Origin of the sequence: Flavivirga spongiicola, assembly GCF_030540825.1 — a bacterium.
In the GTDB taxonomy this organism is placed as follows: domain Bacteria; phylum Bacteroidota; class Bacteroidia; order Flavobacteriales; family Flavobacteriaceae; genus Flavivirga; species Flavivirga spongiicola.
Genome location: NZ_JAUOEO010000001.1, coordinates 4040073 through 4097743, shown reverse-complemented (window position 1 = coordinate 4097743; position 57671 = coordinate 4040073). Strand labels below are relative to the sequence as shown.

The window sequence follows — 57671 nt, the reverse complement described above, 5'->3', positions numbered from 1 at the left end:
ATAAAAAAACATACTAGCGCAATAATTAAAATATAACTGTTGATAAATAAGGATTTCTTTCTGGATAAGCTCCGCACAAAGAATACTGACGATAAAAGAAAAAATAATGTGGTTAAATATTTAAAAACACCATCTTCATCAAATAAAACTAAAAACAGACTTTTTGGAAAGAACAATCTGGAAACTAAATATATGATATGATTTTAATTAAAAAAAGTATAGGCAAGACAAGCTTTGTACTTTATAAGTACAAAAAAGGAAGTTTAACATCTATTTTTGTAAAACATAATTGCCCATAACTAATGCATCAAGACCTGTTGAATAAAAACATCTTAACGCATCTTTAGGCGACTCTACCACAGGTTCTCCTTGAATATTAAAACTCGTATTTAGAACTACGGGAACCCCAGTTTTTTCTGCAAATTTCTTTATAACACCATGGTATAGAGGATGGAATTTCCCATCAACTGTTTGCAATCTGGCACTACCATCTACGTGAGTCACTGCGGGAATAACATTTTGTTTATCCTTATGTACATTACAAACTTTGAGCATGAAAGGAGCCTCGACTTCAAGATCAAAATATTCTTTATAAAATTCAACTAATGCAGAAGGCGCGAAAGGTCTATACGCTTCTCTATGTTTTACTTCAGCATTAATCTTATCTTTCATATCTGGAAAAGCTGGGTTTGCAAGAATACTTCTGCTACCAAGGGATCTTGGCCCAATCTCCATAGCACCTTGAAACCAACCAATTATTTTTCCTTCAGACAGTAATGAGGATGCTTTTTCACATATATCTTCAAAATACTCTGATTTAACCTTTGCTTCATCAATAATGGCCTTAATTTCTGTATTTGAATATATTGTGCCTAAATAAGGATTAGAGTGAACAAAATTCCTAGGTTTATTTAGTATACCATTATATAAATAATATACAGCACCAATAGCAGTCCCATTATCACCTGCTGCTGGCATGACGTAAACATCCTTAAAGGGTGTTTCTCTAACTATTCTACCATTCATAACGCTGTTTAAAGAAACGCCTCCAGAAATCACTAAATAATCTGCCTTAGTCTTATTATAAAGTATTTTACACATTTCTAAAACCTTGTCCTCCAAAACACGTTGAAAGGCCGCAGCAGCATTTATATGGTTTTCTTCAAATTCACCATTTGGATCTCTTGGTTTCCCAAATACTTTTATGAATTTTTCTGAATATCTGTTCTTTATAAGATATTGGTAGTTAAAATAAGATAAGTCAATCTTTATTTCACCTTTATTATTTACACGAACTAATTTTTCCACCTGATCTTTATAAACATTGGCATCGCCCATTGGGGCCAATCCCATCGTTTTGCCTTCATCATAATTAGGTATAAAACCACAAAATTGGGTTACCGTTTCATAAAAGGATCCCAAGGAATTAGGAAAAAAACTCTCCCCTATCTGTTTTACTTTATTGTCAATTCCATGTCCAAGCCATGTAGTAGCCCATTCCCCCGATCCATCAAGACCCAATAGCGCAGCTTCTTTGTATGGAGACACAAAAAAAGTCCCAGCTACATGTGTTAAATGATGTTCTATAAAATGCACTTTAGGTCCTTCAGTATTATCATACATTTTATGATACCATAATTTAAATCGCCTTTGTTTTGCATATGCATTTACCAAATGATGCCCAAAAAAGGGCATGAAACTTTTTAAGTTTTTCAATATATATACTATTTTTTTAAACCAATGGGTTTGAGGTTTAATTGAGACCGCAATATGATCAATATCTGAGTGCCTAAGTCCTGCAATATCTAAACATTTTTTAATAGCTAATTCTGGAAATGCTTGTGTGTGCTTGTCTCTATTAAGCCTTTCTTCTTCTATGGCGCATATAAGTTTTCCATCTTTAACGATGCATGCGGTTGAATCATGAAAGTAATAGTTTAACCCTAATATAATCATGCCTAAATATTTAAGTACTTTAATATCAGAAACTAACAGTCTAATTAAAAATTAAACCAATGATAGATTAAAATAATCGTTGAAGTGTAATATATATACTAAAAAAAGTTCGTTAAAACTCTTCTCCTAACGCTCTTGATATAGTAAGAATAAAATTTTAAACCATAGACATTCAGTCTTTTGTATAATTTAAAATGCAACAATTTGTTTTCCCTTTAATGATATAACTATCAGATTCTATATCATTAACAACCATAAAGACATCAATGTCTTTGGAATTTTCTGAATTACTGTATTGAAAATTATATACATGTTTTCTCAAAAAAGCATTTTCATCTTTATTAATGTCTAATTTAACCGTGTTCTTGCTCGTAATTAAATTTGTGGCATCTAAATAATCCATGTAAGATACATGATGATTAATATTTAAAATCTTTTTGTTTTTTTTTAAAAAATTTAAAAAATGATCTTGAATAGGCTTATTTTTTTGTTTAAAATTAATTTTTAGCAGTATTAATCTACTTACTAAATATGCCACTAATTTACTTAGCGAGCTATTTTTTTTAAATAAAATATGGCTTTCATATTTGTAAACGGTATTGCACCATTCCCGTTTGTATTTTAGATCTCCATAACCCATATTGAATATTTTATAATTATTCAATAAAGACCATTCGATTTTCTTTAAAATCATAATATTTCCAGGGCTAAATTTTGAATAGTCTATATCATATGAATCTATGGCGCCAACGAAAATATTTTGATGGAGGTAGTTTAAACTTATAGCAATTGGTTTTTCACCATCATAAATCACAAAAAGACACGCCTTTTTGTCTATCAGCATGGAATAAGCCGATTCTTTATAAAAACTCCAATTATTTAAAAAAGGATGGACACCTCCTCTTTGAATAAATCTTCGTTTTATTAATATTCTCAGCTCTTCAAGTAAAAAAGCATAATGAGACTTATCGATTTTACCTAGATATACTTTATGACTAAGATTAAAACACGTCTCTAGTTTTCTTAATTGACTTTTTAAAGACTTTCTTCTTTTTGCTTTTACTTGAGATTTAAAGTATTCGGAAAAACTCGAATACCCCTTAAAATCAGCTAAGAAACCATAATGAGTAAAAACTTTAAAAAAACCATGAATTTTATCTGATTTTCTGAACTTTAAATCAAAATAAGGAGGTATAAAATTAATAGCTATTACCCCCTTTTTGTGTAAACTACTCTTAGCTTTTTTTTTGTTAAAATAATCTTGCAAACTAATCTTGTTATAGACATTCTCATAAAAATAGGGTATCCTATTCTTTTCAGAAAAATCTTTATAAAAATTAATATTGATTAGCTTAAGCAAATACACTTTAAGGGTTTGTTTCTTTTTTTATGGATGCTATTAAATCTCCAATATTTTGCATTGACATTAAATCCATTAGCCTAAATTTAATATTGAAAGACTTTTCCACCTCATTAATAATTAATAAGTGTGTAATAGACTCCCAACCGTCTACATCTTTTGCTGTTGTAGTTTCATTTAGTTCAAAATTATCATGCTCTAATATTTTAATAAATGATTTTCTTATAGTAGCAAAAATTTCTTCGTTATTCATTTTTAATTATTTATTAAACTCCTTAATTTATTTCTATCTAATTTCCCATTACTATTATGTGGAAAATTATCTATAAAAAATACTTTTTTTGGAACCATGTAATCTGCAAGTTTTATACTCAAATAATCCAATAAACCTTTAGTGTCAAATTTAGCACTTTCTACTATAAGTATGAGTTCATCATTATTATTAGAATTCTTAACATCTATTACACTAATGTTTTTAGATTTAGTAGACACATGGTTTCTAACATGATATTCTATTTCACCTAACTCAACTCTATAACCTCCAATTTTTACTTGAAAATCCTTTCTTCCAATATACATATAGTTCCCCTCTTGATTCCTAAGGCAAATATCTCCCGTTTTATAAAATCTTTTCACCTCTCCCGATTCTGTTTTATGCATAAAAAATGAGACCTCATTTAACTTATTATTTTTCCAGTAACCATTTGTTAATTGATTACCAGATAGACATAACTCCCCTTCTACATTATCTGAAACTACATGACCATCATTATCTAATATAATATAATCAACATTTTTAAAAGGTTTACCTATTGACAACACACCATTATGGGATTTGTTTTCCTCATTAAGTTTAAAATTATAATAACCACTGCATACGGTAAACTCTGTTGGCCCATAATGATTTAAAACTGTACTATTAGGAATACATTTGCTCCATTCATGAACAATATTCTCATACAGTTTTTCTCCTCCAAAAATAGAATATCGAACAGATGGTGCGTGTATCTCGGAAAAATACGGTCTTAAATAATAGATTATTGAAGGCACCATTTTTAAAACGGTAAGTTTATATTGTTCTAAAAGCTTATATACATATAAATACTTTATACTATTAGAAGATACAGTATAAGCACATGCCCCAACTAAGAGTGCCGGTAAAAGAGCTGTAAGTGAAGCATCAAATGTTAAATCATACATTTGTAAGCATCTGTCAGACGAATTTAGTTTATACTCTTTATCTATATCAAGCTCTGTTATTAGTGCATTTAAATTTTTAAAGCTAATAGGAATTCCTTTGGGGCTTCCTGTACTACCACTGGTAAACAACACATATGCTATATTATTTTCATTAAAATTGATAGATTCTAACAATGCTACATTGTCTTCTGCAACTTCATTTATATTCAATACTTTAAATGCAGTAAAATCAGTTTTGGAGGATGAGTCAAAAATAGTTTTTACATTAATTGAATCTAGAATTTCTACATTTCGACTTATTGGAGCTGTTGGATTTACGGGAATATATGCTTTCCCTTCCATCCATAATGAGCAAATTGTAGCATAAGTTTCTAAATCGTTATTAGTAGCCAAACCAATAATTTTTTCGTCATGTACAATATCACTATTTATAATTTTTCTAATTTTTATAATACATTTCAATAAGTCTTGATAAGTATAAAAAACATCATTAATACAAAAAGCATTTTTGTTCTTATTTTTAAGAAAAGAATCGCGTAAAGAGAGAATCAAATTCATAACCCATTATAAATTAGAGAAAATTACCATCTTGATCTTTCACTGTAATATTTGTCGCATCTATACCGACATCATCATGAATAAGAGAAAACAATTTTCTTGTATCTACATATAGATTTAAGTATCTACTTTTAATTCGGTCTCCCAAAACATCATTTTCAGTTTGCAATAGTGTACACTTTGACTTTATCATATTCTTAATCAATGCATCTAAGCAAGAATCAAAATTATTTTTATTTGATAAAAAATATCTTACTATAAATCTTTTTCCCAATACAAGACCCGATATAAAACCTATGGGTTTATCATCTTTATTCACTATGAAATTTAAATTAGATATAGAATTTGAAATACTGCCTAACCTACAATTATCTTTTAATTCATCTGTAATATTAGTTGAAACTTGGTATTGATCATTATTTAATTGCCAATTGATGTATTCTAGCGTTTTTGGCACGATATCATCAGCACAATATTCTTTAATAAAGTTCCAATTAGTTTCGTCTAAATGTGACACATATTTATAAGATAATAATTTAGTTCTATTGCTACTTTTTTTACCATTGATTAACGAAATCAATTTACCTGAAGCCTTATCAAGAAATTTTAATAGCCCTTTAATCTTTTTTAGACTACTTTTTTTATAAATTAAAAGATCGTAATTTAAACTAAAGACAATGATATGCCGGTCTCTTTCGGAAAATCTAGTAAAATTTTGTTTTTCATAATATGCTTTGGTAGCATCTCCTAAAAATTTTATTACAATCTGGTTATCTAGAGCATTTAAAGACATACCCTTGGTATAAGTAGAAAGTATGGTGTCTTTATAATTGTCTGAAACCCACCAACGGTGGCTCCAAAATACTTTTTTGACATTCCCTCCTTCTTTTTTTCTTATTAAATCGGGAACGACACAAACAAAAGATACTAAGGCACTATTTTCATAAGCTAATATCGCTAGCGTATCATCATCATCTGACCGTTTGTTATTAAGCATCCATAGCGCTTTATTCTTCGAAAAAGGAGCCTCTATAGAATTATCCCAATACGTATTAAGGGCAATGGCTTCCCTAAGGTCTTTTTTTGTTAAGGCTATCACCTCCAGGTTATTGTTCACAGAATACCAAATTAAAAATTACTAAGTTTTATATATTAAAACTGAAAATAAATAAACGATCTATCAATAGTGTCATCATAAAACAACAATAACAAAAATATAACTAAAGTGTATATAATAAATCTAATGAATTTTGATTTAAATTTAAATGGTGCTCTTTCGTCTTTTCGTATTCTATACTCGTATAATACAAACAAAACTATTAAGACGTAATAGTCAATCATTCTATAACCCATAGGGTGACTATATGATTCATGAGAAAAATTGAATATTATTCTTTTAATAAATTCAAATGCTTCTAAAATAGAATCTGATCTAAAAAAAACCCAAGCAAATGTTACGATACAGAATGTAAGTATAACGTTGAAAAATTCATTTGTTGTTTTAAGAAACCTGCTTTCTCCTATATGCGAATATACATATGTTCTATTTCGACCAGTTAAAAAAGATGGTATAAATAAAAGAGCATGTATTAATCCCCAAAATATAAAGGTCCAATTGGCTCCATGCCAAAATCCACTTACTAAAAAAACGATGGCTATATTCCTAAGAGAGATCCATTTACTTTGATAAGATCCACCTAACGGTATATATATATAATATCGAAACCATGTTGATAATGATATATGCCAACGTCTCCAAAACTCAGCTACGTTTCTTGAAAAGTATGGAAACTTAAAGTTAGACGTTAGCTCTATTCCAAAAAGCTTTGCTGTTCCTATTGCTATATCTGAATAGCCGCTAAAGTCACCATATATTTGAAAACTAAAAAGAGTCACTCCCAATATTAATGTAGATGCCGGATAAGTGCTATAATTTGCAAATATATCGTCGACTATAACTCCTAATGAATCTGCAATAACAACCTTTTTAAATAACCCCCAAAGTATTAATTTTAAACCACCAACTGCTTGTTCATAGTTAAACGTTCTCTTGTTGGTAATCTGAGAAAGTAAATTTGATGCTCTTTCAATAGGTCCGGCAACTAGCTGAGGAAAGAAACTAACAAAAGTAGCGAATGACAGGAAATCTTTTGTATGCTTAAGTTTTTTATAATAGATATCAAACGAATAAGACATGGTTTGAAATGTATAAAAAGAGATGCCTACAGGAAGAATAACCCTCAAAGTCCAAGTACTTTTAATCTCATATCCTAAGATTGAAAACATATCGATCCAAGAATCAATAAAGAAATTATAATATTTAAAAAAACCAAGGAGTCCAACATTAAAAACGACACTAACCCAAAGCCATGATTTTCTTTTTACTTGTTTATCACTTGAATCAATTTTAATTCCAACCAGATAATCAACTATTGTACTCAAAAGTATTAATGAAAGAAACCTCCAATCCCACCAGCCATAAAATATATAACTAGCAATAAGAAGAAATATATTTTGAACTTTTATAAATTTTTTAAAGACTAGCCAATAGAGCAAAAAAGTAACAGGAAGGAATATAAAAAACTCTAAAGAATTAAATATCATATTGCCGTAATATATTTATTGATAATCTTTTAAAAGACTTTTTTGTATTTGTTTAACTGTTCCTTTGTATTCATAATACTTTTAGTTATTTATCTCATAGATTTTATCATTATCAGAGACTAAAACTATTCATTTATTTTGTAAAATCCCCTTCTTGTTTAACTTTAATTTTTCTTATTATCTGTTTTCGGATGTACTGGGTAATAAATATTATAAAAATGAAAAAAATATTGATACCTCTATTAAAGTCACTTTTAATAATCCAATACAAAAAGGGACTTGATAAAATAAGACATTGAAAAATTATGACCCCCCAATGATGCTTAAATCTATTTTTAGAATTCAATACAATATAATCAATAGCCATTAAAATAAGGAGTAAGAAAATTATAACTGCGAGGAATCCTAAAGAATGAGATAATTCCGTAAATAACTGAGATAAACGATTAATAAGTTTTTCTTCTTGATTACCTGATATTGTTAAAAGTTCAACAATCCAAACAATTAATATTCCAAGAAAACTAATCAAGTTAGTTAAAGCTATTTTACTCTTTAAACTATTTTTCATTAGGCTAAATAATATGTGGACAAAAACGTTTTACAAAAAACTACATTTCATTTACCACAAGTCTTCTTTTTCCAGAAGACAGTTGAGGGACTTCATCTATATACTCTATATCAATAGTAGCGTCATTCCCCAAATAACCTTTAAACTCAGAGATTAATTCTTCTTCCTTAGTAAATGTTGAATGCGGATTTAACCTAAACATATAATGTCCGTTTCCTTTTTGAACGAATTGATATTGTTTCAATTCGGTATACTTCCACATATTAACAGTTACAATATGAGATGTAATAACCTCCCCTTCGGTGTTTCTAATTAAATCAACTTTACGCCCTTCAATGGTCTTTAATATAGGCGCCTCCCCTTTATCCTTTTCATCCAATTCCATAATAGCAACATCTCCTGTATCATATCTAATTAACGGCATACAATAATTAAATAAATCTGTAACCACTACCCTTCCATAATCACCTAGTTTAGCCGGTTTGTCCTCATTAACATCTAAAATTTCGATAACATAACTCGCCCAATTTATTTCATACTCATAACCACTGTTACTTCTCTGCATTCCAAGAAGTCCATTTTCCATATTAGAATATCTTGCTACTACAGGTATTTTAAAATAGTATTCCATTTTATCCTTGACTTTATTGTCAAGAGCATCAGAATTAGCAATTATCGATTTTATATTAAAATCTTCAGGTTTTGCTTTTATAGAATCCAAATAATTAACAATAACATTACATGTAGATGCAAAGCAAGTTATAGCCTTTTTTGATTTGTCATTTCTAAGATCTGATATGAACTTTTTTATCCCTTCATCATTATAATTAAAGACACTATACATTTCAATGTTTTCCATCCATTGCCTTATAAGTGATTTCATATTTATATCATTCCAAACCTTTACATAATATAATTTATCACCTATATCGAAGCCATTTTTCTTTCCAAAATAAATGATGTCTGCTGTACTTCGATCTCTCTTGTTTTGATCATGGAAAATTTTGAATGGCGTTCCAGTTGAACCGCTTGTTACCCGCGGTGCATTTTTTTTATCACAAAATAAATCTGAATTGAAATCATCGTAATTATTTTGAACAACTCTTTTATCTATAATAGGAAAATCTGACAGAGATAAGCCTGAGCTATTATTTTTATAGAATACGGTACTTTGCTGCGCATGTTTTAATATGTTGTTTAGGTGTTTTTCCCTCCTCTTGATGGCATTTGCCGAACTGTAGTTTTCAGAAATATACTTAATATCATTATAATGCCTACGAATTGGACATCCTTTAAAACAATCCAACAACCAAAATGATACTTTTCTAATAAATACTAATATTCTCATTCGACAAAATTTATATTTAAAGTTTACTTCAATCAATTATCTACTTATACTATGCAGATTTATAACGTTTTGCTAACATAGTAACCATAATGTCCGTCATAGATTCTAAATCATAATTAGGGCTCCAATTCCAATCTATCACAGCTTCTTTATCATCTATACTACTTACCCAATTATCCGCAATATCTTGTCTGAAATCCGGAATATATTTAATACTGAAATTAGGGTAATGCTTTTTTATAGAGTTATATATTTCTTCTGGTGAGAAACTCATTCCTGATAAATTATATGACGTTCTAATTTTTATATTTTCTATTGGCGCTTGCATTAATTTTATAGTTGCTTTAATCGCATCATCCATAAATATCATTGGCAATTCTGTATTGGCTTTTAAAAAACAATCAAAATTTTCACCAATAATAGCTTTATGGTAAATATCTACTGCGTAATCCGTAGTACCTCCTCCGGGTAAGGATTGATATCCAATTATACCAGGGTATCTTAAAGAACGTACATCCAGACCATATTTTGTAAAATAATATTGTGCTAGATTTTCACCAGCTACTTTGCTTACTCCATAAATAGTTGTTGGGTTTAAAATAGTATTTTGAGGAGTGTTTTTTGGTGGTGCATTTAATCCAAAAACAGCTATAGAACTCGGATAAAACACTTTTTTAATATCATGTTTAACAGAAACCTCTAAGACATTTATAAATGAATTTACATTCACTTCCCAGGCCAGTTGAGGGTTCTTTTCTCCTTTAGCAGAAAGTATTGCTGCCAAGTGATAAATTTGAGTGATTTTATATTTTTCAATGACACCTTGTAAAGCATCAAAATTAGTTGCGTCTAATATTTCAAACACCTTATTAGCATCTCCATTGTCATAAATGTCTGATGCTATAACACATGATTTTCCATAAATATTTTGTAAAGCAGGAACAAGAACTGAACCTATTTGTCCATTAGCTCCAATAACTAAAATATTATTAATTTCTATTTCCATTATATAATGATTTCAACTAAAAATAATATTAAAAGAAACACCAGACTACTTTTTCATAACAATTTAGACAAACTCATTTTTTGTACTGATGAATTACTTTTCAACAATAAATTCATCGGTAAAATCTACATCTAATCCTTATCTCATCCTGCTCTTTTCTGTTAGAGATTACTGACAAACAAGAACACTTATACAGTTCTATTGCAATAGATGTATTATTTACATAAAATAATAGTTTATTTTAGAGGCATAAGCTAATAAGACAACATAGTTATCACTATAAATAATCTATAAAAAAAGACATAAAAAAAACCTTTGAAAAGGTTTTTTTTATGTCTTTTACTGATAATCTTAATTGGTATGACTTTACATATTTTTAAATATGGAATGCATTAAACGTTTTTTGTCATTAATACTTTCTTCTAAAGATATCATGGTTTCTGTTCTGTAAACCCCCTCTATATCATCTAATAGAAAAATAACCTCTTTAGCATGTTCAGTACTTTTTGCTCTAATTTTACAGAAAATATTAAACTTCCCAGTAGTAATATGCGCTACAGTGACATATGCTATTTCATTAATGCGTTCTAAAACAAACTTAGTCTGAGAAGTATTATTTAAATACACACCTACGTATGCAATAAATGAATAACCAAGTTTTTTGTAGTCTAGCATTAATGAAGAGCCTTTAATGATTCCTGACTCTTCCATTTTTTTTACTCGAACATGTACTGTACCTGCAGAAATTAATAATTTCTTTGCTATATCTGTAAATGGTATTCTTGTGTTATCAATTAACATATCAAGAATTTGGTGGTCGATTTCGTCTAATTTAATTTTCCCCATAATTAACTATTCTTAAATAAAAAGCAAAAATAATACATTTTCAATAATAATTATGCATAATTTATATGTTTTATTTCGATAATAATGCGATTTTATCATTATTTATTATTACGAAATCGTTTTCGTAATTAATATTAACCAATTGGTTATTAATGTCAAATACCTTCAAACCATTGGCATCAATTTCTTTATGCCCGTAAAAATCATCTAATTTTTCAATCTTTTCAATTTTAGGAATAAACTCGATTTTATCATGAATCAATTTTTCCTGATATTGAATTGCTATATCGTTAATTTTTTCATTTGAATGACTCACTGCTACTCTAGCGTTTCTTATGATAACATCATGAAAACATTTTTCGTTTTCTGGAATTTTAAAATAAGATTCGTAATTATTCCCCATTATACTATTATTAGCGATATAATTTAATGAAGATATATATGATATATAAATGAGCTCACGCGTTATTTCACGTTCATAATCATCCTCATAGTGACCCGCTTCAAATAAAATTGTTGGAATATTTTCATTTTGAAATGTATCCCCAACGCAATTTAAATTAAATGCATCGTCATATACACCTACCTGATTAGGAATAATCTTCTGCAAAGTCTCGTTCATAACTCCAATAACCTCCATAGCAATCTTTCTATTGGGAGTAATTGTACAGGCTTCGTCTTGTGCTGGTGCTAAAAATGATACGGTTGCAGATTTATTAGTATTACCAGCACCAAAAATAGTACGTTGGCCATGTAGGTTATAGCAGAAATGAGGTTTAAAAGATTCAAAGACTCTTCTTAACACCTTACTTTCTGGTTGAGACAAATTTTGAGCATCTCTATTTAAATCAACTCTGTTTGCGTTTATTCTAGTATAGGCTTCTGCCCCGTCCGGGTTTAGTATAGGAATTATATATAAGGTACAAGTATCCAAAATATTCTCAGAGTATACATTTTTATCTAAAAAAGTGTTTAAGAGGTCAAAAAGCCCTTTAGTGGTGGTTGATTCATTTCCATGCATCTGAGACCACATTAAAATACGCTTATTTCCTGTTCCGATTTTTAATCCGTAAATAGGATTGTTCAAAACTGATTCTCCTATAGTTTCTATTACGACATATTCTCCTAAGTTATTTAAGAGAGGTTCTATGTGTTTATTAGTAATATAACGATGAAATAAGTTGGTTTCCCTGTGCTTTAAAAACAATGATTTTATTTCTTCTATGTACATGCTATTTTTTTATGTGACAAATGTAAACATTTACAATTTTACAAATGTAAACAAAGAAAACTATTAAAATGTTTACAAGATTATACGGTGGTTTAGTTATTAATTTACATTTGTTTACTTAATAACTCCATTAGGCAAAAAGCATGCATAAACCACATAAAATTAGTGACTTATAGTATTTAAAGTGAAGCTTTAGTTAATGTGTTTATGAACTATTATGCAATAAACATGCATATTTACGGGTTATATTATTACATTTGTAGAACTATTAATTTTAATTTGTTTACAATGGTAAACATGGAAGATTTTGTAAACAGGTTACAAAAAGTAATGGATTACTACGGTGAATCTGCATCTTCTTTTGCAGAAAAAATTGGCGTACAACGCTCAAGCATTTCACATATTCTATCTGGCAGAAATAAACCTAGTTTAGATTTTGTCTTAAAAATTCTTTCGGCCTATCCTGAGGTTGACTTGTACTGGCTTTTTAATGGCAAGGGAGAATTTCCTTCAAAAGGAAAATTTGAAGAAGCCAAAAAAGAAACAGATCTTTTCTCTGTGACTGAAAAATTACAACCGAAAATATCAAACAAAAAAGAAATCGAACGTATCGTTATTTTTTATTCAGACGGAAGTTTTAAAAATTTTCAGAACTAGCACAATTCTTTAGTAAATTTGCAACTAAATTTATGGTGAACTCATTTAAACTTTTTTCAATTGGCTAAAAAATCCCCCATATACCCTCGTTTTTTATCTTTTTTTCCTTCCGTAGCCCTGCTGCACAACTCAAAAAGGCCTATAAATGGAAATAAAAATGCTGGGTTTTGCTACAATCCAAAAAGTATAAACAAATTCAGTATGAGATTTCTTTTTCTAATGCTTTTATTAAGCGTTGTTAGTTGTTATGAAACAACTCGTAATTGCAAAGATTATAAAATCGGTGAGTTTTATAGCGAAGTAATCATTGATGATGAATTGTTTACATCTAAATTCAAAAGAACTGAAGGTTTACAGGTTGAAGCCTATAATAATGAGATAGACTCGTCTAAATTACGTTGGATTAATGACTGCGAGGTTATTTTTAAAACAATCAAACCTAAAAACATGGCGGAAAAAAAAGACATTCACTTAAAAATTTTAACCACAACAGATTCCTCCTATACTTTTGAATATTCCTATGTAGGTGAAACAAAAAAACAAAAAGGTATTGCTTATAAAGTTAAGTAATACCAGTTTATAAACTCAATCAAATGGGTATAAAAAATACTCGATTAAATTGAATTTAAGCTGTTTGTCTTCTGTTATTTCGTAAGTTAAAAAGATTTCACCCCAATATTCTCCATCTGAAAAATCAGCAATTATCCATTTGTGGTTTAACATTTTCACAGTATTAATCAGCATTTTTCTGCCTTCACTAGCTGCGTACGGTACTATAGGATGCTCTCCTTTAACTTCATTTAATTTGTAAAGCTCATCTTTTATAAAAGGAATTAATTCTGATATGTCATAGCCATCATTTTCAAAATAGCTAATAGCGTCCTCATTTCTATCCAAATTAAAATGAGAAACTCCTAAAATATCATCTTGTAAAGTCGCTACCGAATCCTTATATTTTTCTAATGCTATTTTTTGGGTTGCCAGCTTACTATTTAGATCTTCAAATACTCGTTTTGAATTTACGTACTGAAATAAAACCAATAATGCCGCAAAAACGAACAAATACATAAAAATTCTCTCTTTCATATACTTTAATTTAAATTGTTATTTCCAAGCCATCATAGGCTAAAAAAACATTTTCAGGTAATGTTTTCTCTACTTTCTCATGAAAACCAAGTAAATGACTAATATGAGTTAAGTATGCTGTTTCTGGATTTACTTTATTAATAAATTCTAATGCCTCCTCTAAATTAAAATGTGAACGATGTGAATCTATTCTTAATGCATTAACAACTAAAACCTTTACGCCTTTTATTTTTTTAATCTCTTTATCTTTAACGGTCTTCATATCGGTTAAATATGCAAAATCATTAAATCTAAACCCAAAAACCTGTAATGTATCATGCAAACCATTTATGGGTATTACTTCTAAGTTTTTTAATTTAAAAGGCTTGTTTTTTATTCGATTTGTAATTACAGCTGGTGCTCCCGGGTATTTATTTTCAGTAGCAAAAATATAGTCAAACCTTTTGCGCAAAGACTTTAACACCCGTTTATGTGCATAAATAGGAATATCGCCTTGTTTGAAATAGAATGGTCTAATGTCATCTAATCCCGATATATGATCGGAATGTTCATGAGTAAAAACAATACCATCAATTCTATCACATCCCGCTCTTAACATTTGATATCTAAAATCTGGTCCACAATCGATGACGTATTTGTAATTATCCCATGCTACCAAAACAGAAACCCGTAATCGTTTATCTTTTGAATCTGTACTTAAACAAACAGGGTGTTTGCTTCCAATAATTGGAATTCCTTGTGATGTTCCTGTTCCAAGAAAAGTTATTTTCAACCGTGTTAAGTTTTGCACAAAAATAGTGTTATTTTTTTGTTTGCTGTACATATTTAATACCTTTGTCGCAGGACAAACAAGCAGTTAATAATATGGAAATAACCATACAAGGCGATAAAGAATTTAATGATGTTCCATCATTGAAATCAAAGGCACTTCGTATTAATTTAAACGAAAATATTTACGGAACATTTGCCGAAATTGGAGCAGGACAAGAAACTTGTCGTCATTTTTTTAGAGCTGGAGGTGCTTCAGGTACCATTGCGAAAGCAATGTCTGCTTATGATAAAGATTTTAGTGATGCCGTTTATGGTACTGAAGATGATGGCCGTTATGTAACCGAAGCTCGTTTAAGAAAGATGCTTAGTCATGAAATGGACCTTATGGAAACTAGGTTAACACGTGAAAAACATCCTAATAAAATATTTTTTACATATGCTAATACTGTAGCTACAATAGATTTTGCCAAGCAATTTAAAGGTCATGGCTGGGTTGGTCTTAAATATCAAGTAGAAGCAACAGGTGATTATAATGAAATTATTTTACACCTTCGGTTTAAAGAAACTGATGCACGTTTACAACAGGAAACACTGGGTGTATTAGGTACGAACCTCATTTATGGAGCGTTTTATAAATATAACGAACCAAAAAAATTACTACGTTATTTATATGATCATTTGGATAAAGATCAATTAGAGATTGATACTATTAATTTTTCAGGTCCAGCCTTTGAAAACATCGATAATCGATTAATGAGTTTACAACTTGTTAAAAATGGCATGACAGATGCTGTAGTATTTGGTCCTGATGGAACTAATGTGCTTCCTGCAAGAGTTTTTTACAAAAAAAACATATTGGCTCTGCGTGGTAGCTTTAGACCTGTAACTAAGGTGAATATGGCTATGTATGAGAAGTCATACGAAATGTTTATTAAAGAAAACAAAGTTAATCCTGATAAAACCGTAGTCGTTTTTGAAATCACTTTATCTAATTTAAGAGCCGAGGGAGAGATTGATGAACAAGATTTTATAGATAGAGCTGATTTATTATGTTCACTAGGGCAATCTGTAATGATTTCTAATTTCCAGGAATACTATAAAGTTGTTGAGTATTTCTCAAATTACACAAAAGCTAGAATGGGGCTAGCTATGGGTGTTAGTAATTTGGTTGATATTTTTGATGAAAAATACTATCGCCATATAAGTGGTGGTATTCTTGAAGCATTTGGAAAATTATTTTTCAAAGATTTAAAAGTTTACCTATACCCAATGTTGGATCCAGAAACTGGAGAATTAATTAATAGTGAAAATTTAAAAGTATATCCACGTATGAAAGAATTATATAAATTCTTTAAATACAATGGAAAAGTAATCGATATTGAAGATTATGACACGAGTATAATGAATATATTCTCTCGTGAAATTTTACACATGATTTCTGAAGGTGAACGTGGTTGGGAAGATATGATACCTGAAGGTACTGCAGATTTAATTAAGGATTATCGCTTATTTGGATACACTCGTAAACCTTTAAAACCTCTAACCCTTAGTAAAAGAATTAAAAAGTAAATATATCGCACCAGATAGTTCAATAATAAAACCCTTCAAATCACATGAAGGGTTTTTATTTTTATTTATTCTAAAATTTGATGCGCATGTATTTTAGCTTTTACTTTATCTATCACCTTTACAATAACGCCTTCTTCGTCAATAACAAATGTTACACGATGAATACCGTCAAAGGTACGTCCCATAAATTTTTTCTCTCCCCAAACACCAAAAGCGTTGATAACCGTTTTATCTACATCTGCTAATAACGGATATGGAAAATTAAATTTCTTTTTAAAGTTCGATTGCTTTTTTGCAGTATCTGCACTAACTCCTAAAATTTCATAACCCTGTTCTTGTAAAACAGTATATTCATCTCGTAAATTGCAAGCCTCTACTGTACATGTTGGGGTATTTGCTTTTGGATAAAAGAAAACGACTAACTTTTTTCCTTTAAAATCCGATAATTTAACTGTATTTCCTTGTTCGTCTAAAGATTCAAAATTTGGTGCCTTATTTCCTACTTTTAATGTGTTCATATTTTATAACTTTGTTATTGCTAAAATACAAACGAATGACCAAACAAGAAAGAGTAAACTTTGTTATTAATACACTATATAAACTTTATCCAGAAATACCGATTCCATTAGACCATAACGATCCATATACCTTATTAATAGCGGTATTAATGTCTGCACAAAGCACCGATGTTAGAGTTAATAAAATAACTCCTTTACTCTTTGAAAAAGCGAATAATCCATATGATATGGTTAAACTTTCTGTAGAAGAAATAAGAGACATTATAAAACCTGTGGGATTATCACCAATGAAAAGCAAAGGTATCCATGGGTTATCACAAATTCTAATTGAAAAGCACAGTGGAAAAGTGCCTATAAGCTTTGAAGACTTAGAGGCTTTGCCTGCCGTAGGACATAAAACAGCAAGCGTAGTTATGTCTCAGGCTTTTGGTATTCCTGCTTTTCCTGTAGATACACATATACATAGATTGATGTATCGATGGAATTTAAGTAATGGGAAAAATGTTGTCCAAACAGAAAAAGATGCGAAAAGATTGTTTCCAAAAGAATTATGGAACGATTTGCATCTTCAAATTATTTGGTATGGTAGGGAATATTCACCAGCACGTGGTTGGAACCTAGAGAAAGACATTATCACAAAAACAATTGGAAGACAATCTGTTATAAATGAATACAATAAATTAAAAAAGTCCTAACATAAATATGTTAGGACTTTTCGAAAACTTAGTTTAGAAGCGCTTCAAACTTCAATTTATTACAATTTATAACACTTAAAGCCTTAGAGTAATTTAGAAGAAAATTAACCGTTTCTTCCTTCGGTTCTTGTTCGTTTAAATTTTTAATAGAATTTCCAGAGTAAATTTTTGCCATTTTAACAATTTAAGGGTTTATATTAAATTATTAACGTAGCAAAATTAACTTTATTGCATCAATTTGTTAAAACAATATTATGCTTATCTATAATCTTCCTTAAATTGATTAAAGCATAACGCATTCTACCAAGAGCTGTGTTAATACTAACCCCCGTTCTATCTGATATCTCTTTAAAACTCATATCATTATAAATACGCATTAGTAGTACTTCTTTCTGGTCTTCCGGAAGCTTATCTACCAAACGTCTTACGTCTGTTTCAACTTGTTCTTTAATGATACTTTTTTCAGCATTTAAGCTAGTATCACTAAGTACAGAAAAAATACTAAATTCTCCTGCGTTATCAAATTTTGGCATTCTTTTATTTTTTCTAAAAAAATCAATAACCAAGTTATGGGAAATACGCATTACCCATGGTAAAAACTTCCCTTCTTCATTATAAGCTCCACGTTTTAGCGTTCGGATAACTTTTATAAAAGTATCTTGAAAGATATCTTCTGCGACATCTCTATCGTAAACTTTAGAATAAATAAAACTATAAATTTTTTGTTTGTGCCTAGTGATAAGAGTTTCTAAAGCACTTTCTTCACCTTTAATATAACTGCTAACCAGATTAGCATCAGAAATAAATTCGTATTGCATAATAATTACTTTTAGTGCATAGAAGAGGGCTTCTTTGCTTGGGGTTACATGTTTAAAAGTAATGTTTTGCTATAGGCGAGAGTTGATTTATTATTTAATTAATGAATTCAAATATAACAACATTCCTTCCTAAAAAACAAAAATTAATCATTTTTTTTAATATTTATTTGCAATATGATGCATTTTTTAAGCTGAAATAGTTATACTATCTTTGCAAAATTATTCCTTTAAAAAGCCTATGAATACTAATATTTCCGAAGTAAACCCTAAAGAAAACATCATCGTTAAAGGTGCTAAATTGCATAATTTGAAAAATATCGATGTAGTGATACCAAGAAACAAGTTAGTAGTTATTACGGGTTTATCGGGATCAGGAAAGTCTAGTTTAGCATTTGATACCCTATATGCTGAAGGGCAAAGACGTTATGTGGAGAGCTTATCGAGTTATGCCCGTCAATTTTTGGGTAGATTAAATAAACCTAAAGTAGATTACATAAAAGGAATTGCTCCTGCCATAGCTATTGAACAAAAGGTGAATTCAACCAATCCACGTTCAACTGTTGGCACTACTACAGAGATTTACGATTATTTAAAACTATTATTTGCCAGAATCGGTAAAACCTACTCACCAGTTTCTGGCGACGAAGTGAGAAAAGATACTGTTACAGATGTTTTAAATTATTTAAAAACTTTTCCGGAAAGAGAAAAGCTACTGCTCCTCGCTCCTATTCATTTAGAAGAAGGCCGTAGTATGCAAGACAAACTTAAAGCTTTACAGCAACAAGGATATGCAAGGGTTAAAATAAAAGATGTAGTGACACGTATTGATGAAATTAAAGACCTTACAAACGAGGAAAATATACTATTAGTTGTTGACAGAATTATTTTTAAGAATGAAGAAGATTTTCTTAATCGATTAGCAGATGCTATACAAACAGCGTTTTTTGAAGGTAAAGGAGAATGTGTCATAGAAATTTTAAGTGATAACAAACAGCGTGTTTTTAGTAATAAGTTTGAATTGGATGGTATTAATTTCTTAGAGCCTAATGCGCACCTATTTAGCTTCAATAATCCATATGGCGCTTGTCCAAAATGTGAGGGCTATGGTGATATCATTGGCATTGATGATGATTTAGTGATTCCAAATACTGGCCTTTCTGTTTATGAAAATGCCATTTTTCCATGGCGTGGAGAAAGTATGAGTTGGTATAGAGATCAATTAGTGAATAATTCTCATAAATTTGATTTCCCTATTCATAAGCCATATTTTGAGCTAAGTGATACTCAAAAACAACTTATTTGGAACGGAAATCAATATTTTGAAGGATTAAATTCTTTTTTCGCAGAATTAGAATCTAAAGCATATAAGATTCAAAATCGCGTTATGTTATCGCGTTACCGCGGAAAAACAAAGTGTAAAGCATGTCATGGAAAACGTTTACGCATAGAAGCAAATTACATAAAGATTGGCGGTGCTACTATTACAGATTTAGTTGAAATGCCTTTAGGTAAACTAGCAAACTTCTTCAAGCAGTTAGAATTAAACGATTATGATACGCAAATTGCCAATAGGCTTTTAAAAGAAATAAATAACAGATTATCGTTTCTCGCTAATGTTGGCTTAAATTATCTAACACTTAATAGAAAATCAAATACCTTATCTGGCGGTGAAAGTCAGCGTATTAATCTGGCAACCTCCTTAGGAAGTAGCTTAGTAGGTTCTATGTATATTTTGGACGAGCCCAGTATTGGCTTGCATCCTAAAGATACAGAACGATTAATTTCTGTATTAAAATCGCTTCGTGATTTGGGAAATACGGTTATTGTAGTTGAGCATGATGAAGATATTATGATTGCTGCCGATAGTATTATAGATATTGGTCCTGAAGCGGGAACCTTTGGTGGCCATGTAGTTGCTCATGGTAATTATGCAGATATTCTGGCATCAGATTCTTTAACAGCACAATATTTAAATGAATCTCTGAAAATTGAAGTACCAAAGAAGCGTAGAACCTCAAAATACTATGTAGATATTAAAGGAGCTCGTGAAAATAACCTAAAGAATATCGACGTTCGCTTTCCTCTTGGTATGCTAACCGTTATAACTGGAGTTTCCGGTAGCGGAAAAAGCACCTTAATTAAAAAAATACTCTACCCTTCGTTGCAAAAGAAACTAACTGATTTTGGAGATAAGCCAGGTCAATTTACAAGTTTAGAAGGTAATTTTAGTAATATTAAGCATATAGAGTTTGTTGATCAAAACCCTATTGGCCGATCTTCACGTTCTAACCCGGTAACCTATATAAAAGCTTACGATGATATAAGAGCTTTGTTTTCAAAACAGAAATTAAGTACCATAAGAAATTATCAGGCAAAACATTTTTCTTTTAATGTAGATGGTGGACGTTGTGAAACTTGCAAAGGTGAAGGTGAAGTAACTATTGAAATGCAATTTATGGCTGATGTACATTTAGAATGTGAAACCTGTAAAGGAAAACGCTTTAAAAAAGAGGTACTTGAGGTGACTTTTGGAGATAAAAGTATTGATGATATTTTAAATTTAACTATAGATAACGCCATCGAATTTTTTGATACCCAGAAACAAACGAAAATTAAAAACAAACTCCAACCTTTACAGGATGTTGGTTTGGGGTATGTCACATTAGGACAAAGCTCTTCCACCCTTTCTGGAGGTGAAGCTCAACGTATAAAATTAGCGTCCTTTTTAGGAAAAGGCAACAATAAGGATAAAGCGCTTTTTATTTTTGACGAACCCACCACTGGACTGCATTTTCATGACATTCAAAAGCTTTTAAAATCTTTTACTGCGCTTATTGAAAATGATCATTCTATTATAGTTGTAGAGCATAATTTAGAGCTTATCAAGTGTGCAGATTATATTATAGATTTAGGTCCTGAAGGTGGGGAAACCGGCGGTAACTTAGTTGCTATCGGAACTCCTGAAGATATTGTTAATACGAAAGCTTCAGAAACAGGAAAATATTTAAAAGACAAACTCTAAGCTTTAGCTTTTAAACTAAAAAAAAACGAAAGCAAGCTTGCTTTCGTTTTTTTTTAGTTAATCTTTTCAATTAGAATTGATAACCTACACCAATTTGAAAGCCACTCAGCTTTAAGGAGCCGCCTGCATTTTCTGACAGATCAGCTAAACCCAGTCCATATCTCGCATTAATATTAATTTTTTCAGCGATATCATATGCTGCACCAAAATCTAAACCAAAGTTGAAAGATTTAATTCCGGTAGGAGCATCTACAAGAAACCCTAGGTTAGGACCAGCTAAAACACTAAATTCTTCGGCTACATTATATTTAACTAAAACTGGTGCCTGAATTTCGTTTAAATCTTTAACCACTAAAAAATCCACCTCAGGTTGAAGTTCAAATTTTTCACCAAGCTCAATACCTGTAAAATAAATACCAATAAGAAAACCAGACCTTGAAGTTGTATTGGAAATATTCAATGCCGCACTATTCGCTGCAGAGGCTTTGCTAGTACTTGATGACTTTGATGTATTAGGAGCCAAAGAGATACCTGATGATGAAGAACTAAATCTTTCTGAACGAGAGAGATATGCTGCCCTTGTAGCACAGGACGTTAACAATAAAACGGCAAAACAAAAAGAAATGAGGTTAGTAAAATTTTTCATAATTACATGTTTTTGGATTAATAAGATCTCAATTTACTAAATATCAACAAGTTACACAAGCCGCAAGGGTTTTTAAAATTCATAAACACTAGATACTAACTGATTATTTAATATCAAATATCAAAGCTAGCAACAATCTAATCCTTATAAAAAAGAAGTCAGGTTATATAGTGCAAAAAAGCATTCATCTTGAAATAGAATATCATTTTTTCACTTCAATCAAAAAAATAAGTGAGTTTCCAAGTAACTATTTATATTTCAATTTCACAAAAATTGGATCATGGTCAGATAAGCCTAAGCTATAATTTTCATGAGAAATAGCTTCAAAATTATTATCTATCAAAACAAAATCTAACCTTAAAGGATAGTGAAGCAAATTATAAGTAGTGCCTAAACCAAAACCTCGTTCAACAAATGTATCTTGTAAAGACCCTTTTATAGTTTTATAAACCGATGAAAATGATGTGGAATTAAAGTCTCCACATACTATTTTAAAACCGTTGTAAGCGTTCAATTTATCATTAATTATTTGAGATTGTTTAGCTTGCATTTGTAATGTTTTTGAGACTTTTTCAAATACTGAGCTATCATTTAACTCATCTGAGTTTAAATTAATACCAAATGATTGTAGATGCAAATTATAAATTCGGATTTTTTTATTCTTTATAGCTATATCGGCATATATACCATTGTTAACCGTATTAGGGAAATCAATAAAACCAGTTTCTAAAATTGGGTATTTTGAAAATATTACTGAAAGTGATTTTTTAATCCCTGGACGGTATCCCCAAAATCTATATGGATATATTTCAAAATCTGGAATTTTTTTGTGAAAAAACTCTTGAATACATACAATATCTGCATCTTTCTCTTTTATAAAGTCTGCAATATTTCCATTAGCATTATCAGTAACATAGTCTAAACTAAACCCCTTTGCATTATATGTTAATATTGAAACATCTTCTATTTCTTCTCTTTTAGAATTTATTTGAAAAAAAGAGTCAAATAAAAACGAATAAATTAAAAGGCTTAATAATGGAAATAAAAAAGCCTTCTTTTTTCTAATAATCCAATAAAAAAGCAACAGCAGGTTTATTATGAATAGTACCGGTATGGTAATTATAAAAACAAAAGAAGATAAGTTTATATCGTTAAAAGCTAAAATACAGCCAAGGGTTAATACAAAACTCGAGACATAAGTGATAAAACGCATTAATTACTAAATCATTTTTAAATTAATAAAATAAGAAACCAATTAAGCCAACTATTATAATAGCTATTGGGATTACAAACATTAAATAAACAAAACTAGAAATTCCCGTTTTTATAAAGCTTAAAAACCATCCATGATTATAAAATCGCTTAATAGCGACAAATAAATAGAAGAAAGTTGATACGACAAGTAGCCAATCTATCCAATTCGGAACTTCAAAAAAGTTGTTAACTATCAGAATTAAGCTAAAAACAGTGAATAAAAACGAGAAAAAATAAAAACTAAAAACTAAATGATGTGCATAATGCCCTCGTTTAAAGAATAACAGTTTTAATATAAAAGCAAAAATTGGCAGCAAAACAAATAACGAGATAGGAATCGTATCGTAAATAGCTTGTAAAATTTGTCCGCCATTACGCTGTTTGTAAAACTTAAGTACTTGTGTATAAAATTTCTTGGTAAGATAACCGGCATCATCACTCACACCCATGGCACTATAAATTTCTGTATCAGAAGCATCAATAGCTATTAAAGAGTCTACTTTTTTTTGATCAAAATCAAAAGTTAATGTTTCGGCGACAGTATCTTTATTGCTGGCCTTTATTAAAGAATCCAAAGCTTTTACCTGCTCCGCTTTCATTCCTGGAATCCCCTTCTCCTTTAAGGGCAGTAAAATACTATCCAGTTTTACGGAATCTAAAGCTTGTTGTGCTTTAGCTACTGTATTATCTGAAATTATAGGTGTATCGCGTGTTTTCTTAAAGGCAGTATCTAAGTCTTGAACTTGGTCTCTCACCACAACCGTAGTTAATAAAAAGAAAAAGACTACCGAAACAAACAAGTATAATTGCGCTGGATGTAAATATAGTAAGCGTTTACCTTCTATAAATTTTTTAGCTAAATACCCAGGCTTAAATAATAAGGGTAAAAAGCTTTTAAAAAAACGTGCATCAAAAGAAAAATAATTACTTATCGTATTATAAAACAAGACACCAACAGTGAGATCTTCCTTGGTTTGCTGCCCACAATGCGGACAAAACTTAAACGTTTCTTCAAATTGATTCTCACAATTTTTACAGGTCTCTAGTTCGGTTTTCATTAAAACGATTAGTTTTTATAAAAATAAGGTTTTTTATAATACTAACTGTTAGTTTGAACGACTGCTATTGCTTCTAAATTTATCTTAGGCGAAGTCGAAAAGTCAAAATAGCCAAAAACAGTTAAATAGAGCCTCCTAATTATATTGAAATAAGGCATGATTAAAACATATTTTATTCAAATTATACAATTTCATGGTCAGATTTGCCTATCTCAATAAATAGGTGAAAACAACAAAACAAATCAACAAGCTGTAATTCAGTCATTTACATTTTTGGCACGCAAATTGAAAACAATTAAACAACAGCGAAAGCCGAAAAGCTAAAGAGTAGGCAAAATTTAACCCCATAATCATGAAAACAAAAATTACCCTATTAAGTATTTGCCTTTTTTTAATTACTGCCTATAGTTTTGCTCAAAAAAAGGACACGCCTAAAAGTATCATAAGTAAAAATATAGGTATAAAAAAGTATCACGATGGTGAAGAACTAGAACGCATGCAAAAAGGTCAATTGTTAGACTTGTATGTTGAAAGAATTGAGGTTCTAGCTAATATATTGCCCTACATAGCTTTTGCTACAAAGCCCGGTACTACCATGTCTACTTTAGGCATTCCGAATAGTAATGATAACAGAAAAGCCCTTGATAATCAACACGAAAACACCGATAGTTACGTAAAAAACACAGTCGAGTTTCAAAAAGTGATTTTACCGTATTCCGATAGAGGAAACTTAGTTTCAGCTGTTTTGTTTTATGAAGATATCATGAAGTCTATTCATACTTATGATGAGCTTAATTAATAGCTTATTGACTAGTCCTAAAAAAACGTTACAGGTTAAACAGGATTAAAAATAATAAAACACTCTCAAAAACCACTGCCTTTGACAGTGGTTTTTTTATGTAATAAACTTATCCTTGAATCGAACTAAGAGTGAAGGTGTCAAACATGAGACCCCACTTAAAAAGTGAGATTAGTCCAAATATCTGCTTTGAATGCATTGCTTCACTATTTTTTTAAACCATTATGTAAGTCAAATAAATTTTTAATAAAATAATGTTATTTCTCTCTATGTTAGAAACAACCAAATATTTAACCTGTTAACAATTAAACAATTACATTTTTGGCACGCAAATTGAAAACAATTAAGCAACAGCGAAAGCCGAAAAGCTAAAGAGTAGGCAAAATGTAAAATCCTATAATTATGAAAAGATTAGTACTATTATTTGCAAGTTTGTTAATAGGATTAACAACTGTATCCGCAACAGAGCTAAACCATCAAAAACTAGAAAATAATTTAGATATAACTAAACGCTACCGTTACGCACAACCCATTATGTTTGTAGAACGTGGTGTAGAATTTTTAATTTTCCCTGACGGAAGTTTTGATTTTAATACCAATGCTAATGATGGTTATCACAATGATCATTATTACAAAAGAAGCTCTAGAAGAGGCTCTACAAACACAACTTATGGCATTAGAAATAGAAGCTATAAGTATAATCCTTATCGTTATAATAGAGGTGTTTCTGTTTCACATGATAGAGATGGCAAGGTAAGGCGTATTGGTAATGTATATTTAAATTACGACAGATATGGAAAAATTAAGCGTGCTGGTTCTGTTTATATGAATTATCGTTATGGACATGGTTCATTAAGCCAAGTAGGTGGCTTAAGAGTTGCTTACAACCATTGGGGGAAAATTGTAAATACTCGCGGTCAAGTAAAAAGGCATAGTGATTATTGCAATTTTTGTGGCGTACAATCCTGCTCTGTAAACCATAAGTTTGGAAATCATTATGATAATGATTGGAATGACGATAGACATCATGATAACCATTATAACGATTGGGATGATGGCATTTACGATAACGACGATAACTACTACTATTTTAAACAAAATGGTAAAGTGAAAAAGCATCGAAAAAATAATAGGTAAATTTTTTAAGGCAAAAACCCCGAAACATTTTATGAATGTTTCGGGGTTTTGCGTGCAATATAGTTAGTCTACATTAATCTATTCTTTCATAAATTTAATAATTGATCCACTTTCTAATTGAATAAAATACAAACCTCTTTTTAGGTTCTGAATATTAATTTCTTGCTTATTTGAAATGTTGCCTTCTTTAACTTTTAATCCCAAAATATTGTAAATATTATAGTTTTCGGTATTTTTTAGTCCGGAAATTTTTATGCGCTCACTAGTTGGATTAGGATACAATTCTACATTAATTTTATTGAAAGAATCTAAGCCAAGAATCGATTCTTTAGCCCATATACTAACAGCTTGTGCTGTATCTCCATATGAAGCCGGTGTACCATCTGGCGACGAATAAGAATAATATCCTGGATTGAAAATATTTCCAGAGGCATTATAAAAATACACTCTAAATTCTACAGTACCGGTAGAAACTGAACTGGCTGAGGATAGATCAATAGAGAATAATTGATATCCACTATTTAAAGGAGTAAAATCTCCTAAAGAGCTAGCATAACTATCAACACTCCACCTTAATTGGAGTTGAACAGAGCCTCCAACAGCAGCAGCGCCACCAATAACAAAACGATCAAACTCAACATCAGAGTTAGTTGTTAATTCGTAAGAAAGATATGGGCTCGTATTTGGATCAACAGTTGCATCTGTACTTGGGTTATTCCAAACATTTCTATTATCAGCATACGTATTAAGTCCATTATAATTCTCTGCAGCAGTGGTTAATTCAGAAGAAAGAGCAGATCCTGAACGAGGGTAAGTTTCTGTGGACGTATTTGTGCCAAACCAATGTACAAGTTTTATTTGTGCATTAATAAAACTAATTTGAAAAATAAAAAGCGTAATTAATAGATAATTTTTTTTCATGATAGGGGTATTAATGGGTTAGTAATTTATTTAATGTAACATTCAAAACAATATGTATTATATCGAATAAAAACTACACTTAATCCAAAAATAAATAAAAAAACCTACAAAAACAAAAATAAATTCCTACAATATTGTATTTCAATTTTTAAGCTTTACAAAAAAAAACTTGATTATAGGTTAAAGTTTTTGGCACGTTGTTTGTAATTGATAAAACGTATTCATCTATTAAAACAAAATTATTATGAGAAAGTTTATATTCTTAGTAGCTAGTTTAATCCTTACAGGGTTTATTACTGTTAACGCAACCACAACTAATGCAGATACAAATGCAACATCTATCTATAACAGAGGTTATGGAAACTCTTTCATATTTGTTGAAAATGGTATCGAGTTTTCAGTGTTCCGTGACGGGCAATTTGATTTTAACATACAACGCTACTGCGGTTCCAATGTAAATGTTTCCATAGGAACACCGAATATAAATTTCAGTTTTAATTCTGGATACGATTACAATGCTTATGTACAATATGATGAATATGGTGCTATTATTCAAATAGAAAATACGCCTATTTATTATGATTATCACGGACGTGTTAGTCAAGTAGGCAATGTAAATATTTATTATAACAACTTTGGATACGTAAACCGTGTAGGTGGTCTGTATGTTCATTATAACAGATATAATCGTTATTCGCATTGTTCAGGTTTTATAAATGTGTACAACAGACATTATGTTTACAGACCTTGGCACCGTTATTACAGTATTCCGTCTTATGACCACTGTGTCGTTTACAACAGGCCTTACAGACAATATTACAATCCTGTACGCTATGTTTATAATAGACCGTTTTACAACAATTACAGACCTAGAACATCAATTGCCAGCAGACGAGGTAGCACTATAGTAAGAAATAGAAACTATGCTACTGTAAATAGAAGTACTAGAAACGTAACACGAATAAATAGAAATGCAAACTCAAGAAGAAGTGTTGCGCGAACTAACAATACACGACGAAATAGCACTATTAATAGAAATTCTAGGACTAATTCAACGGTAAACAGAAATACTACTAGACGTAATAATTCTAATGCTAATAGAGTTGTTAAGAGCAATAGTGATACTAGAAGTACTAGGAATTATGCACAAGCAAACAGTAATACTAAAAGAACTAGAACAAACGTTAACAATAGAACAGTAAAACCTAGAACTAATAATGTAAGAACAAATAATGTGACTCGTCAACGTAAAAGTGTCGTTGCTCAAAAACCAAGGACACAAAATACGCGTACATATAATAGAAACAATAGTAATACTAGAAATACAAGACAAGTAACACAACGTACTACTCGAAGCAAGCCTAGAGCAACACAACAAAGAAGAAGCGTTAATAGATCTTCTTTAAGCAAGCCTAGAGCAACACAACAAAGAAGTGTTAATAGGTCTTCCCAAAGTAGTAGACCAAGAGCTACTCAGAGCAAAAGTAAGTCTAGTAATAACAATATAAGATCGACTAGTAGAAGACGATCATAACAATTTTGGTTGGTTAGTTTGGAAAGCCCTTCGATATGTTTGCCTCAAAGCGACATCGTGGGGTTTTCTGTTTTCATTTACTCTTTTTATATAAAAATAGAAGTGATATCATTTAATCTTCAAGTAACGCTCAATAAGTATTGAGATATCTTCAGAAAACTTAAACCTATAAACTACAAATACATACAACACAGCAATTAAAGCCGATTTTAAAGCAATATTGATCACAGGATTAAAAGGGAATTCCCAAAAATAGAATAGCAAAACATTTAAAGATATTAAACCCGCTATTCTAAATATATCTGTTGTAAAAGGGTGCATTTTAAACTTCTTATATACAAAAAGTAGTTTTATAGAATCATATACAAAAATAGCCAAAGAAGTTGCCAAAGCCGCTCCATTTATACCATATAGAGGAATAAAGATAATATTTAAAATAATCATTAAAATAACTAGGGCTACTCCTAAGAATAACACGACTCTATAATAGTCACTATTAAATAAAATAGCATTGTTGCTACCCAAAAAAGCATCATATAATTTAGTGGCACTAATCATGAGTACTACAAAAAGTCCTCCACTAAACTCTTCCGGAATTATGTAATATAACTGATTAATATTCAAGACTATTAAAAGAAATATAAATCCACTTATTATAAATAAATTTAACGAGCTCTTTTTGTACAAATCTTCCAAAGCATCAAATTTTTTTTCATTTAAAAACTTAGCAGATAAGGGCAATAGTATTTGATGCATAGATCGCTGAGGCACAGCAATAACCGTAGCTATAAAAATAGCAACATTGTAATAAGCTATTTCTTCAATTTGAATATAATGCCCTAGCATTACTTTGTCTACATCTAAAAGAATAGTAACTATAGAGCCTGCTATAATTATTAAAAACGAATATTTAAAAATATTCTTCAAGCCATTTATACGTTTAAATGTGATAACAGGAAGCTTAACATTAAATGCATAAACATTCATTATGAACATTCTTAAAACATAAACACAAACCAAGCCTATCATAAACTGCTCTACATCAACAACTTTAAAATACAGTAAAAACAGTAATATCATGGTTGCTACCCGGTGAAAAACTTCTTTCATAAAGTTGCCAAATACGGTTTGCATTTGCACCTTGGCCCAAGCAAAAAACACTTCAAAATAAGCCAGCGCAAGGGCTATAATTATTATATGCCACAAATAGCCTCCGATCATGTCGTTCTTTTGGGACAAAAGATCACCAATCATATCATAGCACACATAGCTAAAAAAACTTAGAGGAATCGTAATTATAAATGGCAAAAATAACATGAGTGTTAAAAAGCTGTTTAACGATACGCGCGTTTTAAAAGACGAATAAAATTTAACCAATGTATTGTGTGCTCCGAAAGCTATCAAAGGCATGATTACATATGCCAAAGACAACATATACCCTACCATTCCGTAATATTCATCGCTAAGAAACTCTGTATAAAGAAATAACGTATTAATGGCTCCAATAAAAAAACCCAAATATGTCGAGATGACATTTTTAAAAGATTGTGAAGCGACTATTCCCATTAATTCTTAAAATATTTATAATTAAATCCTAAAAACGTTGTAAATTGAAATAAGTTAGAATTTAGAGTTTTTTGAATCTTTATTTCTTAATTAACGCAGTTAACTGCTCAGTTAATTGTTTTCTACTATATTTTTGCAATCCGATTGGAAACGATTGTAAATCTTTATTTTGGAACGCTTTATAACATTCTAATATAGTCGTTTTTAACGGTTCATAATCATTGTAATTAAAGTAATTTCCTGTATTCGTTTCTTTAATGATTTTTTTAACATCTGAATCTCTAGGGCCTATTGCAATAATGGGTCTGTTTGAAACCATATATTCAAATAGTTTTCCAGGTATAATGCATTTTGTATCTTCTGAATCTATTTCAACCAACAATAATAGTTGTGATTTTTTCTGAAACATAACTGCTTCTTTATGTGAAACATACCCCACCTCATTAATATAATTACTTAATTCGTTATTTTTAATAGACTCTAACACATCTTCACTAACAGCACCAATAAAATTAAGTTGAAAATCCTTTGAAAAAGCATTATTTTCTTTAACAAGATCACTTAATACATTCCATAAAATTTCTGGATTTCGTTTTGACAATAAAGAACCTATGTGGGATATTGAAAATCTAGAATCTAGTTTTAACGTACTAGCAGATTCGTAATCATACCCATTTGTAATAACCTCAATGGGTTGACTTGTTATTTGTTGAAACTCTTTTTTAGTTGTGGAACTGGTCACTATCACCTGATCAGCAGTATTTAAAACCTTCTTTTCTAAAGCTATATGCTTTTCTTTTGAAACATTTGTTAGTTTTAATTGCTTATGGTAGCCAATGGTCGTCCATGGGTCTCTAAAATCAGCTAGCCACTTTACCCCTAATCTTTCCTTTAACTGTAAGCCTATAAGATGCAAACTATGTGGAGGTCCAGTAGTTATTACAGTTTCAATATTATTTTCTGAAATATACTTTGAAAGATAGGCTACAGATGGCTTCACCCAGCCTATTCGCGCATCAGGTATAAAAAAGTTACCTCTAACGTAAAGCATCAATTTCTCAATAAAACTTTGCTTTTTATGATCTAAAATAATCCCTTTACTTATGGTTTTCGATGATTTTTTTGAGAACATCCCCGCTAACTTATAAGGCTCCTTTATTGGCTGTTTTAAAATGGTGATACTATCTGGAATTTCAGACACTAAACTTTCATCCAACAAAGGGTAATTAGGGTTATCTGGAATATAGACAATGGGATCTATATTAAATTCTGGCAAATACTTTACGAATTTCAACCAGCGTTGTACCCCAGGGCCTCCTGCTGGTGGCCAATAATAAGTTATAATAAGTACTTTTTTTTTCATTTCCCTATTCCAGCCTTTCGTCTACACTCAAGATAAACTACGGTGGGAATACATTGTTAATTTAGTTTCAATTTTTAAGATTCCTGCCTTCGCAGGAACAACTATCATCATTTCTTTTTAAATTCATATAACAATCCACCAAGTAGCAATATTCCAAACAAAACAGAACTCGCTAAAGCAATATGACTACCTGTTTTAACAACATCTGGATCAAACTTAAATTCTATGGTATGGTTCCCTACAGGTATTTGCATACCGCGTAATGTATAATTAACACGAATATGCGAGCGTTCTTCTCCATCCACAAAAGTTTTCCACCCATTGCCATAATATACTTCTGAAAAAACGGCAAATCCTTCATTCGAATTTCTAGACTTATACTTTAAATAATTTGGCTTTACTTCAGTCAAACGAATAGATGTTAACGAGTCAATCACATAATTTGGTTTCACATTTTTTAAATTTTCTAAAGCTTTATGTGAAGAATAAATAGCTATAGCCTTATTAGGCAAACTATCTAATTGCTTAATTTCTTCGTTTGCCGACTCCACCTCTTGCAATCTTTGCACAAACCATGCGTTACCATTTGCTTCATCATTCTTATAAGAAAACAGCCCTCCCTTGTCATCTTGAGCTATAATATACTTGGTATTAAACATGTTAAGTACGTTCATATTATTTCTCGCTACATAGAAATCAAACACTTCCCTATAACGCTTTAATTCTGCAGCATTATAACCATTTAAAGAGTTATGAAAATATGAAGGTTTTGAAGGCCCTGAAACCAAATCGAACACTCTAAAGTGTGCAGTATCCTTTAAAATTTCTCGATCTACCTCATTTGCTTGAAATGGTTTATTTACTTTAATAGCAGATACAAAATCATCATTATTTACATAACGCCTATTTACACCAACTAAATCAAAAAGAATAAGCGCACAAAACACGACTATTACCCATTTTTCTTTTAGTTTATCACGTAAAAACATAAAAACGACGACTGCTGATAATGACACTAAAACAAGTGTTCGCAACGTATCTTGGGTGAAAATAGCTTTTCTATCTTCTTTAATAGATCTAACAAAATCTGGGCCATATGCTTGCATATACTGACCATCATTAGCTCCAACAAAATCAAATAATGATGACTTAAACAACAAAAACATAACAGCAATACCACCTGTGATAATACTGGTATATTTTAAAGCTTTAAGCTTCTCTTCTTTCTTTTCAAAGTCATCGAACAATCTTACCAACCCGAAAATCGCCAACACTGGAATACACAATTCTAAAATTACTTGAATAGAACTAACGGCTCTAAATTTGTTATAAAGCGGCACATAATCAATAAAGAAATTCGTTAAAAACCCTAAATTCTTGCCATAAGACAATAACAAGGACAATAAAGTTCCACCAACAAGCCACCATTTTAGTCGTCCTTTTACAAGAAATAGAGCAAAAACAAATAAAAATAATATAACGGCTCCAATATATGCTGGAGCTTCAACAATAGGTTGTTCTCCCCAATACATAGGTGCGTGTTTCGACTCTTCCAAAGCTTGTGTCGTACTAGCTCCTAACTTTCTATAGGCTTCATAAGTAGCAGAACCTTTACCAAGATTTTCACCATTTCCTCCTCCCATGAATCTTGGGATAAAAAGATTAAAAGTTTCAACAAGACCATAACTAAACTGTGTAATATAATCTCTATCTAAACCAGAAGTCACTGGTTTTGGTGAGCCATCAGGATTTATTGTTAGTTCGCTTTTACCTCGGGTACTTTCCTTTACATATTCTTGTGTTGCCAAGACATTTGTTGCATTCAGAGCTATTGAAAGAACTACAGCAGCAACCATAATCCCTATCGATTTAAAATAATGTGGAAGTATCTTTTTTCTATAAGCATCAATTAAGTACGCGACACCTAAAACAATGACTAACAGCAATAAATAGTAAGTCATTTGAAAATGATTAGCCACAAGCTCTAAACCCATAGCCACTGTTGTTAGTAAAAAACCATGAATATACTTTTTTTGAAAAACAAGCAGAACACCACTTAAAACCAATGGCATATAAGCAATAGCATGTGCTTTACTATTATGTCCTACACCTAAAATAATTATTAAATAGGTTGAGAACCCAAAAGCTATAGCTCCAAGTGCAGCGAGTTTAAAATCGACCTTTAAAACCAACAACAGTACATAAAAACTTAGCAGGTACAAAAACAAGTAGTCTGCTGGTCGAGGTAAAAACCGAAGTGTTAAATCTAATTTTTTAATATAATTGTGTGGATACTTTGCTCCTAACTGATAGGTGGGCATCCCAGCAAATGCGCTATTCGTCCAATACGTTTCTTCACCAGTTTCTGCTTTAAAATCTTTTTGTTGCTTACTCATGCCTATGTATTGCATGATATCGCTTTGAAATATTTTTTCTCCTTTTAAAACAGGGCTAAAATAAGCCAATGAAAGTATTACAAATCCTACTAAAACTAATAAATGAGGACCTATTCTTTTAACTGAAAATTGCATGAAAGTATATTAAGAACAATGTTTGTGAAAATTAATCAATTTCTTCGTAATCAACATAATCCCCTACATTTTTATTCGAAGTTTTAGTTTTTGGTATTTTATCTATACTAACTTCTCCTTCTTTTTTTTGTTTTTCTTGTTGTTGTTTTCCAAACTGGCCAAATTGATCACCAAAACGCTGTTCCGCTTTTTTAGCAACGTATTTAACAAGAAACGGAGCAAATAAGCGTGATAAAATTTTTATTCCAAAGTAAATAAGAAGAATGATTAGTATCATTCTAACAAAACCTGTTACAGATGCAAATTGTAGCATAAAAATTATTTTTAACAAAAATACAATTCTATACGCTTAAAAAACGTTCAAAAATGATAAAAAAAGTATAAAATATCTATATTTGAAAAAGTCTTTGAGCCAAAATATGATATCAGTGTATTACCAATGTGCTACTAGTTGCAAACTAAAACCTTAATTATGAACCCAATGAAATCTACCTTATGTTTATTACTGACTTTAATTTCAATTCAGGCCTACAGTCAATATACTGATGTTATTAACTCGAATAGACCCGGTGTGTCTCGAAGCGCTTTTTCTGTAGGCACAAATGTTGTTCAATTTGAAATAGGCCCTTATATTACAAAAGAAAAAAGGACACCTGCTACCTCCCATGAAGTATCTGGGTTTGGAATTGATTTTGCTGCACGTTACGGATTATTACTTGAGGAATTAGAATTAAATATTGAAGGTACCTACCAAAACGACACAAAAACATATACATCAAATTTATCTGCCGAAGAAAAGCGATCTAATTTTAAAATGTTAACAGTTGGAGCTAAATACCTTGTGTATGATCCTTATAAAAATTCAGAAGAAAAGAAACCTAACCTATACAGTTGGAGAGCTAACCATCGCTTTAGATGGAGCTCATTAATTCCCGCTGTTTCAGTATACTTGGGAGCTAATTTTGACACAAAAAACAATCCTTATACAGCTTCAGGTATTGAAGGGTTTAGCCCTAAAATAATGATAGCAACTCAAAACAATTTCCCAGGAGGATGGGTATTTGTTATGAATTTAATAAAAGATAGAATTGGATCTGATCAATCAGATTTTCAATATATTTTAACATTAACCCACTCTTTCAACCCTAAGTGGGTTATATTTGGTGAAACCCAAGGAATACAAAGTGATTTTTATGCTGATAATCTTTTTAGACTTGGAGGTGCTTACTTATTGAAACGAGATCTTCAATTAGATACGGCGTTAACCTTTAACACAAAAGATACTCCATCTGTTTTTGGTGTAAACTTTGGAGTATCATATCGATTAGATTTTCATAAAGACAAAGAAAGCAAGGATAAAGAAATAAATAATGGTAACTCGGCTAAAGAAGAAGGAAAAAGAAGATCCAGACGCAATAAAAACAAAAAAAATGCTACTGATACAGATAAAAAACAAAAACGAAACGATATAGATTTTGACGACAATTAAGAATCAAAACAGCTATCATAACATATGATAATACTCAAAGAAGTACATAAAAAAAAGGACTTAAAAGCTTTTGTAAAGTTCCCTTTTAAGCTTAATAAAAATTCTAAATATTGGGTACCTCCAATTATTAGTGAAGAAATTAAAACTTTTAGCAAAAAAGAAAACCCTGTATTTAACGATGCTGAAGCCAGATTATTTCTGGCTTATAAAAATGAAGAAATTGTTGGTCGCATAGCAGCCATAATCAATTGGCTAGAAGTAAAGGAGCAAACTTTAAAAAAAATGCGCTTTGGTTGGTTTGATGTTATTGACGACGTTAATGTTTCAAAAGTTTTACTTGATAAGGTTATAGAAATTGGAAAAGAAAACAACCTTGAATTTATTGAAGGTCCTGTTGGTTTTTCTAATCTTGACAAAGTAGGCATAGTAACAGAAGGTTTTGACCAAATTGGGAGTATGATTACATGGCACAATCTACCATATTATGCGACTCATTTTAAAAAACTAGGCTACGATATTGCTAAGACATATTCTGAGAATATCATGCAGTTTAAAAACATTAAACCTGAATTTTTCTCGAGAATACAAGAGCTTATAAAAAAACGTTATCAGTTAAGAGCTTTAAACTTCACTAAAAATAAAGATATTCTTCCCTATACTGATGAGATGTTTGATGTCTTTTCTAAATCACATGCCGTCCTTTCAACATTTGTTGAAATAAATGATGAGCAGCGTGAGTATTTTAAGAAAAAATTTATTGGTTTTCTTAATCCGGAATATGTGAAATTTGTTTTAGATAAAGATGGCAAGTTAATTGCTTTTGGGATTGTAACCCCTTCTTATGCAAAAGCTTTACAAAAAATGAATGGTAAGCTGTTCCCTTTTGGTGTAAAACACTTATTACACGCGAAGAAGCATGCAAAAACAGTGACTTTTTATCTAATCGGTGTTTTACCTGAATACCAAAACAAAGGAGTTACTGCCATTATTTTTGATGAATTTCATAAAACATTTACAGAAAAGGGTATTGAGCTATGTGTAAGAGGGCCTGAATTAGATGACAATGTTGCCATACAGCAAATATGGAAAAACTTTAAGCCAGTTACCAATAAAAGACGCTGTACTTTTAGAAAAGATATTGAAAAAGTTTAAACTACTTACTTCATTGCATAAAAAAATCCAATTCAATTATGAATTGGATTTTTTTATATCTGTTTTTAAAATATACTACTCTCCCATTGCTGCCATTACAGAAGCAGATAGACGTTTGTAAGTTCCATTTTCTAATCGAGATCTAATAGCCTCAAAAGCTGCTAAAGTTTCTGAAACATCCTCTAAAGTATGTGTTGCTGTCGGTATTAATCTTAATAATATCAACCCTTTAGGTATTACTGGATAAACAACTATAGAACAGAAAATTCCATAATTTTCACGCAGATCCCTAACTAAAGCCATAGCTTCTGGAATACTTCCTTTTAAATATACTGGTGTTACACAGCTTTGAGTTGTTCCTATGTCAAACCCACGATCTTTTAATCCAGATTGTAAAGCATTTACATTTTCCCAAAGTTTATTTTTAAGTTCTGGCATTGTTTTAAGCATTTCTAAACGCTTTAAAGCACCTACAACTAATTGCATTTGCAATGATTTTGCAAACATTTGAGAGCGTAAGTTATATTTTAGGTAATCTATTATTTCTTGATCTCCTGCAATAAACGCTCCTGTACTTGCTAATGATTTAGCAAATGTTGCAAAATAGACATCGATATCGTCTTGCACCCCTTGCTCTTCTCCAGCTCCAGCTCCTGTAGCTCCTAACGTGCCAAAACCATGTGCATCATCAACAAATAATCTAAAATTATACTTCTCTTTAAGAGCTACGATCTCTTTTAATCGTCCTTGTTCTCCTCGCATTCCAAACACACCTTCAGAAATTACCAAAATACCTCCTCCGGTTTGTTCAGCCATTTTTGTAGCTCTGTCTAAGTTTTTTTCTAAACTTTCGACATCATTATGCTTATAAGTAAATCGTTTACCCATGTGTAAACGAACACCATCAATAATACATGCATGTGCATCAACATCATAAACAATAATATCATCTTTAGATACTAGAGCATCGATAGTAGATACCATACCCTGATACCCAAAGTTTAATAAATATGCAGCTTCTTTATTTACAAAGGAAGCTAACTCGTCTTGCAATTTTTCATGCAAATCTGTATGTCCAGACATCATTCTAGCACCCATAGGGTAAGCAGAACCATATTGAGCAGCAGCTTCAGCATCTACTCTTCTTACCTCTGGATGATTAGCTAATCCTAAATAATCATTAATACTCCAAGTAATAACATCTTTTCCTTGAAATTTCATACGATTAGAAATTTCTCCTTCTAATTTAGGGAATACAAAGTACCCTTCTGCTTGGGAAGCCCATTTACCTAATGGTCCTTTGTCCTTATAAATCTTTTCAAATAAATCCTTCATTTATTACAATCTTATAGCTATTAAAATTAAGACATAACTACATAGGAGTAGCTGCTTTTGAGGGAAAACAAAAACAAATTATAATGTTTAAGCATATTTCATGAAAGCTTTCTGTCCTTAGTTAGTTAATGCAAAATTAAATATTTATATGGTTTGAACATAATTTTTACAGCCCAATTATTAATAAAATAAAAAAAGAGATAGTTTTTTGCCTTTATAACAAAACACCATCTCTTTTTAAAGTAATATTTTATGTTATTTTATGTATTCAACTTTTTGTGCTGCAACTTCATTTTTACTATCAAAAAAGCCTTGCTCGTTCATCCATTTATCGCTGTATACTTTACTCATATATCGAGATCCATGATCTGGAAAGATAACGACAATATTATCTTCTTTTTTAAACTCTCCTAGTTCTCCCAATTGCAAGATAGCTTGTATCACAGCTCCAGACGTATAACCAACAAATAAACCTTCAGTCTTAGCTATTAATCTAGCTGTATGTGCACTTTCTTCGTCTGTTACTTTTACAAATTCATCAATAACTTCAAAATCTGTAGCAGTTGGAATTAAATTCTTCCCTAAACCTTCTATTCTATATGGATAAATCTCTTTTTCATCAAATTCTCTGGTTTCATGATATTTTTTGATAACAGAACCAAAAGCATCCACTCCTATGACTTTAATATTAGGGTTTTGTTCTTTTAAATACTTCGCTGTACCTGAAATAGTACCGCCAGTTCCGCTACAAGCAACAAGGTGTGTTATTTTACCTTCTGTTTGATTCCAGATTTCCGGACCAGTAGATTTATAATGTGCATCAATATTTAACTCATTAAAATATTGATTAATGTAGACTGAGCCTTTTATTTCTTCATGCAAACGCTTTGCTACCTGATAGTACGACCTAGGGTCGTCTGCACTTACATGTGCAGGGCATACATAAACCTTAGCTCCCATGGTTTTAAGCATGTCTATTTTATCTGCTGAAGATTTAGAACTTACAGCCAAAACACAATCGTATCCCTTTATAATACTAACCATAGCTATACTAAACCCAGTATTACCTGAAGTAGTTTCTATAATAGTATCACCTGGTGATAAAATTCCTTTTTGCTCTGCTTGCTCTATAATGTAAAGTGCTATTCTATCTTTTGAAGAGTGTCCTGGATTAAAAGATTCTACTTTTGCGTAAAAGTCTCCTTTAAACTTAGAGGCTATTTTATTAAGTTTAATAAGTGGGGTCTGACCTATTAAATCTAATACATTGTCAAAAACCTGATTTTTGTGTTTCATAAATGCTTTTTATAAGCTTTGGTAATATTACTAAAAATATTCGTAACCTAAAACCTGACAAAAATAAAACATTTTTTTATATTACCTATTAATTCCTTCTAAATCTAATAAAAAGACATATTCTAAAGCAACTTCCTTTAAACTTTCAAAGCGGCCAGAAGCGCCTCCATGCCCGGAATTCATGTCTGTATGCAATAATAACTTGTTTTCATCTGTTTTTAACTCTCTGAGTTTAGCAACCCACTTTGCTGGTTCCCAATACTGTACTTGCGAGTCATGTAATCCAGCAGTAACTAACATATTGGGATAGGGTTTAACTTTTACATTATCATACGGCGAATATGATTTCATGTAGTTATAATAATTTAATTCATTCGGATTTCCCCATTCATCGTATTCTCCCGTTGTTAACGGAATGCTGTCATCAAGCATCGTTGTAACGACATCCACAAAAGGTACTGCTGCTAATATCCCATTATAAAGTTCAGGATTCATGTTAATGATAGTTCCCATTAATAAACCTCCGGCAGAGCCACCATACGCATACAAATGTTTGTCTGATGTATATTTTTGTTCTATTAAATATTTTGAACAATCTATAAAATCATGAAATGTATTTAATTTATTAAGTAATTTTCCATTTTCGTACCAATCTCTTCCTAAATACTCACCACCACGAATATGAGCAATAGCATAAACAAAGCCCCTATCTAATAAGCTTAAGCGAATACTGGAAAATGAGGGGTCGATAGTGGCCCCATAAGAGCCGTAAGCATATTGTAATAGTGGATTTGTTCCATCTAACTTAATTCCTTTTTTATAAACTAAAGAAATTGGCACTTTGACACCATCTCTTGCAGTTGCCCAAATTCGCTTAGATTCATAGTTGTTTTTATCAAACGCACCTCCTAAAACAGCTTGCTCTTTCTTGATCTCTTTTAATTTAGATTTGAAATTATAATCGATCACAGAATTTGGAGAGGTTAAAGAGCTAAAACCATAACGCAGTACTTCGCTATCAAAATCAGCATTATTACCTATATATAAGGTATAAGTTTCAGAATTAAGTGGTAATCTATAATCTTCTGTTCCATCCCAATTAATAATTCGCAAATTATTGAGTCCATTTTCCCGTTCATTGACCACCAAATAGTCCTTAAAAACCTCAATATCTTCTAATAAAACAGTTTCTCTATGTGGAATAACTTCCTGCCAGTTTTCTTTTTTGGTAGCCGTTTCTTTCGTTTTAAGCAATTTGAAATTTGTTGCGCCATCACTATTAGTCATAATATAAAAGTGATCCTCAAAATGAGAAATATTATATTCTAATTCGCGAATCCGTTCTTGAAAAACCTTAAATTCATCATCTGGTGTATCTGCATTTAAAATTCTATATTCGGTAGTCAAAGTACTTGAAGACCCAATAACAATGTATTTTTTCGATTTTGTTTTATATACAAATGTGTTAAAGGTCTCATCTTCCTCATAAAAAACTTCAGCATCTTTTTCTGTATCTGTATGTAATTTATGCTTTAAAATTTTATGTGAACGCAGCGTAATTTCATCTTTAATAGAATAAAACAATGTCTTATTATCATTTGCCCATGTACTGCTCCCTGTTGTGCTCAAGATTTTATCTGAATAGATTTCACCCGTAATCAAATTTTTAATTTGAATGGTATATTGTCTTCTACTAACAGTATCAGTAGAAAACGCTGCTAATGTATTATCTGGACTTATAGCAATACCTCCTAAATTAAAATAAGAATGTCCTTTAGCCATTTCGTTACAATCAAACAAAATTTCTTCTGGAGCGTCTAAACGTTCCTTTTTACGTATATAAATTGGATAATCTTTACCTTTCTCATAACGTGTTATGTACCAATAGCCATTGAGTTTGTAAGGCACCGAAGTGTCATTTTCTTTTATTCGACCTTTCATTTCTTCAAAAAGTTCTTTTTGAAAGGTTTTAGTGTGCTGCATCATACTTTTTGTATAATCGTTTTCAGCATTCAAATAATCTATAACTTCAGGATTTTCTTTATTATTTAGCCAATAATAATTATCAATGCGTAAATCGCCATGAATTGAAAGTTCCTTTGTTTTTTTAGTAGCTACTGGGGTATGTATTGTCTTTTTCAAAAAAGATGAATTTATTCTTAAAATTTAAGCTTTCAAAAATAGAAAAATTAAATAGTTTTGTAATATAATAATCAATTTATAAAATTATGTTTGGAGATATGATGAATATGATGGGTAAACTTAAAGAAGCCCAGAAAAAAGTTGAAGAAACTAAAAAACGTTTAGATACCGTTTTGGTTGATGAAACTAGTAGTGACAATAAGCTTAAAGTGACACTTACTGCAAACAGGACTATTAAATCTATTGAAATTGATGACGAGCTACTTAACGATAAGGAGCAGCTGGAAGATTATTTTATTCTTACCTTAAATAAAGCTATTGAAAAAGCAACAAAAATTAACGAAACAGAGTTAGCCGCTACTGCAAAAGAAGGCATGCCTAATATACCCGGAATGGATATGTTTAAGTAACTATCTCCTTAGTTTTTTTATGATTTTCAGCTAATCTTTCAATATGATTATCCAAGGTATATAATCATAACTTGTCATATTATTTTGTAAAATTAATTACACGAAATATTATATTTGCACCAAACTTATACCCAAAAAACATACTTAATCATAGCTACTTATGCACTTACTTAATTATTTAAGAAATAAATCTTTTTGGGTGATAGATTCATTGAAAGGTTGTAATATTAGAAAGCACCTAGATGAAATATCTTCTGTCATTAATTCTCCAAATAGCTCTAATTCATTAAACATTAGAAAACAACATTTAGAAAATTTATTGAAACACGCAGTAAATACCACGCCATTTTATAAAAGTTATATAAATGCTAGTTCTATTATGGATTTTCCTGTGATAAAAAAAACGATAATTCAAGATAATTTCGAACAGTTTCGGTCCCTGCCATTTAAAAATAAACAGAACTTTAAAGTCTCTACAAGTGGCTCTACTGGTGTGCCATTTTTTTTGTTTCAAGACGAAAATAAAAGAAACAGAAATAGAGCCGATGCTATCCATTTTCTAAAGTGTTGTAATTTTGAAATTGGCAACCGCTTATTTTATTTAGTTGCCCAACTGGAACACAACCAAAAGTCAAAATTCATACCTTGGGTTCAAAATGTTAATCCAGTTGATGTTTCTAAACTAACTGATGAAAAAATAACTGAATTTCTAGATATGATTTCTAAGGATCAAAATCCTAATAAAGCAATTCTAGGGCATGTTTCTGCTTTTGAAACAATAATTCAATTTCTTGAAAAGAAAAACAGGAAAGTTGATAATATCAAATTAAATTCAATTATTGCTAATTCTGAATATTTAAGCCCACAAACAAAATCAACTTTAAACAAATATTTTAATACTCACGCTTTATCCAGATATTCTAGTGAAGAAATTGGAATTATGGCTCATCAAACTATTGATTCACCCAAAAATTTTGTAATAAATCATGCTAGTTACCATATTGAAGTACTTAATTTTGAGAACGATAATCCAGTAAAACCTGGTGAACTTGGAAGAATTGTGGTTACAGATCTTTTTAATTATGCTATGCCTATGATTAGGTATGATACAGGAGATGTCGCCGAATTAATTACCCATGACAATGGAAACATGCAATTTAAGCAAATTGAAGGCAGAAAAATGGATTTAATTTATAATTCTCAAGGTCAGATCGTATCATCTTTTTTGGCTAATACTAAACTCTATAAATATTATGCATTGCTAAAACAGTATCAATTTATACAACAAGGCAAAAAGGAATACGAAATAAAGCTTAATTTACAAGGTGATACATTCCCTTATGAAAACGACCTGATTGAAGATGTAAAAAAAGATTTTGGCAAAGATGCTAACGTTACCATTACTTATGTAGATGAGATCCCTCCGCTTGCATCCGGAAAAAGACGAAAAGTGGTTAACAATTATCAAAAAAAACAAACTTCCTATTAAATTTAAAAAGTTCTTTAATTTTAGATTAATCCAACTAACAAAAACACCTCTTTGTTTCATCACCAAAGTATCATATATTTCATTAATTTGTTGTGATGACGTGAACATATCTCCAAAATGAAAAGACAACAAAAATCAACAAAACAAAACTGAACATTACTGTAAAAGAAGGCAGGCCTAATATACCTGAATGAATATGCTTAAATAACAGCTCGTAACGTGCTTAATAGTTTGTCATGCATTTTACTTGTATAATCTAAATGCGTGACTATTCGGAGCTTATTACTTCCCATACTAATAATATGAATGTCTTTACCTGCTAGTTTTTGCACAAAAGAATTTTCATCTACACCTGTATTTAATTCAAAAACAACAATATTAGTTTCTATAGGTTCGACGGTTTTAATAATTGACAACCTAGTAAGGGCCTCCCCTATCTCCTTAGCCTTTTTATGGTCTTCTATTAATCTTTTAATATTATTATCCAAAGCATACAGCCCCGCAGCAGCTAAATAACCAACTTGACGCATATTACCTCCAAAAATCTTTCTAATTCGTATAGCGTGCTTCATAATTTCTGAATCGCCTACCAAAACGGATCCTATTGGACAGCCCAGACCTTTACTTAAGCATACCGAAATAGTATCAAAGACCTCCCCATATTGCTTAGTAGTTTCATTTTTAGCTACCAAAGCATTCCATATACGCGCACCATCTAAATGAAATCCAAGATTATTTTCGTCACAAATAGTTCTTATTTTTTTTATCTCATTAAAATCCCAACAGGCACCTCCTCCTTTATTCGTGGTATTTTCAATCTCAACTAAGCTTGTTTGACTATAATAATAAGCATCAGGATTTATAGCATCTAAAACATGCTCTGCTTTAAACATACCTCTACTACCATCAATTAGCTTGCAAGAAACACCACTGTTAAATGACGCACCGCCAGATTCATAATTATAAATATGGGCATACTTATCACAAATGACCTGATCTCCTGGATTTGTATGTAATTTTAATGCTGTTTGATTCGCCATCGTTCCACTAGGAAAAAATAAAGCATTGCTCTTTCCAAACATATTTGCCACACGCTGTTCCAGTTCATTAACAGTTGGATCTTCTCTAAAGACATCGTCTCCAACTTTTGCTTGCATCATAGCATCTAACATGTCTTTCGTTGGTGTAGTAACTGTGTCACTTCTTAGGTCTATTATCATAAAACGATCATATTATCGTACAAAATTAACTTTATAACCCAAAAATGTAAAGTTATTTATTCGAAATATTATATTTGGATAGATGTATGATCCCCCAAACATACAAATTAAAACTACTTATGAATTTGATAAATCATTTAAGAAACAGATCTTTCTGGCTAATAGATTCCTTAAAAGGTGGAGTCATTAGAAAACATCTGAATGAAATATCTTTTGTTATTAATAGCCCTTATAGTTCTGATTCATTAAGCATTAGAGAACAACATCTCAAAAACTTATTAAAACACGCCACCGAATCAACACCTTTTTATTTCGATTATAAAGGCACAGATCATATTGACGATTTTCCTGTTATAAGAAAAACAGTTATTCAAGAAAACTTTAAGGACTTTCAATCAATTCCTTATATTCAAAAACAAAATTATAAAGTTTCTACAAGTGGTTCAACGGGGATTCCTTTTTTTCTTTTTCAAAATAAAAACAAAAGGCATAGAAATATAGCCGACGTTTTATATTTTTCTCGCCAATCAAATTTTAAAATTGGAAATAGATTGTATGAACTGGAAGTATGGAGAAAACATAACAAGAAAAGTGTTTACAAATCATTGCTGCAAAATATCATACAATTTGATATTTCTAAGTTAACAGATTCCAGAATTTTAAGTCTTATAAACTTACTTAAAAGCTCTAAACAAGAAAAGAACATTCTTGGTTTTGCATCATCTTACGAGCAAATATGTCAGTATTTAGATAGAAATAAAACAGACTTAGGTGACTTAAATATTAATGCCGTTATAGCTAATTCTGAATATCTAAATCAATACACAAAAACATCATTAAGTAAACACTTTAATACAGCTGTATTATCTAGGTATTCAAGTGAAGAAGTAGGGATTATTGCCCAGCAAACACTTGATTCACAAGAACATTTTGTAATAAATCATGCTAGTTATTATGTTGAATTATTAGATTTTGATGAAGACAAACCTGTAAAATCAGGAGAATATGGTAGAATTGTTGTTACCGATTTATTTAACTATTGTATGCCTATTATTAGGTATGATACTGGTGATATTGCTAAACTAATCAAGCTTGAAAATGGTCAAACAAAATTTGAAAAAATTGAAGGCCGAAAAATGGATTTAATCTTTGACACCAAAGGAAATATGATTTCTTCTTTTGTAGTTTATACTAAATTCTATAATTATTATACTTTATTAAAGCAATACCAATTTATTCAACAAAGTGAAAAAGAATATGAGGTTAAGCTAAACGTACTTGATACCTTCCCTTTTGAAAAAGAATTAATTGAAAGTATTAAAAAAGATTTTGGGAGTGATGCAAAAGTGACTATTACATATGTAGACGAAATACCCCTCCTTTCTTCAGGAAAACGGAAAAAGGTAGTCAATAATTATCATAAAGCATAGTATTAAAATATGCCTTTATAATTCTAACATATGCTACACCTCTAATATTGACTATAATTATATAGCTGATATAAAATGCAGTATTCCGTTTTCTCAAATCACAGGAAATCCAGCATTAACCTTTAGTAGGCATTCGTTTAATACAAATTCTCAGTCCTTTTATCTGAAAAAGACAATTAATTAACTATATAAATATAACTCTCACTTATCTGTAATTAAAACTGATGCGCTTTATCTTACTATTTCAACTAGGTAAAATAATCTTCTAAATTATTGGGTTTGAGCAATCAAACATTGAAATCTATAATAACTCATATTCATAGTGCCATTTTTTCGTATAGATACCCCTAAGCCCCATTCGACAATAACCTTTTACCGTCGAAAACTGCTGTATATCTTTTTAACCTAAAAATCTAGTATTTAATCTATTAGTCGAAAAAACTGACTGTTTTAACAAAATTTATTTAAATCAAATGCGCTTTTTGCTAGGTTTGTTTTTTAGCTATTAATCACCTAAACGAATTTTAAATTATGAAACAATTAAAAAAATTATTTTTACTAATGATACTTGTTGTGTTAGCATCTTGTCAAAACGAGACATTAACAGAAGCTTCTTCATTAGAGGAGAACGAAGCTGCAATGGAAGAAGAGATATTAGTATCTGATGGTGAAGAAGATGAAACTTTTGTACTTAATGATGAAAGTGAGAATCTTGTAACCCCAAAACTTACTTTTTCCAAATTCAGTAACTCAAGTAAATCAGGTTCTACTGACTGTATTCCTGATATTGAAGGATTAGAAGAAAGTTTACCAGATGTTGTAAGTGCTCGAACTACAGCAAAACCTGGTAATGAAGCTTACTTTGATCTTGAAATTCTGGATACTAATTTGGCAGGTAGTGATATCCCAGCTTGGTGTATCGAAATTTTATTGGACTTAGATATTGAAGGTCCTCTGGATTTTGCTGTTTATTCTAGCTTAGGAGATCTTCCTGAAGGGAAATTTTTACATCCTGAAAACTTTGACTTAGTTAACTGGATTTTAAACCAACCTTTTATTGGAGCTGAAAGTCCTGGTGGAGGCACCTATACTTATGGACATGTTCAGTGGGCCATTTGGAAACTTACAGATGATTTTATTTGTAATAATTGTTCCAATCTAACTAATCCAATAAGACAATGGAAAGACGATGAAGATAATAACATTAGAAAAGGAACAGAAATTCTTGAAGCTGCACAAGCAAATGGTGAAGGGTTTACTCCTCAATGCGGACAGAAGTTAGGAATTATTCTTTCTCCTGAAGGAAAACAATCTATCATTATTACTAAAGAAGTACCTCCTTTGGAAGAAGAGTGTAGCGATTGTGAAGGTAAGGTAAGTGAATTAGAATTAGAATTTGATTGGTATAGAAGCAAAAGAGTTAAAATATACCAGAAAAAGGAAAACACTTGTTACGGTGTTAAGGTTTTTGATAAAGTATTAGAACCAGGAGAGAAATTCACTATTAACGGCGCAAATAGCGATGGTACATTTGGCAAGTATATTTACATATACATTGGCAACAGATGTTACTATTACACTAAGATAAAGACTAATTGTTATACAAAAATTGGACCTGGATACACTAGAGGTGTTTTCAATGTAGTAAGTGGAAGAAGTACTCAAGGTGGAGAGCTTTGTGAGTATGTTAAACCCGACTATAATTGTTATAGACACTGGGGATGCAAGTACTACAGCAAATGTAGATACGGATGGCATTATTAAAACATGTATAGTCCTAAATAAGCGATACAGATTATAAAGGATTAAATTTATAAATTAAAGCTGAACAATGATGCCTCATTGTTCAGCTTTTTTGATTTGTATTGTTTTCTTTTGAGTTCGTTTTGTTAGTGCATCTTTTCAGGAGTTAACATATGATTTGATAAATGAGGCCTTTGATCATTATAAATATCAATTGCATCTTTGATCAGTTTCTTCTTTATATCCAGATCTTTAATACTTCTGGCTATATCAAATTCTTGTTTTAAAATCCCATTTACTCTTTCTGCGATTGCGTTTTCATAGGGGTCATATTTCTCAGTCATACTTGAACTTATATTATTACTCATCAATAGTTGTTGATACTCATTAGAACAGTATTGCAAACCTCTATCAGAGTGGTGTATTAGTGGTTGGTTTTTATACATTCTATTCCCTAATGCCATATTGAGAGCTTGCAATGAACCTTCCATACTTAGGCTATCAGATATATTATAACCTACTACTTTCTTGGAGTATGCATCTGTGATCAAGGCCAGGTAAGAAGGGTTGCTCCTAGTTCCTACGTAAGTTATATCACTAACCCACACAGATTCTGGTTTTTCTATCTCCATGGTACTTATCAGGTTTTTGTGTTTTCTGAACCGATGGTGCGAATCTGTAGTGATATGGTAACTTTTCTTTGGGGTTATAAGCATATGGTTAGCTCGTAATATTTTAAATAACTTATCTCTGCCTACCTTTAGAGCTGATAGTTCTTTTTTTAACAAATGGTACAGCTTTCTAGCTCCTAGCTTGGGCATGACATTGCGTATACCACGAACTAGGGCGATCACTTTTTGAACTATGGCTTGTCTTTGGGCTTTTGATTTTATAGCCCTATAATAAACCTGTCTGTCTACCCCGAGTAATTTACAGGTAGAAACTAATGTTTCTTTGTGTGCTTCTTTATAGTGTTCAATAACTCGGGTTTGTAATTTTTTCTGATTGGAATATCATATTCTTTCTCTGCCATATCAACAAGCATGTCAAAGATGATCACTTTCTTGTCAGCGCGTTCAGCCAAATGTTCTGCCCGAGCTTTTTGCTTTTCCAGCAGTTTGATTTTTGCTTCTAATTCAAGTATCTTTTGTTCCGGTGTTTTTGCCAAAGTAAAAGGGGATTGATCTTCCCAATCAAAGGTACCGTATTTTTTCAACCAATTGGTTACCGTAGAGTCTCCTTGAATGCCATATTTAGCTTTGGCCTGGCTTTTTGTGAGATTGCCTTGTTCTATGTCTTCTACTAATTGAAGCTTGAAAGAAAGCGAATAATCTTTTTGGGTACGCTTTAAATACCCTTTGTTTTCTGATGTTTTCATTACACTAAGCTTTTAGTGTATCGCTATTTTAGGACGGGACAAAACTAAACTTCAATTTAGTTTCTATAAAAATCTCAATTTCTCATGCTATTAATTTTGATCATGATATCAAGTAAATCCGTGAGAATTTAGTTGAATAGTAGTCACAGATTTGCTTAATTATGTTATAACTAACTATATGTTAAGATACTGAAATTTAGATGAAGATTCCTCTGTTAGCATGAAGGAAAAGGCGTAAACTGGTGAACAATTTTACTCAATAACTAGTTTTTGAACCAATTATTAAATTCTTAATCCTTAATGCATATTTATATATCATAGGTAAAGGGTCTTTAACCGCAAACTTAAAAGGCGTATTATTAATTATATATTTAACTCTGAAAGCAAACATCGGATTAATAGATATCTGCCTAGCCAAACCTTTTAAGTTAAGACATGAAATCAATCTTGCTTTTTGAATTTCAACTTTCCTATTTAAGCTAGCTAGACATAATAAATTAGGAAAATTAACACCAGCTAGTACAGATGCCTCTGTGTTTACCCAAAACCTAGGGTTTATCTCCAAAACTTTGAATGAATTATCACTTTCATTAAATCTAAAATCAATATTGGCAATACCCGACCAGTTAAGGCTTTTTATGAGTTGTTTTGATGTTGTAATCAATTCATCTTCTTCCACGAAATCAATACTAATTTGCGGACTAAATTCACCATTTTTTAAAAAACTGTCTTTTTGGATTGTATAAGCTAAAATACTACCTTGGTTACAAAGAACATTACAACAAATATCATATCCTTTAATATAACTTTGAACAATATGATCGTATTGAAAATTACTTCTTTCAAAATAAGCAACAAGTTCTTTTTCAGAAGCAAATTTATTAATACCCATTCCCCCTCCAAAACCTTTTACAGGCTTAACTAACATGGGAAAACTAAAATCAGATGGCAGGACTGGTAGTGAATCTCCAGCCTGTACTATAATGCTTTTAGTACATGGTAGTTTTAACTTCTTTAAGTGCTTATATAGAAGCCCTTTATCTCCTGCTATTGTTAAACTTTCATAAGAGGGTAATAGGCATATTTTTTTCGGGCAATCTAGAAACTTTTTATTTTCAATCATTTTTTGAATACCCGCTTCAAAAATAGGTACTACTAAATCAATATTGTATTTCTTAACAATATCATTTATGCTATTAATCCATTGAAATTCATCATGTTTTTTTGATACATATATGTACTTATATACATATCTTGAAAAACGCATTTCGCTAATTTTTTTGTTTGTCATTACATAGATTTGAATATCATTGTTTATAGCTAAACAATTAATCACTAATCTTAAAAGGTGAGATTCTCCATCAGGAATTAAAACTGAGGTATATCTATGTTTCTCATTTGCCATTAATTACTCCTTCCTTTTTTCAAAAGTTCATCAACAAATTCCTCTTTAAAAGGTCCATAAGCTATTTGTAAACTACTTATCCCCATTCTGTATGTATTATACTCTATTAATACAGGTTCTTCATCTTCATCAATAGCTACATCCCAAGCCACTAGCCTAAAATAAGGTATTTTAAAATGGGTATCCTTAACAAGGTTAACGACATTCTGGTAAGCTGGTATTTTGAATTTATCTAGCTTTATACCTGTATCTGTTTCTACCTTGTTCTGCCCTGATTTGTAATACCCTGTTTGATTCAAAAAGCCATCATCATTAATACCACAAGAAATCCCCCCCATAGAAGCACTATCAACAAATGAATTTGTGCCTCCAATTCTCACTACAGAAGCTAAAATATGTACTTGCCCTTCTTTTAAAAAGCTTAACAACCTTATTGTATTTACAGATGACTCATTTAATTTTTTCATTTCAGAATGTTGTATTAAAACTTCTTGAATGATAAAATCTTTTGAATACAAATTCATAACTTCTTTTAACGATAAACCCTTATAATCTGTATTTTTATTTTTTAATGAAAACCCAACGACTCCCGTTCCTCCTCCCGAATCAATTGATGGCTTAATAACAAGAAAACTGCTGTTTGAACATATATTTATAGCCTCATCTTGTGTTATTTGCATGCCATTAGAATAATAAAAACCGTTCATGTTTTTTATAACACATTTGGGTTGCTTAATATTTACAAAAATTCTGTCCAATAAATTTTTGTCTAATAAAGCTGGCCATTGCCTTTGATTATTAAATGCAGGAGCTATTATGGGATGAAAAATATCTTCAGGAATATATTTAACAGAAAACTTCCCATTAAACCCAATATAATATTCATGATAGTCAGTTTTTATGTTTTTATAACCTAAACTTTTGTAATATGTCCTAATTTCCTTTTTTTGTTGAAAACTTAGATTAGGTGGTCTGTGTGTGCGTTTGTTTAATTTAATTAGCCGACGATAATACATCCTCAAATTAAACCTTATTAAATCGTTCTTTATTCGTATAAAAAATAATATAAATTTTCTTTTAAAAAGATGATACATACTTATAAGCTTTGCTTTATATTATTGAAATTAAAATAAACAAATTATTAGAAGCTATTACTTTCAGATTATATAATCATATACTAAAATCAAATAATCACAATTAAGTCTTACTATAAGTTAAAATACTATCTTAATAGACTTTATAAACACCTAACGATATACTTTTCAATCCAGTAAACAAGAGTTAATCCCTAACTTTAAATAAATAAGGTTTTAAATCAATAACATATTTACACCAAAAATATTTATAAATAACAACTATAAATAAATAAATCGTTAAGTCGCTTAATTATTCTATAAATTATTAGTAGTAATTGTTTTCTTCTGAACGTGTAAATCCTATTTTTGTTTAAAATAAAATAACTTATGATTACATCAGATCAGATTAAAGATCTTAATTCCCGCCTTGACAAACTAAGGCACTATCTTTGACGTAGACGTCAAACTTATAGAAATACAAAACGAAGAAGAGCAAACGTTCGACTCCAATTTCTGGGTTGAAGATTATAATAAAATAAAGCCCTAATTGAAGTTTCATTTGATAAGGTAACTAAAAATGTTTTTTACTATATTATTTAAAACATGTCTCTTAACGATGATGGTATTAGAAAAGAATAATTAATTTAATACTTGACACAAAAGGCATTTACTAACTGCTTAGCAATAAAAATATTCACTCAATTATTAAGGCATCATATATTTTACCGATATCTTTTTCATTGGTAAACATATCCCCAAAATGACAAATTACAGCCGTATTCTCAGGAGCTGTTCTTGGTTGATATAATACTACATTTTTATTCGATTCTATATTATTTACCTCTATTAAAGTAGAAATCAATGGCTGATCACTCGTTGACCTAATAATTCTATCCTTATACTTTTCTAAAAAGGCAGCCTTACTTTGCTTAACATTTTTAGTAATATTCTTAAAGTCTTTTGAAATACTATACAAGGAACATATAGCATGATACGGTCCTGTATACAATTTATTAATATGCGTATCGATATCCATAGTAAATGGGACATCTCCTCTCCTTTCGGGTTTATATGCAGCATCTTTGTAGGTAATAAATCCAGCTCCTGTTAAGCCACCTAACCCTTTACATGAACTAAATGTACAAGCATCAGCTAAGTCATGATTTGGCTCGAGATTGATAGAAGCTGTAGCATCTAAGAATAATTTTGCCTTTTTAGAATCCGATAATGATTTTAATAGCTCAATATCACACAAAAAAGCATCAGCCGTTTCTGCATAGGCAGTTGCCACCCAATCATAGGTATTGTTCACAGCCATTTCTCCTTCAATATCTTTATATTTAATAACTTTAAATGTTGTATCTGGCAACATTTTTAATTTATTGCTAATTATTACCTCTAATCGACGACTATAGTATCCGGAATCTATAATTAGTATTTTTCCTAAAACAATATTAGAAGTGGCAATATCTATAGCTGTTGTACCTCCTCCTTGAAATCTAACAATTTTGTCGTGCCCTGTTAGATTCAAAATATTGTTCAAGACAAGAGCTTCTATATGAGTATATTCTTCATCTCCACGCCCAAATACTCCTTTTAAGTCAAACATATTTAAATATGACATGTTTGATGGCCCTGGTGTAAACATAATTTTACTAGAATTACGTTTTTGTACTATCGAATTCACAGTTCTCTTTCGTAATTTATTACTTGAAACTCCTTTAGTCCTTGAGAATGTTATAGTGTTATCTGCATCGTTTTGATTGTCTGAACCATGAATTAAATAATCTATATTATAAGTATCTAGAATAACATTGGTTATATCCCAAGGAGTAGGAATAACTTCATCAACATCTCTTAAAGCTTCTAATACCTCTTTTCTATGGTTAAAGTCTAACTCAGATTGATATCCCTTGTGTTTTATAATTTCATCATCGGTAGATAAGCCAATTATAATAATGGTATTATGATTTATAAAATATTCCTTAGCCTTCTTTATTAATCGGATATGCCCATGATGAATAATGGTAGCGCAAAAGTCTATCATTATTCTTAATGTCTTGTCGTCTTTATTTTTTATCATTGGTTAAAATATTCTTCATGAGGCTCTTTTTATTTTCTATTGGTGTTGTAGTTGGTCTTCCCAGGTTACTTCTTGAATCAATTCTAACCTTAATTTCCAAAAAAGCAACGCCTTGGTGAGAGTTAAAATCTACTAATACATCTTTTAATTCTTTTGTTTTACTCACACTATATATTTTTGTATAACCACAAGAATTCGCTATTTGTGGCATATCTATGCTAAAACCTAAAGTGCTTTGCCCTCCAACCGATTCATGAGCTCCATTATTAAAGACAATATGTCTGTAGTTTTTTAGTCCGGAACTTCCAATGCTACTCAGACTACCTGTATGCATCAATACGGCTCCATCACCATCAAAACAATATACCTTTCTTTTTTTCTTTTCTTTGGCGATTCCTAATGCAATCATTGATGCATGCCCCATAGAGCCAACTGTTAGAAAATCTTTACTATGCGTCTGCTTTTTTTCAACCCTATATTCAAATAGTTCTCTGGATAATTTTCCCGTTGTAGAAACGACAATATCTTTTTCAGACAAAAAATCTGTAACAATCTTCATGGCTGTTTCTCTAGACATCTCTAAATCCGATTGCGTCCCCGATTGTAATTTATATGAACTAAATACTCCCTTTTTTACGACTATAGCATGTGGTTTTCCCAAACGTTTTGTTTGATTGATAATATCCTTTGTTTTTGTAATTGATGTCGTTTCATCGTCATCAATAATTATATATGGAATCTCCATAACATCAAGCATACTCAATGTTGTTTGTCCTTGCATGAAGTGCTGTGGCTCATCTTTTACATTTGGTTCTCCTCGCCAACCAATTAACAATAATAATGGTATACTATATACATTTTCATTTGCTAACGATAGTAATGGATTTACCGCATTTCCTAAACCAGAATTTTGCATATATATGACAGGCACCTTATTCGTTGCTAAATGATATCCAGATGCTAAAGCAATTGAAGCCCCTTCATTAGCCGTAATAACATGGTCACTTTCTTTTAAATTATCTGAAACATAAGACACAAAGTTTTTTAACAGTGAATCGGGAACACCTGTAAAAAAGTTTACGTCATTATTCTTAAATACATCAAAATATGTTTTTACCGATATCATCCTATTTTGTACCTGGAATTAATTCTAAAATACTTTTTATAGACATGCACTGTTCTGATGCTCTTACAGAATTTTGATCTTCCAATATCATAGTTGCCACTTTGACCATAGACGGATAAGCAGCTCTAAGCATATGATTGGCATAAATAACAATATTTACTCCCAATTCTATAAATTCCTGCTCTGTAACATGATTATAAGTTGATGGTACCACGACTATAGGAGTGACTTTATCCTTTAGTCTAAATTGTCTTACAAAATCGAATATGTCATCCCCAGTCGTATGTTTACTATGGATCATTATACCATTCGCTCCAGCTAGAATATAAGCGTGTGCACGCTCTAAAGCATCTTCAACTGTTTTGCCAAGAATAAAGCTCTCAATTCTTGAAATAATCATAAAATCTTTAGTAACCTGCCCTGCTTTTCCCGCCTTTATTTTTTTACAGAAACCTTCTATGCTCTCCTGCTTTTGGAGCACTGAGGTTCCAAACAAAGAATTCTTTTTCAAACCTGTTTTATCCTCTATAATAACTGCAGATACCCCGTTTCTCTCCAATGTTCTTACGGTATATGGGAAATGCTCTAATTTCCCTCCGGTATCGGCATCATATATAACTGGTTTTGTTGTACACTCCAAAATATCAACCAAAGAGCTTAAACGTTTTGTTGTATCAACGGTCTCTATATCAGGTTTCCCTTTAGACGTAGAATCTGTTAAACTGCTCGACCACATACCATCAAACTCCAAAATATGGTCGTTTTTTTCAATGGAAAGGTTCTCTATAATTAATCCTGTTAGTCCATTATGTGACTCCAATATTCTAACAAGGGGTTTAGCATTAATTAAGCGCCTTAACGATTTTAATCGAATTTCTGGTGTTGTCCCTATGGTTCTATTATTTTCAATTATCATTGAAGAATTAACTCCTAAAGTATAGGGTATCTCAATAACCTCCCCGTCAACACTAGCCATATATTCAATCACATTTTTTCTAATTTCAAATAATGAGCCACTTTTCCAATCATCGCCATGAATAATCGCATCAGGTTTATATGTCTTCAAATTTGGTAAATAACTCCATTCATTTTGAGGCACAACTTTATAAACCCCTTTTATATTTGATATGACTTTTAATCTTTGATTATAATCTAAGATTGGAAGCGGCTTATGATTAGCAATGGCCTTATCTGTTAATAAACCGACAAGAACTTTTCCATGTTTAGCTCCTTCATTAATAATATTGATAATTCCTGGATGAATAGCATCTGCCGTCATCCCTAGGTATATAGTTTTCATGTCCTTACTAATCTTTATTATAATTATTTACAACCTGTCGTTGCTTACCAGACGCTAAGGGCGGTATCTCGTCGATGTACTCAATTTTTATACTACTATCACTTCCCATAACTTCTTTAAATTCTTCAATTAACCTATTTTCGTAACTAAACTTCTTTTCGGTATTTAACTTAAATAAATAGTCTTTTTTAGTCTCCTGAATAAATTGAAACTGTTTTAAAGAGTTATACTTTTTCATTATACCACCAATAACAAATGAAGAGATTAAATCTCCGTTAGTATTGTATACAATATCTTGCCTTCGACCTTCAACCTGCTTAAAAACTGGGATTCCTTTATGGTTAATATCAATACTCCCTATGTCCCCTGTGTCATACCTTATAATAGGCATACAGTAATTAAATAAGTCAGTAATTACAATCCTTCCAACATCACCTGCCTTAACAGCAACATCTTCATCAAATTTTAAAATCTCAAAAAAATAACTTCCCCAATTAACATCGAAGGCATATCTTTCAATTAAATTTTGCTGGGCAAAAATGCCGTTTTCTGCATTTGAATACCTTGAAACCACAGGTATTTTAAAATACTTTTCTATCGATTCTTTTGTGTATTCATTTAAGCCTTCTGAGTTTGAAATAATAGAACTCAAATTACAGTTTAATGGTTTAGATTTAGTTTTGTCTAAATATTTACATATCGCTTCTAAAGTAGAGGCATAAGACAAAATCCCCTTTTTACTTTTATCATTTACTAACCAGTTAATAAATTCTGATATTTTATCATCCTTCAAATTCGATACATTTTGCATCTTAATATTTTGAGCCCATGATGAAAGTCGTCCTTTTCTATTTTGATCTGTCCATACCCGCATAAAAACTAATTTCTGGCCAAGATTATAGCCACTCAGTTTTGCAAAGAATATAGTGTCAGCAATATTTCGTCTTCGCTTTTCAATATCCTGGTATAAGACAA

At 30.9% G+C, this 57671-nt stretch carries 51 protein-coding genes and 1 pseudogene (2 of these 52 cut by a window edge); 15 read left to right on the top strand and 37 right to left on the bottom strand.

Annotated features, from left to right (window positions below):
- The 12 genes from Q4Q47_RS16295 to Q4Q47_RS16240 all read right to left on the bottom strand — a co-directional run.
- A protein-coding gene (locus Q4Q47_RS16295) for a hypothetical protein (protein WP_303307697.1) crosses the window boundary here: on the bottom strand, positions 1-176 show its 5' portion. The gene continues 361 nt to the left of window position 1, outside the view; only the first 176 of its 537 coding nucleotides appear in the window; its start codon is at positions 174-176; the stop codon falls past the left edge of the window.
- 94 nt (positions 177-270) lie between these two features.
- The gene (locus Q4Q47_RS16290) at positions 271-1956 is read right to left on the bottom strand and encodes a carbamoyltransferase family protein (protein WP_303307696.1); all 1686 of its coding nucleotides are present in this window, start codon (positions 1954-1956) and stop codon (positions 271-273) included.
- Positions 1957-2128: 172 nt separating this feature from the next.
- Complete coding sequence (locus Q4Q47_RS16285; protein WP_303307695.1) at positions 2129-3316, bottom strand: GNAT family N-acetyltransferase; 1188 nt, start codon at positions 3314-3316, stop codon at positions 2129-2131.
- A 7-nt stretch (positions 3317-3323) separates the two neighbouring features.
- A complete protein-coding gene (locus Q4Q47_RS16280; protein WP_303307694.1) occupies positions 3324-3569 on the bottom strand; it encodes an acyl carrier protein in 246 nt (81 codons plus the stop codon).
- Positions 3570-3571: 2 nt separating this feature from the next.
- Positions 3572-5074 carry an AMP-binding protein gene (locus Q4Q47_RS16275; protein ID WP_303307693.1) on the bottom strand — a complete coding sequence of 501 codons (1503 nt, stop codon included), beginning with the start codon at positions 5072-5074 and terminating at the stop codon, positions 3572-3574.
- Positions 5075-5087: 13 nt separating this feature from the next.
- Positions 5088-6191, bottom strand: coding sequence for a hypothetical protein (locus tag Q4Q47_RS16270; RefSeq protein WP_303307692.1), 1104 nt, complete (start codon positions 6189-6191; stop codon positions 5088-5090).
- 35 nt (positions 6192-6226) lie between these two features.
- Entirely contained in the window at positions 6227-7516 is a 1290-nt protein-coding gene (locus Q4Q47_RS16265; RefSeq protein ID WP_331497745.1) for an MBOAT family O-acyltransferase, read from the bottom strand.
- A gap of 295 nt (positions 7517-7811) precedes the next feature.
- Entirely contained in the window at positions 7812-8246 is a 435-nt protein-coding gene (locus Q4Q47_RS16260) for a hypothetical protein (protein WP_303307690.1), read from the bottom strand.
- 40 nt (positions 8247-8286) lie between these two features.
- Positions 8287-9594 carry a phenylacetate--CoA ligase family protein gene (locus Q4Q47_RS16255; protein WP_303307689.1) on the bottom strand — a complete coding sequence of 436 codons (1308 nt, stop codon included), beginning with the start codon at positions 9592-9594 and terminating at the stop codon, positions 8287-8289.
- Between the two features lie 49 nt (positions 9595-9643).
- Positions 9644-10600: an NAD-dependent epimerase/dehydratase family protein gene (locus tag Q4Q47_RS16250; RefSeq protein WP_303307688.1), complete on the bottom strand. Its 957-nt coding sequence runs from the start codon at positions 10598-10600 to the stop codon at positions 9644-9646.
- Positions 10601-10966: 366 nt separating this feature from the next.
- On the bottom strand, positions 10967-11446 hold the full coding sequence (locus Q4Q47_RS16245) for an Lrp/AsnC family transcriptional regulator (protein ID WP_135875648.1): 480 nt from the start codon (positions 11444-11446) through the stop codon (positions 10967-10969).
- Positions 11447-11516: 70 nt separating this feature from the next.
- Positions 11517-12677: a M14 family metallopeptidase gene (locus tag Q4Q47_RS16240; protein WP_303307687.1), complete on the bottom strand. Its 1161-nt coding sequence runs from the start codon at positions 12675-12677 to the stop codon at positions 11517-11519.
- 288 nt (positions 12678-12965) lie between these two features.
- On the opposite strand from Q4Q47_RS16240, the gene Q4Q47_RS16235 reads away from it, so the two are divergent.
- Together Q4Q47_RS16235 and Q4Q47_RS16230 are read left to right on the top strand one after the other, a co-directional pair.
- Entirely contained in the window at positions 12966-13334 is a 369-nt protein-coding gene (locus Q4Q47_RS16235) for a helix-turn-helix domain-containing protein (protein ID WP_303307686.1), read from the top strand.
- 201 nt (positions 13335-13535) lie between these two features.
- The gene (locus tag Q4Q47_RS16230; protein WP_303307685.1) at positions 13536-13904 is read left to right on the top strand and encodes a DNA topoisomerase IV; all 369 of its coding nucleotides are present in this window, start codon (positions 13536-13538) and stop codon (positions 13902-13904) included.
- Positions 13905-13919: 15 nt separating this feature from the next.
- Here Q4Q47_RS16230 and Q4Q47_RS16225 read toward each other — a convergent pair whose 3' ends face one another.
- Positions 13920-14420: a hydrolase gene (locus Q4Q47_RS16225; RefSeq protein WP_303307684.1), complete on the bottom strand. Its 501-nt coding sequence runs from the start codon at positions 14418-14420 to the stop codon at positions 13920-13922.
- A 10-nt stretch (positions 14421-14430) separates the two neighbouring features.
- The gene (locus tag Q4Q47_RS16220) at positions 14431-15192 is read right to left on the bottom strand and encodes an MBL fold metallo-hydrolase (protein ID WP_303307683.1); all 762 of its coding nucleotides are present in this window, start codon (positions 15190-15192) and stop codon (positions 14431-14433) included.
- A 92-nt stretch (positions 15193-15284) separates the two neighbouring features.
- Here Q4Q47_RS16220 and Q4Q47_RS16215 point away from each other — a divergent pair, with 92 nt between their 5' ends.
- Positions 15285-16760, top strand: a complete 1476-nt coding sequence (locus Q4Q47_RS16215; protein WP_303307682.1) for a TonB-dependent receptor — start codon at positions 15285-15287, stop codon at positions 16758-16760.
- A gap of 65 nt (positions 16761-16825) precedes the next feature.
- On the opposite strand, the gene bcp is transcribed toward Q4Q47_RS16215, so the two are convergent.
- A complete protein-coding gene (gene bcp, locus Q4Q47_RS16210) occupies positions 16826-17278 on the bottom strand; it encodes a thioredoxin-dependent thiol peroxidase (RefSeq protein WP_303307681.1) in 453 nt (150 codons plus the stop codon).
- Between the two features lie 35 nt (positions 17279-17313).
- Here bcp and Q4Q47_RS16205 point away from each other — a divergent pair, with 35 nt between their 5' ends.
- Positions 17314-17973 (top strand): endonuclease III domain-containing protein, encoded by a 660-nt coding sequence (locus Q4Q47_RS16205; protein WP_303307680.1) that lies wholly within the window; start codon positions 17314-17316, stop codon positions 17971-17973.
- A 28-nt stretch (positions 17974-18001) separates the two neighbouring features.
- Here the strand turns inward: Q4Q47_RS16205 and Q4Q47_RS16200 are convergent, their stop codons facing one another.
- Together Q4Q47_RS16200 and Q4Q47_RS16195 are read right to left on the bottom strand one after the other, a co-directional pair.
- Positions 18002-18148 (bottom strand): hypothetical protein, encoded by a 147-nt coding sequence (locus tag Q4Q47_RS16200; protein ID WP_303307679.1) that lies wholly within the window; start codon positions 18146-18148, stop codon positions 18002-18004.
- Between the two features lie 58 nt (positions 18149-18206).
- Complete coding sequence (locus Q4Q47_RS16195; RefSeq protein WP_303307678.1) at positions 18207-18791, bottom strand: RNA polymerase sigma factor; 585 nt, start codon at positions 18789-18791, stop codon at positions 18207-18209.
- Between the two features lie 238 nt (positions 18792-19029).
- Here Q4Q47_RS16195 and uvrA point away from each other — a divergent pair, with 238 nt between their 5' ends.
- On the top strand, positions 19030-21813 hold the full coding sequence (gene uvrA, locus Q4Q47_RS16190) for an excinuclease ABC subunit UvrA (protein ID WP_303307677.1): 2784 nt from the start codon (positions 19030-19032) through the stop codon (positions 21811-21813).
- A gap of 70 nt (positions 21814-21883) precedes the next feature.
- Here uvrA and Q4Q47_RS16185 read toward each other — a convergent pair whose 3' ends face one another.
- From Q4Q47_RS16185 to Q4Q47_RS16175, 3 genes are all read right to left on the bottom strand, one after another.
- On the bottom strand, positions 21884-22459 hold the full coding sequence (locus Q4Q47_RS16185) for an outer membrane beta-barrel protein (protein WP_303307676.1): 576 nt from the start codon (positions 22457-22459) through the stop codon (positions 21884-21886).
- Between the two features lie 247 nt (positions 22460-22706).
- Positions 22707-23672, bottom strand: coding sequence for an endonuclease/exonuclease/phosphatase family protein (locus tag Q4Q47_RS16180; protein WP_303307675.1), 966 nt, complete (start codon positions 23670-23672; stop codon positions 22707-22709).
- A 22-nt stretch (positions 23673-23694) separates the two neighbouring features.
- The gene (locus tag Q4Q47_RS16175; RefSeq protein ID WP_303307674.1) at positions 23695-24771 is read right to left on the bottom strand and encodes a DUF3667 domain-containing protein; all 1077 of its coding nucleotides are present in this window, start codon (positions 24769-24771) and stop codon (positions 23695-23697) included.
- A gap of 352 nt (positions 24772-25123) precedes the next feature.
- Here Q4Q47_RS16175 and Q4Q47_RS16170 point away from each other — a divergent pair, with 352 nt between their 5' ends.
- Entirely contained in the window at positions 25124-25570 is a 447-nt protein-coding gene (locus Q4Q47_RS16170; RefSeq protein WP_303307673.1) for a hypothetical protein, read from the top strand.
- 402 nt (positions 25571-25972) lie between these two features.
- On the top strand, positions 25973-26707 hold the full coding sequence (locus Q4Q47_RS16165) for a hypothetical protein (protein ID WP_303307672.1): 735 nt from the start codon (positions 25973-25975) through the stop codon (positions 26705-26707).
- Positions 26708-26785: 78 nt separating this feature from the next.
- Here Q4Q47_RS16165 and Q4Q47_RS16160 read toward each other — a convergent pair whose 3' ends face one another.
- Positions 26786-27628 (bottom strand): T9SS type A sorting domain-containing protein, encoded by an 843-nt coding sequence (locus tag Q4Q47_RS16160; protein WP_303307671.1) that lies wholly within the window; start codon positions 27626-27628, stop codon positions 26786-26788.
- A 244-nt stretch (positions 27629-27872) separates the two neighbouring features.
- On the opposite strand from Q4Q47_RS16160, the gene Q4Q47_RS16155 reads away from it, so the two are divergent.
- Entirely contained in the window at positions 27873-29162 is a 1290-nt protein-coding gene (locus Q4Q47_RS16155; RefSeq protein WP_303307670.1) for a hypothetical protein, read from the top strand.
- A gap of 108 nt (positions 29163-29270) precedes the next feature.
- Here the strand turns inward: Q4Q47_RS16155 and Q4Q47_RS16150 are convergent, their stop codons facing one another.
- The 4 genes from Q4Q47_RS16150 to Q4Q47_RS16135 form a co-directional block, all read right to left on the bottom strand.
- Positions 29271-30728: an oligosaccharide flippase family protein gene (locus Q4Q47_RS16150; protein ID WP_303307669.1), complete on the bottom strand. Its 1458-nt coding sequence runs from the start codon at positions 30726-30728 to the stop codon at positions 29271-29273.
- 79 nt (positions 30729-30807) lie between these two features.
- Positions 30808-32091 (bottom strand): glycosyltransferase family 4 protein, encoded by a 1284-nt coding sequence (locus Q4Q47_RS16145; RefSeq protein WP_303307668.1) that lies wholly within the window; start codon positions 32089-32091, stop codon positions 30808-30810.
- A gap of 107 nt (positions 32092-32198) precedes the next feature.
- Positions 32199-34622 carry a YfhO family protein gene (locus Q4Q47_RS16140; RefSeq protein WP_303307667.1) on the bottom strand — a complete coding sequence of 808 codons (2424 nt, stop codon included), beginning with the start codon at positions 34620-34622 and terminating at the stop codon, positions 32199-32201.
- Between the two features lie 31 nt (positions 34623-34653).
- Entirely contained in the window at positions 34654-34935 is a 282-nt protein-coding gene (locus Q4Q47_RS16135) for a DUF4834 family protein (protein WP_303307666.1), read from the bottom strand.
- 159 nt (positions 34936-35094) lie between these two features.
- Here Q4Q47_RS16135 and Q4Q47_RS16130 point away from each other — a divergent pair, with 159 nt between their 5' ends.
- Together Q4Q47_RS16130 and Q4Q47_RS16125 are read left to right on the top strand one after the other, a co-directional pair.
- On the top strand, positions 35095-36111 hold the full coding sequence (locus tag Q4Q47_RS16130; RefSeq protein ID WP_303307665.1) for a transporter: 1017 nt from the start codon (positions 35095-35097) through the stop codon (positions 36109-36111).
- 24 nt (positions 36112-36135) lie between these two features.
- Positions 36136-37263, top strand: a complete 1128-nt coding sequence (locus Q4Q47_RS16125) for a GTP cyclohydrolase (protein ID WP_303307664.1) — start codon at positions 36136-36138, stop codon at positions 37261-37263.
- A 75-nt stretch (positions 37264-37338) separates the two neighbouring features.
- Here Q4Q47_RS16125 and Q4Q47_RS16120 read toward each other — a convergent pair whose 3' ends face one another.
- From Q4Q47_RS16120 to Q4Q47_RS16110, 3 genes are all read right to left on the bottom strand, one after another.
- Complete coding sequence (locus tag Q4Q47_RS16120) at positions 37339-38598, bottom strand: aminotransferase class I/II-fold pyridoxal phosphate-dependent enzyme (protein ID WP_303307663.1); 1260 nt, start codon at positions 38596-38598, stop codon at positions 37339-37341.
- A gap of 255 nt (positions 38599-38853) precedes the next feature.
- Positions 38854-39894 carry a PLP-dependent cysteine synthase family protein gene (locus tag Q4Q47_RS16115; protein WP_303307662.1) on the bottom strand — a complete coding sequence of 347 codons (1041 nt, stop codon included), beginning with the start codon at positions 39892-39894 and terminating at the stop codon, positions 38854-38856.
- Positions 39895-39975: 81 nt separating this feature from the next.
- Positions 39976-42036, bottom strand: coding sequence for a S9 family peptidase (locus tag Q4Q47_RS16110; RefSeq protein WP_303307661.1), 2061 nt, complete (start codon positions 42034-42036; stop codon positions 39976-39978).
- An 86-nt stretch (positions 42037-42122) separates the two neighbouring features.
- On the opposite strand from Q4Q47_RS16110, the gene Q4Q47_RS16105 reads away from it, so the two are divergent.
- Both Q4Q47_RS16105 and Q4Q47_RS16100 read left to right on the top strand, forming a co-directional pair.
- The gene (locus Q4Q47_RS16105) at positions 42123-42446 is read left to right on the top strand and encodes a YbaB/EbfC family nucleoid-associated protein (protein ID WP_303307660.1); all 324 of its coding nucleotides are present in this window, start codon (positions 42123-42125) and stop codon (positions 42444-42446) included.
- Between the two features lie 160 nt (positions 42447-42606).
- A complete protein-coding gene (locus tag Q4Q47_RS16100) occupies positions 42607-43935 on the top strand; it encodes a phenylacetate--CoA ligase family protein (RefSeq protein ID WP_303307659.1) in 1329 nt (442 codons plus the stop codon).
- A 200-nt stretch (positions 43936-44135) separates the two neighbouring features.
- Here Q4Q47_RS16100 and Q4Q47_RS16095 read toward each other — a convergent pair whose 3' ends face one another.
- A complete protein-coding gene (locus Q4Q47_RS16095) occupies positions 44136-45155 on the bottom strand; it encodes a threonine aldolase family protein (RefSeq protein ID WP_303307658.1) in 1020 nt (339 codons plus the stop codon).
- Positions 45156-45274: 119 nt separating this feature from the next.
- Between Q4Q47_RS16095 and Q4Q47_RS16090 the strand changes: the two genes are divergently transcribed.
- Positions 45275-46585 carry a phenylacetate--CoA ligase family protein gene (locus Q4Q47_RS16090; RefSeq protein WP_303307657.1) on the top strand — a complete coding sequence of 437 codons (1311 nt, stop codon included), beginning with the start codon at positions 45275-45277 and terminating at the stop codon, positions 46583-46585.
- A 531-nt stretch (positions 46586-47116) separates the two neighbouring features.
- On the top strand, positions 47117-48349 hold the full coding sequence (locus Q4Q47_RS16085) for a hypothetical protein (protein ID WP_303307656.1): 1233 nt from the start codon (positions 47117-47119) through the stop codon (positions 48347-48349).
- A 125-nt stretch (positions 48350-48474) separates the two neighbouring features.
- Here the strand turns inward: Q4Q47_RS16085 and Q4Q47_RS16080 are convergent, their stop codons facing one another.
- The 4 genes from Q4Q47_RS16080 to Q4Q47_RS16065 all read right to left on the bottom strand — a co-directional run bounded on the left by Q4Q47_RS16080 (position 48475) and on the right by Q4Q47_RS16065 (position 52127).
- Positions 48475-49308 (bottom strand): IS3 family transposase, encoded by an 834-nt coding sequence (locus Q4Q47_RS16080; protein WP_303308487.1) that lies wholly within the window; start codon positions 49306-49308, stop codon positions 48475-48477.
- Positions 49272-49706 carry a hypothetical protein gene (locus Q4Q47_RS16075; RefSeq protein WP_303307655.1) on the bottom strand — a complete coding sequence of 145 codons (435 nt, stop codon included), beginning with the start codon at positions 49704-49706 and terminating at the stop codon, positions 49272-49274. The genes Q4Q47_RS16080 and Q4Q47_RS16075 overlap by 37 nt, the downstream gene beginning before the upstream one ends.
- Before the next feature lie 256 nt (positions 49707-49962).
- On the bottom strand, positions 49963-51111 hold the full coding sequence (locus tag Q4Q47_RS16070; protein WP_303307654.1) for an ATP-grasp domain-containing protein: 1149 nt from the start codon (positions 51109-51111) through the stop codon (positions 49963-49965).
- Positions 51111-52127 carry a sugar-transfer associated ATP-grasp domain-containing protein gene (locus Q4Q47_RS16065; RefSeq protein ID WP_303307653.1) on the bottom strand — a complete coding sequence of 339 codons (1017 nt, stop codon included), beginning with the start codon at positions 52125-52127 and terminating at the stop codon, positions 51111-51113. Before Q4Q47_RS16065 ends, Q4Q47_RS16070 begins: the two co-directional genes overlap by 1 nt.
- 447 nt (positions 52128-52574) lie before the next feature.
- Between Q4Q47_RS16065 and prfB the strand changes: the two are divergent.
- Positions 52575-52704 (top strand): annotated as a pseudogene (gene prfB, locus Q4Q47_RS23750) (peptide chain release factor 2); the annotation flags it as partial.
- Positions 52705-52881: 177 nt separating this feature from the next.
- Here prfB and Q4Q47_RS16055 read toward each other — a convergent pair.
- The 4 genes in view from Q4Q47_RS16055 to Q4Q47_RS16040 are tightly spaced (at most 7 nt apart) and all read right to left on the bottom strand, a layout consistent with a single transcriptional unit that may run on beyond the window.
- Complete coding sequence (locus tag Q4Q47_RS16055) at positions 52882-54270, bottom strand: adenylyltransferase/cytidyltransferase family protein (protein ID WP_303307652.1); 1389 nt, start codon at positions 54268-54270, stop codon at positions 52882-52884.
- On the bottom strand, positions 54257-55396 hold the full coding sequence (aepY, locus tag Q4Q47_RS16050; RefSeq protein WP_303307651.1) for a phosphonopyruvate decarboxylase: 1140 nt from the start codon (positions 55394-55396) through the stop codon (positions 54257-54259). The genes Q4Q47_RS16055 and aepY overlap by 14 nt, the downstream gene beginning before the upstream one ends.
- A 1-nt stretch (position 55397) precedes the next feature.
- Positions 55398-56696 carry a phosphoenolpyruvate mutase gene (aepX, locus tag Q4Q47_RS16045; RefSeq protein WP_303307650.1) on the bottom strand — a complete coding sequence of 433 codons (1299 nt, stop codon included), beginning with the start codon at positions 56694-56696 and terminating at the stop codon, positions 55398-55400.
- 7 nt (positions 56697-56703) lie between these two features.
- Positions 56704-57671, bottom strand: partial view of a CoF synthetase gene (locus Q4Q47_RS16040; RefSeq protein WP_303307649.1) — the 3' portion only. 340 nt of this gene lie beyond the right edge of the window; 968 of the gene's 1308 nt are visible here — the last part of the coding sequence; its start codon lies beyond the right edge, outside the window; the stop codon is at positions 56704-56706.

Bases quoted from the DNA above. Each gene is read 5' to 3' on its own strand.
- Q4Q47_RS16290 (WP_303307696.1), bottom strand. From the start codon at position 1,956: ATGATTATATTAGGGTTAAACTATTACTTTCATGATTCAACCGCATGC.
- Q4Q47_RS16280 (WP_303307694.1), bottom strand. From the start codon at position 3,569: ATGAATAACGAAGAAATTTTTGCTACTATAAGAAAATCATTTATTAAA.
- Q4Q47_RS16275 (WP_303307693.1), bottom strand. From the start codon at position 5,074: ATGAATTTGATTCTCTCTTTACGCGATTCTTTTCTTAAAAATAAGAAC.
- Q4Q47_RS16260 (WP_303307690.1), bottom strand. From the start codon at position 8,246: ATGAAAAATAGTTTAAAGAGTAAAATAGCTTTAACTAACTTGATTAGT.
- Q4Q47_RS16255 (WP_303307689.1), bottom strand. From the start codon at position 9,594: ATGAGAATATTAGTATTTATTAGAAAAGTATCATTTTGGTTGTTGGAT.
- Q4Q47_RS16250 (WP_303307688.1), bottom strand. From the start codon at position 10,600: ATGGAAATAGAAATTAATAATATTTTAGTTATTGGAGCTAATGGACAA.
- Q4Q47_RS16245 (WP_135875648.1), bottom strand. From the start codon at position 11,446: ATGGGGAAAATTAAATTAGACGAAATCGACCACCAAATTCTTGATATG.
- Q4Q47_RS16240 (WP_303307687.1), bottom strand. From the start codon at position 12,677: ATGTACATAGAAGAAATAAAATCATTGTTTTTAAAGCACAGGGAAACC.
- Q4Q47_RS16235 (WP_303307686.1), top strand. From the start codon at position 12,966: ATGGTAAACATGGAAGATTTTGTAAACAGGTTACAAAAAGTAATGGAT.
- Q4Q47_RS16230 (WP_303307685.1), top strand. From the start codon at position 13,536: ATGAGATTTCTTTTTCTAATGCTTTTATTAAGCGTTGTTAGTTGTTAT.
- Q4Q47_RS16225 (WP_303307684.1), bottom strand. From the start codon at position 14,420: ATGAAAGAGAGAATTTTTATGTATTTGTTCGTTTTTGCGGCATTATTG.
- Q4Q47_RS16215 (WP_303307682.1), top strand. From the start codon at position 15,285: ATGGAAATAACCATACAAGGCGATAAAGAATTTAATGATGTTCCATCA.
- bcp (WP_303307681.1), bottom strand. From the start codon at position 17,278: ATGAACACATTAAAAGTAGGAAATAAGGCACCAAATTTTGAATCTTTA.
- Q4Q47_RS16205 (WP_303307680.1), top strand. From the start codon at position 17,314: ATGACCAAACAAGAAAGAGTAAACTTTGTTATTAATACACTATATAAA.
- Q4Q47_RS16200 (WP_303307679.1), bottom strand. From the start codon at position 18,148: ATGGCAAAAATTTACTCTGGAAATTCTATTAAAAATTTAAACGAACAA.
- Q4Q47_RS16195 (WP_303307678.1), bottom strand. From the start codon at position 18,791: ATGCAATACGAATTTATTTCTGATGCTAATCTGGTTAGCAGTTATATT.
- uvrA (WP_303307677.1), top strand. From the start codon at position 19,030: ATGAATACTAATATTTCCGAAGTAAACCCTAAAGAAAACATCATCGTT.
- Q4Q47_RS16185 (WP_303307676.1), bottom strand. From the start codon at position 22,459: ATGAAAAATTTTACTAACCTCATTTCTTTTTGTTTTGCCGTTTTATTG.
- Q4Q47_RS16180 (WP_303307675.1), bottom strand. From the start codon at position 23,672: ATGCGTTTTATCACTTATGTCTCGAGTTTTGTATTAACCCTTGGCTGT.
- Q4Q47_RS16175 (WP_303307674.1), bottom strand. From the start codon at position 24,771: ATGAAAACCGAACTAGAGACCTGTAAAAATTGTGAGAATCAATTTGAA.
- Q4Q47_RS16170 (WP_303307673.1), top strand. From the start codon at position 25,124: ATGAAAACAAAAATTACCCTATTAAGTATTTGCCTTTTTTTAATTACT.
- Q4Q47_RS16165 (WP_303307672.1), top strand. From the start codon at position 25,973: ATGAAAAGATTAGTACTATTATTTGCAAGTTTGTTAATAGGATTAACA.
- Q4Q47_RS16160 (WP_303307671.1), bottom strand. From the start codon at position 27,628: ATGAAAAAAAATTATCTATTAATTACGCTTTTTATTTTTCAAATTAGT.
- Q4Q47_RS16155 (WP_303307670.1), top strand. From the start codon at position 27,873: ATGAGAAAGTTTATATTCTTAGTAGCTAGTTTAATCCTTACAGGGTTT.
- Q4Q47_RS16150 (WP_303307669.1), bottom strand. From the start codon at position 30,728: ATGGGAATAGTCGCTTCACAATCTTTTAAAAATGTCATCTCGACATAT.
- Q4Q47_RS16145 (WP_303307668.1), bottom strand. From the start codon at position 32,091: ATGAAAAAAAAAGTACTTATTATAACTTATTATTGGCCACCAGCAGGA.
- Q4Q47_RS16140 (WP_303307667.1), bottom strand. From the start codon at position 34,622: ATGCAATTTTCAGTTAAAAGAATAGGTCCTCATTTATTAGTTTTAGTA.
- Q4Q47_RS16135 (WP_303307666.1), bottom strand. From the start codon at position 34,935: ATGCTACAATTTGCATCTGTAACAGGTTTTGTTAGAATGATACTAATC.
- Q4Q47_RS16130 (WP_303307665.1), top strand. From the start codon at position 35,095: ATGAACCCAATGAAATCTACCTTATGTTTATTACTGACTTTAATTTCA.
- Q4Q47_RS16125 (WP_303307664.1), top strand. From the start codon at position 36,136: ATGATAATACTCAAAGAAGTACATAAAAAAAAGGACTTAAAAGCTTTT.
- Q4Q47_RS16120 (WP_303307663.1), bottom strand. From the start codon at position 38,598: ATGAAGGATTTATTTGAAAAGATTTATAAGGACAAAGGACCATTAGGT.
- Q4Q47_RS16115 (WP_303307662.1), bottom strand. From the start codon at position 39,894: ATGAAACACAAAAATCAGGTTTTTGACAATGTATTAGATTTAATAGGT.
- Q4Q47_RS16105 (WP_303307660.1), top strand. From the start codon at position 42,123: ATGTTTGGAGATATGATGAATATGATGGGTAAACTTAAAGAAGCCCAG.
- Q4Q47_RS16100 (WP_303307659.1), top strand. From the start codon at position 42,607: ATGCACTTACTTAATTATTTAAGAAATAAATCTTTTTGGGTGATAGAT.
- Q4Q47_RS16095 (WP_303307658.1), bottom strand. From the start codon at position 45,155: ATGATAATAGACCTAAGAAGTGACACAGTTACTACACCAACGAAAGAC.
- Q4Q47_RS16090 (WP_303307657.1), top strand. From the start codon at position 45,275: ATGAATTTGATAAATCATTTAAGAAACAGATCTTTCTGGCTAATAGAT.
- Q4Q47_RS16085 (WP_303307656.1), top strand. From the start codon at position 47,117: ATGAAACAATTAAAAAAATTATTTTTACTAATGATACTTGTTGTGTTA.
- Q4Q47_RS16075 (WP_303307655.1), bottom strand. From the start codon at position 49,706: ATGAAAACATCAGAAAACAAAGGGTATTTAAAGCGTACCCAAAAAGAT.
- Q4Q47_RS16070 (WP_303307654.1), bottom strand. From the start codon at position 51,111: ATGGCAAATGAGAAACATAGATATACCTCAGTTTTAATTCCTGATGGA.
- Q4Q47_RS16065 (WP_303307653.1), bottom strand. From the start codon at position 52,127: ATGTATTATCGTCGGCTAATTAAATTAAACAAACGCACACACAGACCA.
- Q4Q47_RS16055 (WP_303307652.1), bottom strand. From the start codon at position 54,270: ATGATAAAAAATAAAGACGACAAGACATTAAGAATAATGATAGACTTT.
- aepY (WP_303307651.1), bottom strand. From the start codon at position 55,396: ATGATATCGGTAAAAACATATTTTGATGTATTTAAGAATAATGACGTA.
- aepX (WP_303307650.1), bottom strand. From the start codon at position 56,696: ATGAAAACTATATACCTAGGGATGACGGCAGATGCTATTCATCCAGGA.